General features: G+C 38.8%; 51 protein-coding genes, 3 tRNA genes and 1 riboswitch (2 of these 55 cut by a window edge). Of the genes, 33 read left to right on the forward strand and 21 right to left on the reverse strand.

Annotation, left to right across the window (positions count from 1 at the left end):
• Window positions 1-509: the 3' portion of a DUF2891 domain-containing protein gene (locus tag G7B20_RS00520; protein WP_164108089.1), read on the forward strand. The gene continues 610 nt to the left of window position 1, outside the view; only the last 509 of its 1,119 coding nucleotides appear in the window; the start codon falls outside the window, past its left edge; the stop codon is at window positions 507-509.
• A 34-nt stretch (window positions 510-543) separates the two neighbouring features.
• On the opposite strand, the gene G7B20_RS00525 is transcribed toward G7B20_RS00520, so the two are convergent.
• A complete protein-coding gene (locus tag G7B20_RS00525) occupies window positions 544-822 on the reverse strand; it encodes a 5-oxoprolinase (RefSeq protein WP_164108090.1) in 279 nt (92 codons plus the stop codon).
• A gap of 67 nt (window positions 823-889) precedes the next feature.
• A riboswitch (SAM-I-IV-variant riboswitch) is annotated at window positions 890-983 on the reverse strand.
• A gap of 407 nt (window positions 984-1,390) precedes the next feature.
• On the opposite strand from G7B20_RS00525, the gene htpG reads away from it, so the two are divergent.
• Both htpG and G7B20_RS00535 read left to right on the forward strand, forming a co-directional pair.
• Window positions 1,391-3,277, forward strand: a complete 1,887-nt coding sequence (gene htpG, locus G7B20_RS00530) for a molecular chaperone HtpG (protein WP_164108091.1) — start codon at window positions 1,391-1,393, stop codon at window positions 3,275-3,277.
• 114 nt (window positions 3,278-3,391) lie between these two features.
• A tRNA-His gene (locus G7B20_RS00535) sits at window positions 3,392-3,465 on the forward strand.
• Between the two features lie 54 nt (window positions 3,466-3,519).
• On the opposite strand, the gene G7B20_RS00540 is transcribed toward G7B20_RS00535, so the two are convergent.
• Window positions 3,520-4,083 carry a YqgE/AlgH family protein gene (locus tag G7B20_RS00540; RefSeq protein ID WP_164108092.1) on the reverse strand — a complete coding sequence of 188 codons (564 nt, stop codon included), beginning with the start codon at window positions 4,081-4,083 and terminating at the stop codon, window positions 3,520-3,522.
• Window positions 4,084-4,300: 217 nt separating this feature from the next.
• On the opposite strand from G7B20_RS00540, the gene pdxH reads away from it, so the two are divergent.
• From pdxH to G7B20_RS00560, 4 genes are all read left to right on the forward strand, one after another.
• The gene (gene pdxH / locus G7B20_RS00545) at window positions 4,301-4,954 is read left to right on the forward strand and encodes a pyridoxamine 5'-phosphate oxidase (RefSeq protein WP_164108093.1); all 654 of its coding nucleotides are present in this window, start codon (window positions 4,301-4,303) and stop codon (window positions 4,952-4,954) included.
• Window positions 4,951-5,442, forward strand: a complete 492-nt coding sequence (locus G7B20_RS00550) for an NADH-quinone oxidoreductase subunit C (RefSeq protein WP_164108094.1) — start codon at window positions 4,951-4,953, stop codon at window positions 5,440-5,442. The genes pdxH and G7B20_RS00550 overlap by 4 nt, the downstream gene beginning before the upstream one ends.
• 5 nt (window positions 5,443-5,447) lie before the next feature.
• Entirely contained in the window at window positions 5,448-6,641 is a 1,194-nt protein-coding gene (locus G7B20_RS00555) for an NADH-quinone oxidoreductase subunit D (RefSeq protein ID WP_164108095.1), read from the forward strand.
• Window positions 6,642-6,830: 189 nt separating this feature from the next.
• The gene (locus tag G7B20_RS00560; protein WP_164108096.1) at window positions 6,831-8,210 is read left to right on the forward strand and encodes a PDZ domain-containing protein; all 1,380 of its coding nucleotides are present in this window, start codon (window positions 6,831-6,833) and stop codon (window positions 8,208-8,210) included.
• Window positions 8,211-8,243: 33 nt separating this feature from the next.
• Here G7B20_RS00560 and dnaJ read toward each other — a convergent pair whose 3' ends face one another.
• The 5 genes from dnaJ to G7B20_RS00585 form a co-directional block, all read right to left on the reverse strand.
• Complete coding sequence (gene dnaJ / locus G7B20_RS00565) at window positions 8,244-9,386, reverse strand: molecular chaperone DnaJ (RefSeq protein ID WP_164108097.1); 1,143 nt, start codon at window positions 9,384-9,386, stop codon at window positions 8,244-8,246.
• A 15-nt stretch (window positions 9,387-9,401) separates the two neighbouring features.
• Window positions 9,402-9,929 carry a nucleotide exchange factor GrpE gene (locus G7B20_RS00570; RefSeq protein WP_370626275.1) on the reverse strand — a complete coding sequence of 176 codons (528 nt, stop codon included), beginning with the start codon at window positions 9,927-9,929 and terminating at the stop codon, window positions 9,402-9,404.
• A 138-nt stretch (window positions 9,930-10,067) separates the two neighbouring features.
• The gene (locus G7B20_RS00575; protein WP_079641841.1) at window positions 10,068-10,748 is read right to left on the reverse strand and encodes a cell division ATP-binding protein FtsE; all 681 of its coding nucleotides are present in this window, start codon (window positions 10,746-10,748) and stop codon (window positions 10,068-10,070) included.
• Between the two features lie 2 nt (window positions 10,749-10,750).
• On the reverse strand, window positions 10,751-10,954 hold the full coding sequence (locus tag G7B20_RS00580) for a fructose-6-phosphate aldolase (protein ID WP_079641839.1): 204 nt from the start codon (window positions 10,952-10,954) through the stop codon (window positions 10,751-10,753).
• Between the two features lie 36 nt (window positions 10,955-10,990).
• Window positions 10,991-12,004 carry an acyl-CoA reductase gene (locus G7B20_RS00585; RefSeq protein ID WP_164108098.1) on the reverse strand — a complete coding sequence of 338 codons (1,014 nt, stop codon included), beginning with the start codon at window positions 12,002-12,004 and terminating at the stop codon, window positions 10,991-10,993.
• A gap of 165 nt (window positions 12,005-12,169) precedes the next feature.
• Between G7B20_RS00585 and G7B20_RS00590 the strand changes: the two genes are divergently transcribed.
• From G7B20_RS00590 to G7B20_RS00650, 13 genes are all read left to right on the forward strand, one after another.
• Entirely contained in the window at window positions 12,170-12,520 is a 351-nt protein-coding gene (locus G7B20_RS00590) for a 4Fe-4S dicluster domain-containing protein (protein ID WP_164108099.1), read from the forward strand.
• Window positions 12,521-12,667: 147 nt separating this feature from the next.
• A complete protein-coding gene (locus tag G7B20_RS00595) occupies window positions 12,668-14,110 on the forward strand; it encodes a dicarboxylate/amino acid:cation symporter (RefSeq protein WP_164108100.1) in 1,443 nt (480 codons plus the stop codon).
• 119 nt (window positions 14,111-14,229) lie between these two features.
• Window positions 14,230-15,549: a D-alanyl-D-alanine carboxypeptidase gene (locus tag G7B20_RS00600; protein WP_164108101.1), complete on the forward strand. Its 1,320-nt coding sequence runs from the start codon at window positions 14,230-14,232 to the stop codon at window positions 15,547-15,549.
• Window positions 15,550-15,591: 42 nt separating this feature from the next.
• Window positions 15,592-16,914 carry an MFS transporter gene (locus tag G7B20_RS00605; protein WP_164108102.1) on the forward strand — a complete coding sequence of 441 codons (1,323 nt, stop codon included), beginning with the start codon at window positions 15,592-15,594 and terminating at the stop codon, window positions 16,912-16,914.
• A complete protein-coding gene (locus G7B20_RS00610) occupies window positions 16,907-17,641 on the forward strand; it encodes a (Fe-S)-binding protein (protein WP_164108103.1) in 735 nt (244 codons plus the stop codon). The genes G7B20_RS00605 and G7B20_RS00610 overlap by 8 nt, the downstream gene beginning before the upstream one ends.
• A 30-nt stretch (window positions 17,642-17,671) precedes the next feature.
• A complete protein-coding gene (locus G7B20_RS00615; RefSeq protein ID WP_164108104.1) occupies window positions 17,672-18,550 on the forward strand; it encodes a sugar phosphate isomerase/epimerase family protein in 879 nt (292 codons plus the stop codon).
• A 3-nt stretch (window positions 18,551-18,553) separates the two neighbouring features.
• Complete coding sequence (locus G7B20_RS00620) at window positions 18,554-19,435, forward strand: hypothetical protein (RefSeq protein ID WP_164108105.1); 882 nt, start codon at window positions 18,554-18,556, stop codon at window positions 19,433-19,435.
• A 93-nt stretch (window positions 19,436-19,528) separates the two neighbouring features.
• Window positions 19,529-21,091, forward strand: coding sequence for a peptide MFS transporter (locus tag G7B20_RS00625; RefSeq protein WP_164108106.1), 1,563 nt, complete (start codon window positions 19,529-19,531; stop codon window positions 21,089-21,091).
• Window positions 21,092-21,220: 129 nt separating this feature from the next.
• A complete protein-coding gene (locus G7B20_RS00630; protein ID WP_164108107.1) occupies window positions 21,221-23,014 on the forward strand; it encodes a peptide MFS transporter in 1,794 nt (597 codons plus the stop codon).
• Between the two features lie 54 nt (window positions 23,015-23,068).
• Window positions 23,069-24,601, forward strand: a complete 1,533-nt coding sequence (locus G7B20_RS00635) for a peptide MFS transporter (protein ID WP_164108108.1) — start codon at window positions 23,069-23,071, stop codon at window positions 24,599-24,601.
• Between the two features lie 64 nt (window positions 24,602-24,665).
• Complete coding sequence (locus G7B20_RS00640; protein WP_164108109.1) at window positions 24,666-25,391, forward strand: polyprenol monophosphomannose synthase; 726 nt, start codon at window positions 24,666-24,668, stop codon at window positions 25,389-25,391.
• Entirely contained in the window at window positions 25,391-26,413 is a 1,023-nt protein-coding gene (ruvB, locus tag G7B20_RS00645) for a Holliday junction branch migration DNA helicase RuvB (RefSeq protein WP_164108110.1), read from the forward strand. The genes G7B20_RS00640 and ruvB overlap by 1 nt, the downstream gene beginning before the upstream one ends.
• A 21-nt stretch (window positions 26,414-26,434) precedes the next feature.
• Window positions 26,435-27,220 carry a hypothetical protein gene (locus G7B20_RS00650; RefSeq protein ID WP_164108111.1) on the forward strand — a complete coding sequence of 262 codons (786 nt, stop codon included), beginning with the start codon at window positions 26,435-26,437 and terminating at the stop codon, window positions 27,218-27,220.
• Window positions 27,221-27,295: 75 nt separating this feature from the next.
• Here G7B20_RS00650 and G7B20_RS00655 read toward each other — a convergent pair whose 3' ends face one another.
• From G7B20_RS00655 to G7B20_RS00665, 3 genes are all read right to left on the reverse strand, one after another.
• Window positions 27,296-27,847 (reverse strand): hypothetical protein, encoded by a 552-nt coding sequence (locus G7B20_RS00655; RefSeq protein WP_164108112.1) that lies wholly within the window; start codon window positions 27,845-27,847, stop codon window positions 27,296-27,298.
• 4 nt (window positions 27,848-27,851) lie between these two features.
• Window positions 27,852-30,338: a S9 family peptidase gene (locus G7B20_RS00660; protein ID WP_164108113.1), complete on the reverse strand. Its 2,487-nt coding sequence runs from the start codon at window positions 30,336-30,338 to the stop codon at window positions 27,852-27,854.
• An 86-nt stretch (window positions 30,339-30,424) separates the two neighbouring features.
• A complete protein-coding gene (locus G7B20_RS00665) occupies window positions 30,425-31,843 on the reverse strand; it encodes an ATP-dependent RecD-like DNA helicase (RefSeq protein ID WP_164108114.1) in 1,419 nt (472 codons plus the stop codon).
• Between the two features lie 92 nt (window positions 31,844-31,935).
• Between G7B20_RS00665 and G7B20_RS00670 the strand changes: the two genes are divergently transcribed.
• The 3 genes from G7B20_RS00670 to coaD are packed head-to-tail and all read left to right on the forward strand — an operon-like array spanning window position 31,936 to window position 33,736.
• Complete coding sequence (locus tag G7B20_RS00670) at window positions 31,936-32,730, forward strand: DUF3822 family protein (protein WP_164108115.1); 795 nt, start codon at window positions 31,936-31,938, stop codon at window positions 32,728-32,730.
• Window positions 32,721-33,257 carry an RsmD family RNA methyltransferase gene (locus G7B20_RS00675; protein ID WP_164108116.1) on the forward strand — a complete coding sequence of 179 codons (537 nt, stop codon included), beginning with the start codon at window positions 32,721-32,723 and terminating at the stop codon, window positions 33,255-33,257. Before G7B20_RS00670 ends, G7B20_RS00675 begins: the two co-directional genes overlap by 10 nt.
• Before the next feature lie 5 nt (window positions 33,258-33,262).
• On the forward strand, window positions 33,263-33,736 hold the full coding sequence (gene coaD, locus G7B20_RS00680) for a pantetheine-phosphate adenylyltransferase (protein WP_164108117.1): 474 nt from the start codon (window positions 33,263-33,265) through the stop codon (window positions 33,734-33,736).
• Here the strand turns inward: coaD and G7B20_RS00685 are convergent.
• A complete protein-coding gene (locus G7B20_RS00685; protein WP_164108118.1) occupies window positions 33,726-35,030 on the reverse strand; it encodes a DEAD/DEAH box helicase in 1,305 nt (434 codons plus the stop codon). The two genes, coaD and G7B20_RS00685, sit on opposite strands and share 11 nt — an antisense overlap.
• A gap of 315 nt (window positions 35,031-35,345) precedes the next feature.
• Between G7B20_RS00685 and eno the strand changes: the two genes are divergently transcribed.
• Both eno and G7B20_RS00695 read left to right on the forward strand, forming a co-directional pair.
• A complete protein-coding gene (gene eno / locus G7B20_RS00690; protein WP_164108119.1) occupies window positions 35,346-36,644 on the forward strand; it encodes a phosphopyruvate hydratase in 1,299 nt (432 codons plus the stop codon).
• A gap of 110 nt (window positions 36,645-36,754) precedes the next feature.
• Window positions 36,755-37,054 carry an FtsB family cell division protein gene (locus tag G7B20_RS00695; RefSeq protein WP_164108120.1) on the forward strand — a complete coding sequence of 100 codons (300 nt, stop codon included), beginning with the start codon at window positions 36,755-36,757 and terminating at the stop codon, window positions 37,052-37,054.
• Here the strand turns inward: G7B20_RS00695 and G7B20_RS00700 are convergent.
• The 3 genes from G7B20_RS00700 to G7B20_RS00710 all read right to left on the reverse strand — a co-directional run bounded on the left by G7B20_RS00700 (window position 37,044) and on the right by G7B20_RS00710 (window position 37,736).
• A complete protein-coding gene (locus tag G7B20_RS00700) occupies window positions 37,044-37,244 on the reverse strand; it encodes a hypothetical protein (RefSeq protein ID WP_164108121.1) in 201 nt (66 codons plus the stop codon). The genes G7B20_RS00695 and G7B20_RS00700 overlap by 11 nt on opposite strands.
• A gap of 329 nt (window positions 37,245-37,573) precedes the next feature.
• Window positions 37,574-37,658 (reverse strand) — tRNA-Leu (locus G7B20_RS00705).
• Window positions 37,659-37,663: 5 nt separating this feature from the next.
• A tRNA-Gly gene (locus G7B20_RS00710) sits at window positions 37,664-37,736 on the reverse strand.
• A gap of 275 nt (window positions 37,737-38,011) precedes the next feature.
• On the opposite strand from G7B20_RS00710, the gene G7B20_RS00715 reads away from it, so the two are divergent.
• A complete protein-coding gene (locus G7B20_RS00715) occupies window positions 38,012-40,219 on the forward strand; it encodes a glucoamylase family protein (protein WP_164108122.1) in 2,208 nt (735 codons plus the stop codon).
• 58 nt (window positions 40,220-40,277) lie between these two features.
• On the forward strand, window positions 40,278-40,790 hold the full coding sequence (locus G7B20_RS00720; protein ID WP_164108123.1) for an OmpA family protein: 513 nt from the start codon (window positions 40,278-40,280) through the stop codon (window positions 40,788-40,790).
• Between the two features lie 47 nt (window positions 40,791-40,837).
• Here G7B20_RS00720 and G7B20_RS00725 read toward each other — a convergent pair whose 3' ends face one another.
• Complete coding sequence (locus tag G7B20_RS00725; protein WP_164108124.1) at window positions 40,838-41,089, reverse strand: PLDc N-terminal domain-containing protein; 252 nt, start codon at window positions 41,087-41,089, stop codon at window positions 40,838-40,840.
• Window positions 41,090-41,254: 165 nt separating this feature from the next.
• Between G7B20_RS00725 and dnaE the strand changes: the two genes are divergently transcribed.
• The 3 genes from dnaE (at window position 41,255) to G7B20_RS00740 (ending at window position 47,082) form a co-directional block, all read left to right on the forward strand.
• Window positions 41,255-45,673, forward strand: coding sequence for a DNA polymerase III subunit alpha (gene dnaE, locus G7B20_RS00730; protein ID WP_164108125.1), 4,419 nt, complete (start codon window positions 41,255-41,257; stop codon window positions 45,671-45,673).
• Between the two features lie 90 nt (window positions 45,674-45,763).
• Window positions 45,764-46,081: a thioredoxin gene (gene trxA, locus G7B20_RS00735; RefSeq protein WP_079641789.1), complete on the forward strand. Its 318-nt coding sequence runs from the start codon at window positions 45,764-45,766 to the stop codon at window positions 46,079-46,081.
• Between the two features lie 137 nt (window positions 46,082-46,218).
• A complete protein-coding gene (locus G7B20_RS00740; RefSeq protein ID WP_164108126.1) occupies window positions 46,219-47,082 on the forward strand; it encodes a pirin family protein in 864 nt (287 codons plus the stop codon).
• 31 nt (window positions 47,083-47,113) lie between these two features.
• Here the strand turns inward: G7B20_RS00740 and G7B20_RS00745 are convergent, their stop codons facing one another.
• Genes G7B20_RS00745 through G7B20_RS00755 form a run of 3 tightly spaced genes read right to left on the reverse strand, consistent with a single transcriptional unit; the run spans window position 47,114 to window position 50,925 of the window.
• Window positions 47,114-48,745 carry an ABC-F family ATP-binding cassette domain-containing protein gene (locus G7B20_RS00745; protein WP_079641785.1) on the reverse strand — a complete coding sequence of 544 codons (1,632 nt, stop codon included), beginning with the start codon at window positions 48,743-48,745 and terminating at the stop codon, window positions 47,114-47,116.
• A 34-nt stretch (window positions 48,746-48,779) separates the two neighbouring features.
• Window positions 48,780-49,505, reverse strand: coding sequence for an SIMPL domain-containing protein (locus G7B20_RS00750; RefSeq protein WP_164108127.1), 726 nt, complete (start codon window positions 49,503-49,505; stop codon window positions 48,780-48,782).
• A gap of 52 nt (window positions 49,506-49,557) precedes the next feature.
• Complete coding sequence (locus tag G7B20_RS00755) at window positions 49,558-50,925, reverse strand: exonuclease domain-containing protein (protein ID WP_164108128.1); 1,368 nt, start codon at window positions 50,923-50,925, stop codon at window positions 49,558-49,560.
• A 60-nt stretch (window positions 50,926-50,985) separates the two neighbouring features.
• On the opposite strand from G7B20_RS00755, the gene G7B20_RS00760 reads away from it, so the two are divergent.
• The gene (locus G7B20_RS00760; protein WP_164108129.1) at window positions 50,986-52,062 is read left to right on the forward strand and encodes an SGNH/GDSL hydrolase family protein; all 1,077 of its coding nucleotides are present in this window, start codon (window positions 50,986-50,988) and stop codon (window positions 52,060-52,062) included.
• Between the two features lie 49 nt (window positions 52,063-52,111).
• Here G7B20_RS00760 and G7B20_RS00765 read toward each other — a convergent pair whose 3' ends face one another.
• From G7B20_RS00765 to G7B20_RS00775, 3 genes are all read right to left on the reverse strand, one after another.
• The gene (locus tag G7B20_RS00765) at window positions 52,112-53,314 is read right to left on the reverse strand and encodes a pyridoxal phosphate-dependent aminotransferase (RefSeq protein ID WP_164108130.1); all 1,203 of its coding nucleotides are present in this window, start codon (window positions 53,312-53,314) and stop codon (window positions 52,112-52,114) included.
• A gap of 116 nt (window positions 53,315-53,430) precedes the next feature.
• Complete coding sequence (locus G7B20_RS00770) at window positions 53,431-53,805, reverse strand: DUF1573 domain-containing protein (protein ID WP_164108131.1); 375 nt, start codon at window positions 53,803-53,805, stop codon at window positions 53,431-53,433.
• 248 nt (window positions 53,806-54,053) lie between these two features.
• Window positions 54,054-55,019, reverse strand: coding sequence for an SIS domain-containing protein (locus tag G7B20_RS00775; RefSeq protein WP_164108132.1), 966 nt, complete (start codon window positions 55,017-55,019; stop codon window positions 54,054-54,056).
• A gap of 92 nt (window positions 55,020-55,111) precedes the next feature.
• On the opposite strand from G7B20_RS00775, the gene recQ reads away from it, so the two are divergent.
• Both recQ and kdsA read left to right on the forward strand, forming a co-directional pair.
• Window positions 55,112-57,301 carry a DNA helicase RecQ gene (recQ, locus tag G7B20_RS00780; RefSeq protein ID WP_164108133.1) on the forward strand — a complete coding sequence of 730 codons (2,190 nt, stop codon included), beginning with the start codon at window positions 55,112-55,114 and terminating at the stop codon, window positions 57,299-57,301.
• 15 nt (window positions 57,302-57,316) lie between these two features.
• Window positions 57,317-57,671 carry the beginning of a 3-deoxy-8-phosphooctulonate synthase gene (gene kdsA / locus G7B20_RS00785; RefSeq protein WP_164108134.1) on the forward strand. 461 nt of this gene lie beyond the right edge of the window, so only the first 355 of its 816 coding nucleotides appear in the window; the start codon lies at window positions 57,317-57,319; the stop codon falls past the right edge of the window.

Below are 57,671 nucleotides of genomic sequence, written 5' to 3' on the forward strand. Positions count from 1 at the left end.
ATGATAACTCGGCTTTTGGATTGTCACTGTCATTGGATTATGCCCGTTCGGTAGGGGATAAAGCTTTTGAATCGGTATTGAAAGAGCATGGCACACGGCTTTTTCTAAATGACGTGAATTGTAATCTAGCCTATGAGCCGAGTGGTTATGACTTCTTATCACCTTGTCTAGAGGAAGCATATTTAATGAGTAAGATCCTAGATGAGCAATCGTATAGCGGTTGGCTTAAAAAATTTATGCCTAGTCTATTTGAGCCGGGATTCAGCCTGTCTGCAGCTGTAGTTAAAGATCGTACAGACGGCAAGCTCGTCCACCTGGATGGATTGAACTACAGCCGTGCCGCTTGTCTGTACGGAATTGCCAAGGCTATTCCTCAAGTGTCGCATTTGAATAAAATAGCAAATGAGCACATCGCCTTTTCGTTGCCCAATCTGTCTGCACAAGATGATTATATGGGGTCGCACTGGTTGGGTACTTTTGCGCTGTACGCTATAGCACATGCCCATTAGTCCCCAAGGGTGAAAACACATTGATCCCGATCAATTACGATTTAGAATCGCAACTGATCGGGATCAATGTGTTTTCGACAAGCTTTACCGGTACCGATAGAATACTGGTAAAGCCATCGTTTTTGGTCACGATGTGGGACAAATCAACTCCTTTTTTGGAGAAAGCCGATATGATGGCCGTACGGAATGTCGCTCTTGAAGAACCCCAGCCTTGACTTTTTATAGTTTCATTATTGAGATGGATAAGCTCTTCGGTGGAGTAGTGTGCAAACTTCTCTAATAAGTGTTGATAGAATGATATTGATGTTGCCATACAATTTAAAAATTTATTTGTTAAACCATAAATTGTATCCAGAAATCGGTAGGAAAAATAAGCGTTTTTAAGACGTTTATTTTGGTTGTAAACCCGTATTATTTTACCACCGCGGTGACTACACTCGGTTGGTATTGCTTTTGCAATTCTGAATACGCTACAAATTTAGTAGACTTTTTGATAAAAACAAAGAGAACCTTTCATTTTCTGCTTTTGTTTTTATACCAATGTTTCGTCATAGGATATTAGTAGTTACTTTAGCCGTGTATTCTTCTAACTTTACTGTGGTTTTATAGAGCTATAATAGAGGGTTTGTAGAGGGTTAATAGAGGTAAATCTCTATAAACCCTCTATTTCATCTCAGTTAAATACCTAATTGGACAGAAGGAGATATACCGTTGTCTTAAACCTATATATAAGGAGGTGATAATGTATAATTGAAAGAGATAAGAGTGACAGAATTTTAGTGCTTTTCTTATGTTATTCTGACATTCTGTCTTAAAGTCAACTTTGGAACAGGCCTTGATAAGTTTATTGTGATAATAAAAAGTTAAATAGTAAAATACATATGCAAGAAAAAGGTAGTATCTCGATCCACACCGAGAATATTTTTCCGGTGATCAAAAAGTTTTTATATTCTGATAACGAGATTTTCTTAAGAGAATTGGTGTCTAATGCTGTGGATGCCTCTCAGAAAATTAAACGGTTATCTTCGCTAGGTCAGTTCAATGGTGAAGTAGGTGAGCTAGTTGTTGATGTGAAATTTGATGAAGCAGCTAAAACTATTACGATATCGGACAACGGTATTGGTATGACTGCGGAAGAGATCAAAAAATACATCAACCAGATTGCATTTTCAGGTGCTACTGAGTTCATGGAGAAATTTAAAGAGGCCAACGATGCGAATGAAATCATTGGGCGTTTTGGTTTAGGTTTCTATTCGGCATTTATGGTTGCAGATAAGGTGGAGATTGACTCTTTGTCTTACCAAGATGGCGCTGAACCAGCACACTGGACCTGTGATGGTAGTACTTCATACGAGATTTCGGAAGGTACGCGTACGACACGTGGAACAGACATTATTCTACATATCAATGCGGATTCCGAGGAATTCTTAAATAAGTTTAAGTTGCAGCAGATCCTGGATAAGTATGCCAAGTTCTTGCCTGTTCCTATTCGTTTCGGTACAAAAACTACATCGGAGCCAGATGGTGAAGACGAAGAGGGTAAACCTAAATACAAATCGATTGAAGTTGATAACTTTATTAACAATACAAATCCAGCTTGGACGAAGTCTCCTTCGGAACTGACAGATGAAGATTATCTTTCTTTTTACCGCGAGTTGTATCCGCAGTCAATGGATGAACCTTTATTCTGGATCCATCTGAATGTCGATTATCCATTCAACCTGACAGGTATCCTTTATTTCCCGAAAATAAAGAACGAGCTAGAAATTCAGCGTAATAAGATTAAGCTTTACTCGCGTCAGGTATTTATTACAGATGAGGTGAAGGATATCGTTCCTGAGTTTTTGATGTTATTGCACGGTGTTATTGACTCTCCGGATATTCCATTAAACGTATCACGTTCATTTCTACAGGCAGATGGTAATGTGAAGAAAATTAATAACTATATCACGAAGAAGGTTGCGGATAAACTGCAGGAAATATTCAAATCGGATCGTAAAGGATTTGAAGAAAAATGGACAGATATCGGTCTTTTCATTAAGTACGGTATGCTGAGTGATGAAAAATTTGCAGATAAAGCAAATGATTTCTGTTTATTAAAGAACACATCCAACGAAAGTTATACCCTGAAAGAATATTATGAAAAAGTAAAGGATATTCAGGTAGATAAGGATGGTAATATTGTATACCTATACAGCTCAGATGTCGCCCAACAAGATGGTTTTATCACCACGGCTGCTGCTAAGGGATATGATGTATTGGTGCTGGATGGACCTTTGGATACGCATATTACTTCGTATTTGGAGCAAAAAGGTGGCGAAAAAGTTCAGCTAAAACGCGTTGATTCGGATGTCATCGATAAGTTGATCCAGAAAGACGAGAAAATTGAATTGGTGTTGAACGAGGAAGAGAGTAAGAAGGCTACTGACCTGTTCCAGAAGGCGATCAACCGTCAGGATATGAATGTACAGATCGAAGCATTGAAAGCGGATGAGTTGCCTGTCTCTGTAACGTTAGATGAGTTTATGCGTCGCATGAAAGATATGGCGAAGACGGGTGGTGGAATGGGATTCTATGGTAGTATTCCGGACAACTATAAAGTTAGCGTAAATGGTAACCATCCGTTGGTAAAGCGTATCATAGAAAGTGGTGAAGAAGAAGGTGAAAAATTGGCTAAACAGGCTTTTGATTTGGCTTTATTATCGCGAGGATTGCTTACTGGCGCTGATTTGACTTCGTTTGTGAAGCGAAGTGTAGAGATGATTTAATCATTCTAAAAAAATAATTACTTAATCCTCATTGTGTTATTATGCAATGAGGATTTTTTGTTAAAAATATTTGCACTATATGAATTAAAAACCTACTTTTGTATCACAAACACGGTAGGTATAGCTCAGTTGGTTAGAGCACTAGATTGTGGTTCTAGGGGTCGTCGGTTCGAGCCCGATTACTTACCCGCTTCTAAAGGCTTCTCAGTAATGAGAGGCTTTTTTTTTTGTATGCTCTTTGCTTAATTTAGATAAGGACTTTTCGGGAAATTGGCAACATGAGCGTATTTGGGACCGAGACTGATTAATGCTTGTTTCCATAGGGTCTCTCCATCTGTTAGAAATGTGAGTTCTGGTTCAAACGAATTATGCACCGCCCAGGAATTTTGTTTTATTTCTTCTTCCAATTGGCCTACAGACCAACCGGAATACCCTAAGAAAAATTTTATTTCCTGTGGATAAATAAGATGGTTATCGATTAATTCTAAAACCTGTTCTAAGTCGCCTCCCCAAAAGAGATCTGTGCCGATTGGCGTACCTCCGCTGATTTTTTGTGGCGTACAATGCAGAAAAAATAAAGCATCATTTTGTACAGGGCCTCCGATATAAACAGGGAAATCTTTACATGTTATCTCTGCTATGATATCCGATAATAATACATTGGAAAGATGATTTAGTACCAGACCTAAAGTTCCTTCTTGGTTGTGTTCACATAGGACAACGACAGAACGTTCGAAATTAGGATCGAGTATGAATGGTTCTGAAATCAATAGACTTCCTTGTTGGGGGGCATTTTGATTGAACATGTTATATCGTAATTATTCTACTATAAACTTAGAAAAATTTGTCTTTATATACAATTGAAGTTAACCGACGGTTTCTATTGCATGTTAATTGGTGGCTGTTTGGATAAAATCTATAAAAAAGGTCGACATCTTAAAGTGTTGAGGTTAAAAAGGGAGGAAAGATGACAATCTTTTGTGTCGCATTTAGTAAGTTTGTCAAAGAAACAAAATACAACCTATGGCAATCGATCATAAAAAAATTGCAGCGATTCGTGAAGATTATGTCAAGGACTCTCTTTCCGAAAAACAGGTTAGTGCTGATCCGCTGCTTCAATTTACCCAGTGGTTTGAACAAGCTATGCATGCCAATGCAATAGAACCGAACGCAATGACACTATCTACAATTAGTGAAGGGGGATTTCCTTCATCTAGAATCGTGTTGTTGAAAGATATTAAGGCTGATGGCTTCAGCTTTTTTACAAATTATGAAAGTCAGAAAGGCTTGGATATGTCACATTGTGCAAATGTGTGTCTGTTGTTCTTTTGGCCCGAGCTGCAACGACAGGTGCGGATAGAAGGTGTGGTCGAGCGTCTATGTGAAGAGGATTCGGATGAATATTTTGCTTCGCGCCCAAAGGGAAGCCGGATAGGGGCCTGGGCATCTCCACAGAGTCAAATCATACCTGATCGGGATTTTTTAGAACAACGTGTGCACTTTTATGAACAGCAGTTTGCGCAATCTGAAAAGGTAGATCGACCTCTCTTCTGGGGAGGATATCTTGTCAAGCCAGTGCGGATAGAGTTTTGGCAGGGACGAAGTTCTAGATTGCATGATCGCATAGTTTATTTTTTAGAGGAAAATAATTGGGTTATAAACAGGTTGGCACCATGACCTTGCAAATCAAAGAAGCGGCAGATCAGCTGTTTGGTCAAGATGTTGTCCAAGTAATGGAAACAGGACTTCAGGATACACTAATTGTAAAATGTGAAAAACTGCAGGAGGTGTGTCTCTGGTTGAGAGATCACCCTAAGTTTTATTTTGACTTTTTGGCTAATATTACAGCGATCGATTATTTTCCGGAATCCAAATTTGGGGTAGTTTACAATCTAAGTTCTATTCCATTTCAATTGCAGTTGACATTACGTGTGGAGGTAGCGCATAGTCGCAATGTGGACGACCTACCGGAGATTCCTTCGGTGAGTTCTATATGGCGTACAGCGAACTGGCACGAACGTGAGGCTTTTGATCTTATGGGGATTTATTTTTCGGATCACCCCGATTTAAGACGTATTTTATTGCCGGATGATTGGGAGGGATTTCCATTACGTAAGGATTATGAGGATCCGGAAAGCTATCACGGTATTTCCATTAAGAATTAGATCACATGCATATCAAGTATAATCAAGGATACGAAAGGTATTTGGAAAGAGTACAACAGATCGGCTCGACGGAGATGATTATTAATATGGGACCTCAGCACCCCTCTACACATGGGGTGTTGCGTTTGGAGCTTGTTACCGATGGGGAGCTTGTCAAAGAGGTGATCCCACATTTGGGATATCTGCACCGCTGTTTTGACAAGCATGCGGAGTCGATGAATTATGGTAAAAGTATCCCTTTTACCGATCGATTGGACTATTTGGCTTCTATGAACAATAGCCATGCGTTTGTAATGGGTGTAGAACGTATGTTGGGGATTGATGATAAGATTCCGAAAAGGGTGGAATATATCCGTGTACTAGTTTGCGAATTGAATCGAATCGCGTCTCACTTGATCGCTATCGGTACCTACGGAATTGATATTGGAGCATTCACTCCTTTTATGTGGTGTTTTAGAGATAGAGAGCATATTATGAATATGCTTGAATGGGCTTCAGGATCACGGATGTTGTATAATTATATCTGGATAGGAGGCCTGTTTTACGATCTACCTGTGGGTTTTGAGCAACGGTGCAAAGAATTCATTGATTATTTCAGACCGAAATTAATGGAGTTGGATGAATTGTTGTCTACCAATCAGATTTTTATCTCTCGCACCGCTAATATAGGAGTGCTTCCGGCGGATGTGGCTATTAATTATGGTTGTTCGGGACCGATGTTGCGCGCTAGTGGAATAAAATGGGATCTTAGACGGGTGGATGGTTATTCGGTCTATCCTGAGCTGGATTTTGATATTCCTGTAGGTGAAGGAGTTATGGGGCGAGTTGGAGATTCGTGGGATAGGTATAAAGTGCGTGTAGATGAAATCTACGAGTCTGTGAAGATCATTGAGCAATGTCTTGCACGTTTAATGTCAGACTTTGCGCGTTTGGCTGAGTTCGACCCCCGAGCTATGGTTCCAAAAAAAGTGAATTTAAAGGCGCAGAATTATTATGTTCGAGCCGAAAACCCAAAAGGTGAACTTGGATTTTATTTTGAAACTAAAGAAAAAACAGATATTCCTTTGCGTTTAAAGGCTAGAGGGCCGAGTTTTAATAATCTTTCTGTTTTACCGGAACTCGGAAAGGGCGTTCTGATTACGGATCTGATTGCTATTCTCGGTTCTATTGATATTGTGCTTGGAGAGGTCGATAGATAACGAAAGAAAATGCATAAAAATGCAAAATATATTTGGAGTTTAAACATAAGTCCTTATATTTGTGTTCTCATAATTTAAGTTTATAATTGGTTAATAGGAAGTCTGCATCCGCCCGGATGCAGGCTTTTTTTGTGTATGACTTTTTTGAATGCCGCTTTTTACCTAAGTTTAAGTATAAAATAAGAACCAATGCGTATAAGCTTGAATTTTCCTTTTTCTTGGGCTAATTTTTGTTTCATTCGATTTTTTGTAGGATCGTTACTGATCTTATCGCAATCAATTACGGAGCTTGCTGCACAGCATTGGATTTTTAAAAGGGATGCAAGCAGTATTGTGATTCCTATTGATATCGTAAACCATATTATCATGCTACCTGTACACTTAAATGGGGAAGAGTTGACTTTTATTCTGGATACCGGGGTCAAGGAGACGATGCTATTTGGTGCAGTAGATTCTATTATATTGAAAAACGTATCTTCTTATAATTTCCAGGGATTAGGAGTCGATAGAGGAATAGAGGGGTTGTTGTCTTTGGATAACGTATTGGTTGTGGGCGATTCTGCCCTTGTTGATCCTGCACATGATCTGTATGTCATCGTAGATAGTACCCTTAATCTTTCAAAAAATATCGGGGTTCCTATTCACGGTATTCTTGGGAGTAATTTTTTTCAGAATCACGTAGTGCGTATTGATTATATCAAGAAGAGACTGCATGTCTTTAAATCGACGGAGGGAATGGAAAGATTGCTGCGCAAGTATGTTCCTGTTAAGCTTGATATTGTGAAGGATCGACCATTTATAGATGTGGGCATACAGGCTGGGGGTAAGAGGTTTGAGGCAACAAGAATGTTAGTTGATCTGGGAAATTCTGATCCTTTGATGATTTTTCCTTCTGTACTAGATGGTTATGTGGTGACACCGCCTTATGTTTACGAGTTTTTAGGGCAGGGGTTTAACGGTAATATTTATGGCAAGCGAAATCGAATCGAAGGAGTCACTATAGCTGAATGGCAGTTTAGAAGATTATTTGTATCTTATCCAGATACCAGTTCTTACAGTGGACGCAGGTTGATCGAGCGAAGGGTAGGTTCGGTCGGCAATCAGATTATGGCGCGATTTGATGTTGTTTTTGATTATGCGGATAGTGTGATGTATCTCCGCAAAAACAAGACGTATTCAGATCCTTTTAATATTGACATGAGTGGACTCGAGGTTAGACATGCGGGGTTTTCCTGGTTGAAAAGTAGGACGGTGAATAAGCCTTTAACGAGCGCATCGGATCAGGGGACCACGATCAATTTGGGCAATGATGTGATGTATCAAATTGAATTAGTGCCAGCCTACGTCATACATCATGTACGAGTAGGGTCTCCTGCTTTCTTGGCGGGGGTCAAGACGGGCGATATGGTGCATAAGATTAATGGCAAATATGCAGGTAAGATGACTTTGGAAGAGATTAAGGAGAAGCTTCAAGCTCGAGATCAATACGCTGTAAGTCTAGAAGTAAAGCGAGGAGAGGAGATTGTCAAATTTAGATTTAAACTTATAGATCCAATCCCTTTAAATTAAATAAGGGCTGTTTTTTACAGCCCTTATTTAATTTTATTCGAAGTATTCTTTTATCCGCTCAAAGAACGATTTTTCACTTTTACCTGGTTGAGGTTTGAAGTTTGCCGAACCTTTAAGTCTTTCTAAAAGTTCACGTTCTTCTGAAGACACAGCTTTCGGTGTCCAGATATTAATATATATTAATTGATCTCCTTTATGGTACGAATTGACTTCAGGAATACCTTTTCCTTTAAGTCTCAGTATTTTTCCACCTTGCGTTCCTGGATCAATCTTTATTTTAGCTTTACCATCTATGGTAGGTACTTCTACGCTTGTTCCCAATGCTGCATCCGCAAAGTTGATATATAAATCATAGATGACATTGATTCCATCGCGTTTGAGAGATTCATGTGGAACTTCTTCTACAAGGATGATCAGATCTCCTGCTATTCCTCCTCTTGGCGCAGCATTACCTTTACCTGTCATCGAGAGTTGCATACCTTCGCTGACTCCTGCGGGAATATTTATTGTGATGGTTTCTTCACCACGTTCTAATCCCTCGCCTTTACAGGTGGTACATTTGGCAGTGATTTCAACACCTTCACCATTACAGGTCGGACAGGTGCTGGTCGTTTGCATCTGGCCTAAGATGGTGTTAGTAACACGTCTTACTGATCCGGAACCGCCACATGTGTTACAGGTATGGAAAGAAGATTTGTCTTTAGCACCGGATCCATCACAGGTATTACATACAATCTGTTTATTAACTTTAACTTTTTTCTCGGTACCTTTTGCTACTTCTTCAAGTGTTAACTTTACTTTGATACGTAGGTTGCTCCCTTTTTGGACACGACGACCTCCTGAGCGGGATCCTCCGCCAAAGAAGCTCTCGAATGGATGACCTCCGCCGAAAATATCTCCAAATTGGCTGAATATGTCATCCATATTCATGCCACCACCACCAAAGCCTCCAGAATTACCGGCATGACCAAATTGGTCATAACGTGCTTTTTTCTCCTGATTGCTTAATATTTCATAGGCCTCGGCTGCCTCTTTAAAATTTTCTTCTGCCTCTTTATCTCCAGGATTTTTATCCGGGTGAAATTTAATTGCTAGTTTGCGGTAAGCTGATTTTATCTCTGCTGCATCTGCTTGACGAGATACACCGAGTATATCATAATAATCTCTCTTCGACATTCCTCTTCTTATTTCTTATTGTCCTATGACCACTTTAGCAAAACGGATTACTTTATCATTCAGAAAGTATCCCTTTTCTACCGTGTCTATCACTTTATTCTTAAGATCTTCTGATGGTGCAGGGATACTGGTAATAGCCTCTTGGAAGTCTGGATCGAAAGGTTGCCCTGTGGTTTCCATTTCTTTAAGACCTTCGTTTTCAAGGAGCTTTCTGAATTTATTATTTACTAAATCAATACCTTGTTTTATCCCTTCGACATCTTGTGCCGTAGCCATTGCTGCAAGCGCTCTATCAAAATCATCTAACACGGGTAAAAGCTTCGAAATAACCCCTTGACCAGCTGTTTGGATCAGTTCTACACGTTCTTTAGAGGTTCGCTTTTTATAGTTGTCAAACTCGGCAAATAAGCGGGCATACTTGTCGTTAGCCTCTGCGAGTTGGTTGGTTAGCGATTCTTCAATAGATACTTCTTCAGCTTCATTTTGGGCTGTATTGTCTTGTGCTAAGTTTTCGTCTTGAATATGTTCTTGTTCGTTCATCATCACCCTAGTTTTTATTTGCTTCAATAGCTTGCGTATAATATTCAAAAATTTTGCCATTATAAAATATCCGACACCTTGTCAGTATTTTGAGATAAATACGTCCAAAGTGTCGGATTATGTTTGTTTTTGTCAGTCTTCTTAAATGCTTACGTTGTCATGCATGGCACCATCTTCTGTCTTGATAATGCGCGCTGGCATGTTACGGATAATCTGGTAATCGTGGGTAGCCATCAATACGGCTGTGCCCGAGGATGCAATATCACGTAATAAAAGTACAATCTCTTCAGACGTAGCAGGATCTAAATTGCCGGTAGGCTCATCGGCAAGGATGATCTCAGGATCATTCAATAAGGCGCGTGCAATAACTACACGTTGTTGCTCTCCACCGGATAGTTCGTGCGGCATTTTCTTTAACTTGGAACGGAGACCTACTTTTTCCAATACATCAAGCATGCGGTTTTGGATAAGGCCTTTGTCTGTCCAGCCTGTCGCTTTTAAGGCAAATTCTAGATTTTTTTCTATCGTACGGTCATTAAGTAGATGGAAATCCTGAAATACGATGCCTAATTTTCGCCTCAAGTAAGGAACTTCTTGTTCCCGTAGTTTTTTCAGATCAAAACCTGCTACCAACCCTTCTCCATTGGAGATATAAAGATCACCATAGATAATCTTTAGTAAACTACTTTTTCCTGTACCTGACTGACCTATTAAATAAAGAAACTCTCCTTGTGCAATTTCTAAGTTGACATTGGACAACACCAGATGCTTTTGCTGGTAGATGTCTACATTTCTTAATTTGATTACTGTATTTTGTGTCATTATCAAAATTCTATTTCCTTAATTTGACCAAAAGGTAGTTCATTGACAATTTTCATGATCTCTTCGGCTTTGTCACCTAGTCCGATTTTGTCAAGAGATTTGTCTGGTCTGTCCACTCTGAAATATGCCAATAAAGTAAACGAATCGTCTCGCAATTGGACATAGTCGGGGATTTTAGCGACACCTTTTACTTTAATTACATACATAAAAACAAAGTTAATTTTTTTTTTCAATTTAAAGAATTATTGGTGTTGAGCCAAAAAATCTAAGGTGTCAATACCGTCTGCATAATCATCTAGTGCCGGATATTGACCTTGGCCCAATTGAAAAAGGGGTGACGGAATGTCTAATTTGTGTTGGGACACAACGCATTGAATATTTTCTTGCTGTTGCTTAAGTAGCTCCTCTAATTCTTTGATATCGTTATACTCTTCATAAAATACGACTGCAAGCGGTGACGAAAGGTTACTGTCCTCTTTCAACAATAAGAAGCCATTGTCATAATGTTTGTCTTTATTGATTAAATAGATTGACTTGTTGTAGTCGTAATTGTTGTTGTATTTAAAGTGATCTTTTATACCACTGAAGTGCTCAATTCCTTCAAAAAATGTAGCTATGGAATAACCTTTTGGTACGTATATTTTGGATACAGATCTGCAACCCAAACCAAAATAATCGAAGATATCGTTGCCCAAAGCTGCTATTTGTTCTTGGCTCTCTTCTCCGGTAAGTATGGCTACTGAATTTCTGTTTTTACGTATAATATTCGGTTTGTGTCCGAAGTAATATTCAAAGTATCTTGCGGAGTTATTTGAACCTGTGGCTATAACGAGATCGAAGTCGGAGAGTTTGTCTACGATAGCTATTTTTTGTGCGAATGAGGGGGATATCTGAATCAACTTGTTGACGACATAAGGGGTTAAACCAGCATCGTCGGAAGAAGCTTTTAATTGTACGTTAAATCCCATGAGTAGACCGCATAAAATGTCGTGAAATCCTACTAGAGGCAAATTGCCAGCAAGGACAAGTCCTATTGCCTTGGATGAATCTTCGGCCTGGTAAGCACTGATCCATGTTGTTAATTTTTCTTGCGTCAGGTTGTTTCCTATTGTATGCATTTGACGAATAACATTATCCGTCGTATACCATGCGTTTTTAGCGTATAACTGCGCTATAAAGTATCTAGTTTCTTCATCGGGATGGATCAACCATTCTCCTAGTTTAGCAAAGGCTGCTATCCTTTCTTGTTTTGTCAAAATATATTATTTAGAATCGTTCTGTTCAATATTTACTTTATCTTTGTAATGTCAAATAATTGGATAAACTACTATATTTATATACTTTTTTAGTGTTAGTTATTAATCCAATATTTACCTTTGACATACAAAATTAGTTTATTTATTATAATTGTGAGGTTATAAATGGCGATAAAAATTACAGATGAATGCATTAACTGTGGCGCATGTGAACCAGAGTGCCCAAATAATGCTATATATGATGCAGGTGTGCCGTGGAAATTTTCGGATGGTACAGCACTTGAAGGCTTGATTGACTTTGGTGATGGTGTTACGATAGATGCTGGTGCTTCTCAAGACGCGATTTCTGATGAAGTGTATTATATCGTATCTGATAAATGTACGGAATGTGTAGGGTTTCACGATGAGCCTCAATGTGCGGCGGTGTGTCCGGTAGATTGTTGTGTTGAAGATGAGGATGTTGTAGAGGCAGAAGAGGAATTATTAGCTAAAAAAGCATGGTTACATGCTGAATAGTAGACTTTAAAGAATAAGTATAATGAAGGGTACAGCTATTTTGGCTGTACCTTTTTTGTTGGTTTTCTGCTGAAATATGTTTGGTAAACCTAGCTATTTTTATATTTTTGTTGCATTCATAAATTATGTAATCTTAAAAAAATATAGATGTCAAAAAAGAATGTAGGTTTTGTAACGCTAGTTACAGTCACTATAGCAATAATTATCACCTTTTTTTACGAATTTGATTTATTTGTTATTTCGCCTTCTGTGATGGTTGGTGTTCGCTGGGTTACAGCATCAGTGTTGACCTTAAATGCGATAGTTCGTAAGAACTTGACAACTTGGATATTGACCTGTTTAATATTAGGTGTATTTGTAGGGTTGGATTTTCCAAATCTAGCGATAGCGATGCACCCCCTGAGTCAGGGCTTTATTAAACTAGTGAAGACAATCGTGGGGCCTATATTGTTTGCTACGCTGGTGTTTGGTATAGCAGGTCACTCCGATCTCAAATCGGTGGGACGTATGGCATGGAAATCGATGTTATACTTTTTCTGTGCTACGACCTGTGCTATTTTTATTGGTCTGGCCGTAATAAATATCACCAAGGCAGGGGTCGGTGTGGATATTGAACATATGCCGCATGAGGAGCTACCGACGACATCTGCTGTGGCGGCTGCGGATCAAAAGGTATTGGATCATATCTCAGACAATGTGCATGGGGTGTATAAGTTTAATGCATTTATTCGTGATACTTTTCCGGAGAATATCGTGAAATCTGTTTATGAAAATAAGGTGCTACAGATTGTAATTTTCGGTGTACTATTCGGGATAGGTCTAGCTATGGTGAGTGAAAAGAAGCGGAAGCCCTTGGTGGACTTTACGGAAAGTCTGGCGGAGGCAATGTTTAAATTTACCAATCTGGTAATGCTTTTTGCGCCGATAGGTGTGGGGGCAGCTATGGCATACACAGTGGGCCATCTTGGTGTGGATATTTTGAAAAATCTCTTCATGCTGCTGATCAGTCTGTATATAGCGTTGATCGTGTTTATATTACTTGTTTTATTCCCTATCGCGTTGTATTTGAAAGTGCCTGTCAAGCAGTTTATCAATGCGATTAAGGAGCCTGTTTCTATTGCATTTGCAACGACGAGTTCGGATGCGGCCCTGCCTAAGGCTATGGAAAATATGGAAAAATTCGGTGTTCCACGTAAAATTGTGTCTTTTGTGATCCCTACAGGATATAGCTTCAATTTGGACGGAACCTCGTTATACCTTTCGCTAGCTTCTATCTTTGTCGCACAGGCAGCTGGAATTGATTTGAGTTTTGGACAACAGCTTCTCATCGCATTCACATTGATGATTACTTCTAAAGGTGTGGCGGCAGTACCTCGTGCGTCGCTGATTGTATTGATCGCTACGGCAGATCAGTTTGGTCTTCCAACATTTGTCATTGCAGCTATTCTCGGTATTGACGAGTTAATGGACATGGCAAGAACCTCTGTTAATGTAATCGGAAATTGTCTTGCAACTGTCGTTGTGGCAAAATGGGAAGGCGAATTTGATGAAGAAGCTTCAAAAAAAACAAATTTTCTAGAAGTGGAATAAGAATAATTGAATATAATATACCCTGCTGAGGGTATCAATTTTGAAATAATCACCCTTATGTAGCGCTTTTCTAAGAGATATTATTGCGATACATAAGGGTTTTTTTATATCTTTCTCCAATGAAAACTCGTGTGTGTCGTTTTATCATCCAACTCATTGTCTTATCCGTATTTTCGTTAAGTCTTGTTCATGCACAGGATTTTTCCATTTTAGAAGAACAGTTTGCGAATTCATCTGTATTACCGAAGCATCATTTTGGATTTAGCCTTTATGATCTAGATAGTAATAAGTTTGTTTTTGGTAAGCAAGAAGATCAACACTTCATACCAGCTTCGAATACGAAAGTGTTCACGCTTTTTACTTCGTTGAAGACCATAGGCGATTCCATTCCCGGTATACAATATGTTGAACGAGGAGATTCGCTTATTTTCTGGGGGACAGGTGATCCTACGTTTTTGCATCCAAAACTGGATACTAGAAAAGTTTATGATTTCTTACGGTTTTCGGATAAAAGGTTATTTTATGTTCCGCAATACGCATCAGAACCAGCTTATAGAGAGGGCTGGTCTGTGGAGGATTATGCTTATGATTATCAACCTGAGGTGTCTACATTTCCGATATATGGCAATTTGGCCCGGTTTAAATCCAGTGGTAAAGGGGTTGTGGCAAGTCCGAAATATTTTGAAAGATTGATTGGAGTAAGTGATAAGCCAAGCAAGTATTTTGCGGTGAAGCGATCACTTCATTCGAACGAATTTGATATAACTAATCTGAATGTTCCGTCGGGTTATCGCTCCAGTAAACCCTTTATCTGGTCGGATAGCCTACTAGTAACGCTTTTGCAGGATACCTTGCATAGGGAGGTTCAGACTTTGGTCGATTATAAAAAACCTGAGGCCGTTAAGACGTTGTATTCTGCTCCTCGTAATGTGGTCTTGCGGGAGATGATGCTGCCTAGTGATAATTTTCTAGCGGAACATCTTACTATGGTAGCTTCGGATATTCGTTTTAAAGGCTTTTACACGGATTCGTTACGTGCTGAGGTACAGAAAGAATATTACAGTGCATTCTTAGATAGCATCGAGCTAAGGGATGGGAGTGGATTGTCTACTTATAACCGGGTGTCACCCCGGGGTATGATTGAGGTGCTGTTACGGATTAAGGATTTGATTCCCGATGAAAACCAACGGTATCTCTTTTTTCCGGCAGGAGGCGTAGATGGCACATTAAGAAATGCCTATTCACTGGATCAAGGTGTACCTTTTGTGTGGGCTAAAACCGGGACTATACATGCTGTGCACTGCCAATCGGGGTACATCGTGACCAGAACGGGACGCCACTATGCATTTTCTTTTCTGAATAATAATTTTATGACAGCGACTTCTACCATTCGTAAAGAGATGGTGCGTATTATGACCTTTATCCGACAGAATTATTAATAATGTCTTAACAATTGGTATATTCGCTAATCAATTTTTAATATGCAAGATTATAAAAAGAATGATAAGAAGTTAATTCGTTCCTGGGCAATGTTTGATTGGGCCAATTCGGCTTATAATCTTGTTATTACATCTACTATATTTCCGATTTACTATATCGCTATCACAAGCTCTAAATCGGGAGAAGATGATTGGGTTAATTTTTTTGGATTTGAGGTGATTAATACTGTTTTATCCAACTATGCATTGGCATTTGCCTATCTTACCATGGTATTGGCTCTTCCTTTTCTGTCCGCTCATGCAGACGCAAATGGACGAAAAATGCAGGTGATGAAGACTTTTACATATTTGGGGGCAATGGCATGTATGGGCTTGTTCTTTTTTAAACTGGATACGTTGGAGTTGGGCATCATCTGTTTTACGTTGGCCGCTATGGGATATATAGGAGGTGTGGCTATTAACAACTCTTATCTTCCGGTCATCGCAACTCCCGATCAACAGGATGCGGTCAGTGCAAAGGGATTTGCCTATGGATATGTGGGCTGTGTCACTATTCAGGTGATTTGTTTTGTATTCGTCCTTAAACCGGAGTGGTTTGGCATAGTGGATAAATCGTTTCCTGCCCGTTTGTCTTTTTTATTGGTCGGACTGTGGTGGCTTGGTTTTTCAATGATTCCTTTTCGACGACTACCTAACAATCACCCTTCGGAACATGCCTCAGGAAAGGGGCTAGTTACACGGGTACGGACAGAATTTGCAAGTGTATGGCAACAGATAACAGGGAATAAGGGAATCCGACGTTTTTTGCCTGCTTATTTTTTTAATTCTGTTGGTGTGCAGACGATAATGGTGGTGGCTACCATGTTTGGTCAAAAGGAGCTGGATCTAGCACAGGAATCGTTGATTATTACAATTATTCTTATTCAATTGATTGCTATCGTAGGGGCTTATTTAATGTCTAATCTAGCGAAGCTTTTTGGTAATATTAAGGTATTGATGCTGGTTACTTTACTATGGGCGGGGATTTGTATGGCATCGTATTATTTAAGTAATGCGGCGCAATTTTATGGTATGGCTTGTATGGTGGGGCTTTTGATGGGAGGGATTCAATCTTTATCAAGATCGACCTATTCAAAGCTACTGCCCCAGGATATGGAGGATACGACGTCATTTTTTAGTTTCTATGATATTACTGAAAAATTGGCTATTGTAGTGGGGTTGTTTATTTTTGGTTTTATAGAACAGGTGACGCACAATATCCGGTACTCGGCTTTGTCGTTATCAGTCTTCTTTGTGCTGGGATTTCTGTTATTAATCCGGGCATTAAAATACAATACATTTTTAAGACAAGTGTCTAATGGGTAAGAAAGTAGAATTGTTTATTCCTTGTTTTATAGATCAATTGTATCCTGATACTGCTTTCAGTACGGTACAGTTGTTAGAACGGGCTGGTTGTGAAGTGATTTATAATCCTGAACAGACCTGCTGCGGACAACCGGCCTATAATGCTGGTTTCTGGGATCAGGCTAAGGAGGTAGGGAGTTCTTTTCTTAAGAAATTTTCGGAAGAGAACTACATTGTAGCACCCTCGGCTTCTTGTGTAGGTATGCTAAAAGGAGGGTATAATGACTTGTTTACGAATTCTATTGAACATAATCGCTGTAGAAATATTCAACGTCATGTATACGAAATTTCGGATTTCTTAGTTAATGTACTAAAAAGGGATTATTTTGGAGCAGAGTTGGTCGGGACCGCTGTGTATCACGACTCTTGTTCGGCGCTACGGGAATGTGGAATTAAAGAGGAGCCTCGGAAACTGTTGGCTCAGGTAGGAGGATTGGAAATGGTAGAGATGCGAGACCAAGAAACTTGTTGTGGGTTTGGAGGGACTTTTGCTGTCAAATTTGAAGGTATCTCGTCGGCTATGGCTGAACAAAAGGTGCAAAATGCACAAGCTGTAAATGCTGACTATATTATATCGACAGATGCATCATGTCTGTTACAGTTACAGGCCTATATTGATAAACACCATATTCCGATAAAAACAATGCATCTGGTTGATGTACTTACCTCGGGATGGGCAAACATATAATTAACATTTCCAATCTAAACAAATAAAAAAATGAATTCAAGAAGAGATTTCCTTAGAACTTTGGGGTTAGCCACAGCAGGATTAGCTATAGCACCCAATTTAGACGTTTTTGCAGCTAAGAAGAAATGGTTTGACATTTCTCTAGCCGAATGGTCTTTGCACCGTACTATCAATAAAGGCGAGTTGAAAAACATTGACTTTCCTGAGTTTGCAGCCAAAAAGTTTAATATCTATGGGGTTGAATACGTGAACCAGTTCTTTAAGGATAAAGCTAATGATATGACTTACTTAAAGGATCTTAACGATCGCGCCAAAAGTAACGGTGTCAAGAATGTATTGATTATGATTGACGGAGAGGGCGAATTGGCTGGCGCTGATGAGAATAAACGTAAGCAAGCCGTGGAAAATCACTACAAATGGATCGATGCTGCTCACTTTTTGGGATGTACCTCTGTGCGTGTCAATGCAGCTGGAAAAGGATCTAAAGAAGAAATGAAAGGCCGTATGGTCGAAAGTTTATCTACCTTGGCTGATTATGGTAAGAAAGCTAAAATTAACGTGGTTGTCGAAAATCATGGGGGTGTTTCTTCCTTGGGAGATTGGTTGTCCGATGTATTGAAGACTGTTGGAAAGAAAAACTGTGGTGCATTGCCTGACTTTGGAAACTTTTACGAGTACGATCGTTATCAAGGCGTCATTGACTTGATGCCTTACGCGAAAGGGGTGAGTGCTAAGTCTCATGACTTTGATGATAATGGCAACGAAAAAGGAATTGATTATGCTAAAATGATGGGTATTGTGAAGAAGGCGGGTTACAAAGGATATGTAGGGATTGAATATGAAGGAAGCCGATTGAATGAGATCGATGGTATTATCGCTACAAAGGCCTTGTTAAAGCGTTTCCAATAAGATATGTTACGAAATTGCTTTCTATCGATAGGTTTACTGTTTGTTTGTTCCATTTCATATGGACAGAATAACTTGAAAATGAATGCCTGGCAGGATAGTCTATCACATCTTGCTACGAAAATAGTCGGAACAGTTGCAGAAACTGAACGTATAGAAAGCAATTTTACGTTTGTGAAGACCTTGGTGTCTGCACTTAAAGAGCCTAACTCTTTTTATTTTAATTTTGAGAAATTGAAGATGGTTTCTATTCTCAATTCTCCGGATAATTCTTTTAGAATCATGACCTGGAATCTTGCACTGCAGGATGGTTCTTATCTTTACTATGGTACTATTCAGTACAAATCGGGAACAATCAAGCTCACCCCATTGCTTGACAAAACATTTCAGATCGGTAATCCAGATCAAGATGTAATATCGAATAAGGAGTGGTACGGTGCACAGTATTATCAAATTGTCCCGCTTTCTAAGAGTCAGTATGTGTTGTTGGGGTGGAAGGGACACCATGCAGACTATACCAAGAAGGTAATTGACGTATTAAATTTTTCTCCAAATGGAGAGGTGACTTTTGGTGCACCCGTATTCTCGGATGATACCAAAATCTCCAGAAGAATATTTTCCTATACGAAACAGGCTTCCATGTATTTGAAATTTGATGCCACTCAAGGTCGTGTCGAATTTGATCATATCGTGCCTGCAGACCCTAGTTTAAAGGGTAACTTTAAGTATTACGGGCCAGATCTGACATATGATGCCTATGCTATAGCTAATGGAAAATTGTATTTAAAAACGGATATTAAGATTCAGAACCCGGAAAGGGGAGATGAAGATAAATATATTGACCCCAACAAACCCAGTAGAAAATTTAAGAGCGGTTTGCAGGAGTAATGTAACTATTTTATTGGGGTATGAGAGTTTATTAAGAAATTATGTTTTCTTTGTTACTTATTATAACTAAAATATTGATATTGATCTAAGATTATGATTGAACAGAAAGATGAGGTATTGGTAAAGCATCTGGCCGATAGGGGAGTAGGTGATAAAATGGTTATGGGGCACCCCGCTGGCTTATTTGTCTTATTCTTTACAGAAATGTGGGAACGCTTTAGCTACTACGGTATGCGTGCTTTGCTGACGACGTTTTTGATAACGGAAATTGCTAAAGGCGGGTGGGGATGGACTAATGAGAGTGCTATGAGTCTCTACGGCTGGTACACCATGTTGGTGTATGCTACGCCAATAATCGGTGGATATATTGCAGATAAACTGACCGGACAAAGAAAAGCTATCCTGATTGGTGCATTGTTAATGACATTGGGCCATGCATCTATGGCTCTGGAAGGGTTTGAAAAGAATTTTTTCTTTCTGGGTTTAGGCCTTATGATTTTGGGCAATGGAATGTTCAAACCAAACATTTCATCGATGGTTGGGCAGCTTTATCCTAATACCAGTACTAAGAAAGACGCTGGTTATACCATTTTCTATATGGGAATCAACGCAGGAGCATTTTTAGGATCTCTATTGTGTGGTTACTTAGGTGAGAAGATAGGTTGGCATTATGGTTTCGGATTAGCAGGGATATTTATGTTCTTCGGCATGTTGCAGTTTTTTATGGCACAAAAAATATTCGGTGTCATAGGCGAACAACCGAAGAAGGACAATAAAGTAGTCGAGGAAGAAGAAGTTCCAAAAAATGTAGTCCGTGATCGTTTGTTTGTCGTAGCTATATTGATGATTGCGAGTATCTTTTTCTTTTTAGCATTTGAGCAAGCTGGTGGATCCATGACTATTTTCGCTAAAAACTATACGCAACGTATATTAGAAGGAACTCAAGCAATTACTTTTAAATGGTTGGATGCACTATTAACAATCATACCAATTGCGGCAGTCACTTTTGTTTTGTTTAAACTGTCTGCAAAGATTTTTGGTAAGTATCCATTAACGATTATTTTTACTTTGCTGTCGTTTGCTTCCATTGGTGCATTAGGGATATGGAAAGTATATAGAGAGTTTACAGCGGTAGAAACAGAGGTTACGGTGGCGTGGTTTCAGATTTTGAATGCTTTCTTTATTGTCACTTTTGCTTCTTTGTTCAGTAAGCTATGGGAAAAAGTATGGAACCCATCTGGTCCAGTCAAATTTGCAATGGGATTAATCTTGGTTGGCGTCGGTTTTATAGCTTTAGCGTACGGTAGTAGTTCTATACCTAAAGGGGCTGAGACAGCTGCGGTGAGTATGATTTGGTTGGTTTTGGCATATTTTTTCCATACAATGGGTGAACTGTGTTTATCTCCTGTAGGCTTGTCGTATGTGAGTAAGCTGTCCCCTAAGAAGCTGTTAGGATTGATTTTTGGATTTTGGTTCCTTGCTTCGGCTATTGCCAACAAAATCGGGGCATCGATGGGAGGTATGATCGATAAAATATCGCAAGAGTATTCGATGTCTGTCTTTTTTCTACTTATAGCAGCTTTGCCGATCGTTGTAGCATTAATTTTATTATTGTTAAATCCTATGTTGAAAAGGAAAATGCATGGAATAAATTAATGAATTGAGATAAGTTGCAAAAGGTTCAGTGAATATGTTTTCTGAACCTTTTGCGTTTTAGTTACCTATTATTTGGGCTGAAATTGTATTTTTGGTAGTTTTTAATTTAAATAAGTAAGTTTATAACGTATGAGTCAAGTTTCGGAAGCTTCTTTTTCGGAAGAATTAGAAAAGCAGGGGATAGACGGTAGCCTAGTGTTGGGGCATCCATCGGGATTGTTTGTTTTGTTTTTTACAGAGATGTGGGAACGTTTTTCCTTTTATGGAATGCGCGTTTTATTGATAAACTTTTTAACGACAGCTATTATATCGGGTAGTCCTTTTTCGGGATGGGGATGGGATCCTGTGCAAGCAGGTGCGTTGTATGGTACTTATGCCATGTTATTGTATATCACGCCGATCTTTGGAGGTATCTTGGCCGATAAGTTTTTGGGTTATCGATTTGCCGTAGTGATTGGTGCTGCTATTATGACATTAGGGCACTTGTTTATGGCCTTTGATACTCCTTTGTTTCTCTATTTAGGATTGGCGGCTTTGGTAATCGGTACCGGTTTTTTCAAGCCGAATATGACTTCTATTTTGTCGGAGATGTACAAAAAGTTTCCTCAGAAAAAGGATGGCGCTTATACCATTTTCTATATGGGGGTTAATGCAGGTGCATTCTTCGGAATGATGCTTTGTGGGTACCTAGCAGAAAAAGTAGGCTGGCACTGGGGCTTTGGTCTTGCCGGTGTCTTTATGTTTTTGGGGACGTTGCAATTCTGGTTTGCTAAACCAATCTTTGGAAAAGTTGGGGATCCTCCTAGTGCAGAGCAGAAAGAGGCTACTAAAGAGGCTTATAACACAAATGCAAACCCTGACGATAAGCCGAATCCATTCACTACATTGGATACTATCTTAATAGTTGCTATGACGTTATTAGGATTGGCCTACGCCTTCAATGATCCGCTTTCTAAGATCGCGGGGATTGATATTCTTTCGGGGCTTCAAATGGGAGCTTTAGCGGGTCAAAACGTTGCTATTATTTCAGCATTGGTTTTATTTTTCTTTGTCGTTATATCACGTTTGACACGTTATACTAAAGTAGTAAGGCAACGAATGATTGCCGTTATCATATTTGCTTTTTTCGTTATTTTCTTTTGGATGTCTTTCGAACAAGGAGCTTCGTCTTTGGTAATATTTGCCCGCGATAATGTGGACCGTTCATTGGAAGGAAGCTCATTAACGATCTTTAATATCGTAAACATGTTGTTGACGATCGTTCCTTTGGCTTTAATCACCTATGTGGTAGCTAAGTTGACAAAACAGACTTACGGCAAAGCGCCACTTTCTAATGTGGTACAAGCAGTTTGTTTTGCTGGTATTTGGGGAATTGCGATCTGGATGTTGTACAGAGAATTCACGGCCGATGCATCGGAGATTACGGTCTCTTGGTTTTCTATTTTGAACTCTTTCTTTATTATTACCTTTGCGAATTCAATTTCTAAAATATGGGATTCAAAATTCAATCCTCCGGCAGCAGTTAAGTATGGACTTGGACTTATTGTGATGGCAATCGGTTTTGGTTTATTGGCTTTCGGTGCACACGGTATTCAAGAAGGGGTAAAAGTATCTATGGTTTGGTTGGTTTTAGCTTATCTATTCCACACCCTTGGCGAATTGTGCTTATCACCGGTAGGACTATCTTATGTATCCAAATTGGTACCAGCCCGTATGATTGCTTTCATGTTTGGAATGTGGTACCTAGCGATAGCCATAGGAAATAAACTAGCTGCGATATTGGGAGGAGAAATTGAAAATATTACCAAGGAATACTCGTTGAGTACATTTTTCTTGATATTTACAATTGTTCCGATTGTAGCAGGATTGCTTGTAATGATGTTACATCCGATTCTGAAAAGATTAATGCACGGCGTAAAATAATACGAAGATGCCTTCCAGTTTGGAGGGCATTTTTTACAATCAGCTATAAAAATCATGTCAACAGAGACACAAAAAACATTAGAAGAAGTTCAGAATTTTGAAGGTAAATATCCAAAACAGATATGGAGTTTGTTCTTCTCGGAGATGTGGGAGCGATTCTGTTTTTATGGAATGCGGGGTATGTTGGTATTCTTTATGATCACCCAATTGAATTTTGGTGAAAAGGAAGCTAATTTGCAATATGGAGCTACTCAGGCGTTTGTTTACGCTTTCACATTTATAGGAGGCTTGTTTGCCGACAAAATATTAGGTTTTAGAAAGTCCTTGTTTTGGGGCGGTTTGTTAATGATCGTAGGGAGCGTTTTACTTTCGATTGATACGCATCAGTTTTTCTTTTTTGGATTAGCCTTTATTATTATAGGTACGGGATTCTTTAAACCAAATATATCTACTATGGTAGGGGAGCTCTATAAGGACAATGATAATCGTCGTGATGCTGGTTTTTCTTTGTTTTATGCCGGGATCAATCTAGGTGCATTTTTGGGCGGTTATATCTGTGTTGCGATAGGTAAAGGCTATATGTTGAGTTCTGTGATAGACGAGGCACATCGTTGGAATGTGGCTTTTGGTTTGGCGGCTGTAGGAATGTTGATCAGTTTAATTAATTTTCAGTTCGCAAAAAGACATTTGGGGCCGATAGGTTTGCAACCTGGACATCCTGATGCAATTGTTAAGACCAAGGCTCTACCTAAATGGGCTGAATATGCGGTGTATATCGGTACATTACTATTGGTGCCTTTGATCCAAGTGATGGTGTCTAAGACGGAGTATACCGATTACTTCATGTACGTGATCGGTCCATTGACGTTGATTTATCTATTCTACGAAATGACTAAGGTGGAGAAGGTAGAACGTCACAAATTGATAGCTGCACTTATTTTTATTTTGTTTTCTATTGTCTTTTGGGGCATCTACGAACAAAGCGGCGGTTCACTAAGTATTTTTGCAGCCAAGAATCTAAATGACGTGGCGCTAGGAGGTATGATTAAACTGGATCCAAATGGCGTTAACAATTCTGGAGGAGCATTTTTTATTATTCTTCTGGCCCCGCTCTTCGGCCTGATGTGGATCTGGCTATCTAAAAGGAAATTGGAACCTAATACTATCATCAAATTCGGTTTAGGGTTTGTCTTTTTAGGACTTGGATTTTACGTATTGTATATCACTCGTTTTTTTGCTATTGAAGGGATTACTTCATTAGATGTGTTTACACTCGCTTTGTTGGTGATTACTGTTGGCGAGTTGTGTTTGTCGCCTATTGGATTGTCTATCATGACCAAGCTATCGCCGTCAAGATTGCAAGGCATTATGATGGGAATGTGGTTTTTGGCTAGTGCCTATGGACAATATGTTGCTGGACTTATAGGGGCTAATATGGCCGAAGCTAAGGAAGGAGATTCTTTGATGGATAAGCTGATTACCTATACGGAAGGCTATAAACAATTGGGACTATATTCCTTGATCGCAGGAGCTGTTTTAATTTTATTATCACCTTATATCAAACGTTTGATGCACGGGGTCAATTAGATAATCCACAATCGTATTTTGAGGTTAAATTTGTTATTTTTGTGTTTTATACTTGTATTATATAGTGGCTGACAGTGTCGTAATAATTCCTACTTACAATGAAATTGAAAATATAGAGAAAATCATCCGTAAGGTGTTCTCACTTGAAGTCAATTTTCATGTTTTAGTGGTGGATGATGGATCTCCAGATGGTACAGCAGATGTTGTCAAGAGAATGATGACGGAGTTTTCTGGAAAGTTGTTTATCGAGGAGAGACGCGGTAAACTTGGATTAGGAACTGCATATATCCACGGATTTAGATGGTCCTTGGAACGGAGTTATACTTATATTTTTGAAATGGATGCCGATTTTAGCCATAATCCGGAAGATTTGATCCGTCTGCGCGAAGCAGCGTTGAACGGAGCGGATATGGTGATCGGATCGCGGTACGTGCGTGGCGTAAATGTAGTCAATTGGCCCATGAGTAGGGTTCTGATGTCTTATTTCGCCTCGGTATATGTACGTTTGATCACACGTATTAATATTCAGGATGCTACTGCAGGATTTGTTTGCTTCAATCGTAAAGTGCTTGAACGACTAGACCTTAATCAAATTAAGTTTGTAGGTTATGCTTTTCAGATAGAAATGAAATTTAAGGCTATACAATTTGGCTTTAATGTGGTGGAAGTTCCTATTATCTTTACAGATCGAACATTGGGGGTATCAAAGATGAGTACCAAAATCTTTAGAGAAGCTTTTTTTGGTGTCATACAGCTCAAATTAGAGAGTATTTTTAAACCGTATAAGTGATGAATGAAAATCTAGATCCGAATCCTGAAAAAATGAATCCTACCGACAAGGAGATGGAGCGGGTCTTGCGTCCGCAGGCATTTGATGACTTTACTGGACAGGCTAAAATTCTTGAAAATCTATCTATTTTTGTGCAAGCTGCTAAGTTAAGAGGTGAAGCTTTGGATCATGTGTTGTTGCATGGGCCCCCAGGACTGGGAAAGACCACGCTATCACATATCATTGCAAATGAAATGGGGGTAGGGATCAAGATCACTTCAGGTCCTGTCTTAGACAAACCAGGGGATCTTGCTGGTCTATTGACAAATCTGGACGAAGGAGATATTTTATTTATCGATGAAATACATCGTTTGTCCCCGGTTGTGGAGGAGTATTTATATTCTGCAATGGAGGATTTTAAGATAGATATTATGTTGGAGACGGGACCCAATGCACGTTCTGTACAAATATCGTTAAATCCATTTACATTGGTAGGCGCAACTACTCGATCAGGTCTGTTGACGGCCCCTTTACGGGCTCGATTTGGTATCAATTCTCGCTTACAGTATTATGATGCTAAACTCTTGACGACTATCGTTCAACGTTCGGCAAGTATATTGAATGCTGCAATAAGTGAGGAGGGGGCTTATGAGATAGCGCGACGTAGTCGGGGTACACCTCGTATTGCCAATGCTTTGTTGCGAAGAACCAGGGATTTTGCACAGATAAAGGGTAATGGAGATATCGATAAAGCAATTGCTCAGTATGCGTTAAATGCACTTAACGTGGATGAACATGGTTTGGATGAGATGGATAATCGAATTCTTTCTACTATTATTGATAAATTTAAAGGTGGCCCAGTAGGTCTTAAGACTATAGCAACAGCTGTTGGAGAGGATGAAGGGACTATTGAAGAGGTGTACGAGCCTTTTTTGATACAGGAAGGATATATTATGCGTACATCCCGTGGTCGGGAATGTACGGAGAGTGCTTACAAACATTTAGGAAAAATTCACTTTAATAAGGGAAATACCTTATTTTAGTTCGACAAATACGGTATACATATGATAAGAGGTATATTTTCACTTGTTTTAATCTTAGTTTTTTTTGGTGCAAATGCCCAACAAGGCTGTCCAACTCCATTTGGTGTACAGAACGAATTGAAAAGATACCATGTTGCTGGTGGAGTAGGAATGACTCGATTGTATGGCGATATCGCTCAACCGAGTACGTTAGGTAGAGCCTTTTTTATTAAGGGTGACTATCAGATAAAACGTGGATTGTATGCCGGTATCGAAGGACAATATGGCTCTTTGGAAGCGACTCCTTCTATCTTGGATCGTCGGGAGATAACCAATAATTATCTTGCGGGAGGAATTAATATAACATTTCATCCCTTCGAATTTTTTATTGCTCGTAATGCCTCTAGTCAATCTTTGACGCATGTGATCATGGATGCATTCTATGTTGGTGTTGGGGTGCTAGGTATTATAAATAACTATAAGCTTGTGCGTAGGGACAAAAATTACGGAGAAGTTGGTTATGTAGGGCCTGTGCCTCCTGAAAACTATGGTCCAGTAGAAAGTTATAATGATAAAGGTATACCTGTCTTCAAGAAAAAAATTAATTCTTACACAAGACCTTCTGTCAATGTAGGGCTTGCAGTTCCTATCAATAGACGCTACTCTAAATCTGGTAGTTATTGGTCTGCTTTGGTTAATGTGCAACTTAACTTTGCTAATAATGATTTATTAGACGGATACATGCCTTACGATGCTGATTTCAATCGTATAGGTACGAAGAATGATATGTTTTCTATGTATTCGTTAGGAGCGAGGTATTCGTTCTAGATAGTGACTAATAATCAGGAGTTAGAGACTAGTGATTAGTTCGGTTCTAATCTCAACTTTCTAGTCTCTGTTTTTTTAGCTTCTGACTTTTAATTTCTTTAAAATCCGCATACCTCTGCTGGATAATGCTGGGGTACTATTCCGCTCTAGGTCAAATTGAATTTGGATACACAACTCATTTGCTAGCCATTCGTGTTTGGGTACGAGTGCCATGAGTATATCATATGCATTGCAGCGTACCGCAATGGGGCAGTCTATGTTACTTAAAATATGAAATGTCTTTTCTAATAAACTTTCTTCTTCTTGATCGAGGAAATTACTGTTTTTTTTAAGCTCTTTAGTGAGCTCAATCACTAGTTTGGATAGACTTCTTAATACACTCCAATTGGTAACTGTTGCATAGCTACAAAGAGTTATGTTCTTGTTTTGAAGGAGAAGGGGCCTATTGTTGATCAAAATATGTTCTAAAGCCCAAGCTGCACGAAATGAGGTCCTGCTGTGTGTTGTAGAGGTGCAGAGTACAAATAGTTCCTCGAGCGATATTGTTTTTAAGATTTGCTCATTAAGATCAGAAGCACCGTAGGAATACAGTGCTTCTGAAATAGTATTGAATCGGATTGAATCCATGGAATTAGCGTCTTAAAGGACGTTCTTTGTTGATTTCTGTCATGTCTACTTCATTCATGTTGGATGAGCCTAATAAATGTTCGCTGAAATAGTCCGCCATTTTCCAGAAGAAGTATTCGGTCATATCACCAAACGCATGTCTTTGGCCTGGCAATAGCACAAAATCAAATCGTTTATTTGCTTTGATAAGGGCATCTACCATTCGGATAGAGTTCGCTGGGTGGACATTGTTATCTATGTCACCAGTCACGATGAGTAATTTTCCCTTTAGATTTTTAGCCAATTCGGAGTTCTTTTCAATTTGGTAGTTGAATGAAGTGTCTCCTTTTGCTGAGACTTCTTCTTTAACGCCGTGATGGCGTTCGGACCACCATCTGTTATAAATGTTGTTTTCGTGGTTTCCCGCTCCGGATACGGCTACTTTAAAGAAATCAGGATACACTAACATCGCTGCTGTAGACATGAATCCACCACCTGAGTGCCCCGTGATTCCTACTTTATTGATATCAATGAATGGATATTTATTAGCAAGTTGTTCTGCAGCTACTTTTTTGTCTTCTAATCCGTAGTCTCTCAAGTTTCCGTAACCGTAGGTGTGGTACCACTTCGAACGGGATGGGTGTCCCCCGCGATTTCCCACAGATACAACAATGAATCCCATTTGTGCGAGACGGTCTATACGATCCATTCCTCTTCCGAAGCTTTTGTTAACGGCTTCAGTCTGTGGTCCTGGATATACGTACTGCACAATAGGATAAGTTTTCGTAGAGTCAAAGTCAAAAGGTTTGTACATGACCCCGTATATATCGGTGATGCCGTCTCCTGCTTTTACTTTGAAGGGCTCCGGGAATTTGTATCCGGCTGCAAACAGTTGTGATAGGTCTGCCTCTTCTAATTTCATGATTAGTTGTCCGGTAGCGCTATACAAATTGCTGACAGGTTTAGTATTGACACGCGAGAAGTTGTCTACGAGGTAATTTCCGCTTTCACTGACTTCGACTTGATGATCAAAATCCCCAGGAGTGATTAACTTTATCGAACCACCGTTCTTACTTACACTATAGTAGAAGGTATAATATGGGTCTATATTTTTTTCTTTGCCATTGGCTTTGAAAAATAGGGTGCCTGTCGATTCTTGGTATGCAGTTAGCTCATCGCAATGGAAATCGCCTTTCGTGATCTGGTGCAAAAGATTGCCCTGAATATCGTATAGGTAGAAGTGCCCCCACCCGTCGCGTTGAGACCAATGGATAAATTGCTTGCCATTGTTGACTAATTTTGGTGATTTAATGTCAAGGTATACGTTGGAACGTTCTTCAACTAAAGTACGTGTAGTTCCATCAACATTCACGGCAACGATGTCAATCTTTTTAAGATCTCGACTAGAGCGTGCTATGTAGAACTCTTGGTCGTTTCCTAACCAATAGTTGATGTAATGTTTACCTTTAAAATTGGCTTTGCTTGGATCTTTGCTCCACAGACTCAATGTCTGGTTTTTGAAAGCAGCTATATTGATCTGTTTACCTTTATGTGTACTGGTATCAAAAACAAACAGTTCAGACTCTGTTGAGTCATTTTCTCCTGGCATCAGGTATTTGTAAGTTTCTAAAGTCGGGCGTTTTCCTCCAACATTATTGATAACCCACAAATCGGAGATGTCACGACTATCTTTTTTGGAAGCAACGAAGTACTTTCCGTTTGGAGACCAGTTGAGACGTACCCCCTTCCGTTTTTTAAGTTCTTCTTCGTTTGTCTTTTTATCGGCAGTCGTCGTGCTGTACTGATCACCTCCCCAAGCGTAATATTGAACACCATCTGTGGTAATCTGATGCTCTACAATAGTCGAATCCTTTTCGTCTTTTGACGCCTTCAAATAGTTTGCATAATCCATCCAGTAGAGGTTATAGTTTTTCGCAAAATAAACGCGACTAGTATCTGGATTGAAGGAGGCCCAATTAGGCTTTGACTTTTCTTTGGTCGTATCGCTAATCTCTTTGAGTTGTTTAGAGATGATGTTGTACTCAAAATGAAAAGTTTTTTTCTTGATAGTATCTTTTTTGTTGGTTTGCTTTTTTATTTCTTCTTTGCTTTTTACGGTATCTTTGGTGCTTTGTACTTCAAAACGAATCAAATTTTCGTCGTCCATGAAGCGAAGATTTTGCAAGGATAGGTGTTGCGCATCAAAGGGGTTTTTAACAATAGAAGTTACTTTAGCCGCCATTTCTGAGTTATCAAAAAGATTGGTCTTTTTTCTTGCCGCAGGCTCTACCAAATACCAGTTTTTGCCCGATGACGTAGTGTATTCATACCAAAATTTGTCGCCATAGTTAATCCAGTTTGGCTTTATGTCTGTTGAAAAGATTAAACTTCTTAATTTGCTTGGAGCAAACTTAGCTGCTAGCTGATAGTTGGGCTTTACTACATTTTTTACTTCTTGAGCTTGACTCAAGCTAAAGCATAATGCGAGTAAGCTTAATAAATAGTACTTCATACCAAATGAAAATGTTAATAATTTAGGGGGCTAAAATATCCTTTTATTTAGCCAGAAACGATGGATAGCTGTAATATTTTTGATAGTTAATAGAACTTTTCGTTGAAATTAACTAAAAAGAGCTCTTTGGTAGCACGGGTGATCCCTGTGTATAACCATCTGAGAAACTCCGTATTGAGCATTTCATCAGTCATGTACCCCTGATCAACAAATACCAATGGCCATTGTCCCCCTTGAGCTTTATGGCATGTGATTGCGTAAGCAAATTTTAATTGTAAAGCATTGTAATAAGGATCTTTTTTGATCGCTTCCATTCGATTTTTTTTCTGTGGAATGTCTTCGTAATCTTTGGCGATGGACTCGTAGAGGTGCTGTTGCTGCTCGTAGGGTAGTGAGGGAGCATCAACATGTAGACTATCTAGATTTACACGGCAACGTATTGCGTCTCCTTCATTGTTGTCCATAAATTCAAGGTATAAGTCTGCAAATCGAAATCCATGCATTTCATGTAGATTGCTTACTTTTTTGATAACCGCTATATCTCCATTGGCAATAAAGCCGGTATGGCTTTCATCGTGTTGTTGTAACCAGTAATAGTTATTCTTGACAACCATGATTCGGTCACCGCCGGTTATTTCTTCTTCGCGAAAAAGTATCTGGTTTCGTATGTGTTTGTTGTATAAGTTTGCCGATTTGTTTGAACGGCATATCACCATGCAGTTTTCGGGATCGTACTTGTCATAGGCGTAATGCAATGCTTCGATAAGACGGTCACCATTCATCCTATAGATATCTTTAAAAGGTGTAGTGATAAATTTTGGAAAGGTATATTGTGGCGACTCTTCGTCGAAACGAATTTCATTTCTGATTTTGGTCGCATTGAATAAGATACCAGAGCTTTTGTCTTGACGTACGACATCGGTTAATTCATAGGTATAGGTATGCAGATTGAACTCTGATTGGACAAATTCGGGGTCTAAAGCAGGGCTTTTGGCTAGCCCTACGGGTGGAAGCTGTGCACTATCGCCAACTAGCATTAAGCAGCAATTTTTTCCCGATTGAACATAGGATACTAGATCACAGAATAAACCATTCGAAAACAACGTAAATCCTTCTGTTGTTATCATTGAGGCTTCATCGATAATAAATAATGTGTCTTCATGTAGGTTTTCAGCCAACTCAAAGTCCATCTGAAGCGAAGTTATGCTTCGTTTTCTATATATCTTTTTGTGGATTGTTAATGCGTTTCTTCCTGAATAAGCCCCCATAACTTTTGCAGCTCGTCCGGTAGGAGCCAATAGGACTGTCTTTTTTCGGATAGCCGGAAGGCTCTTGACTAAAGCGCTGATTATTGTGGTTTTTCCGGTACCTGCATAACCCTTTAATATGAAGCAGGAATCATTGGAGAAGGTATGTATAAATTCAGCCAATAAGGAAAAGACTTCCTTTTGTTGGACGGTGGGGCGCCATGAGAATTGTTGTAAAAGAATATTGTTTATGAACACGCTCAAAGTTATCTAAAAAGGTTTGTCATTTCAATTGTAAAAGCTAATTTTGTTTGATTAGGAGTATTACCTTTACTTTATTTTTTTGACGAATGATATATATAGCAGACGATTTTCATCTCCACTATCTGGCCACATACACGCTTTGTATTCAGAGCGATTTTCAAAATGATCACCTCGTCGTGTTGGATGAAGAAAAGCAAGTTCTGGTTTACATGACTTATGATAATGTCAGCCCTTCAGCTGAGGCGGTGCGGATATTGAGTATGCCATTTCAGAACGTAATTGTCGGCCTTCCACATCAGAACTTAGTGTGGGTTCCTTCGGAAGTCTACCATGAGTCAGAGAAAGAGTTGTATACGAATTATTTTGTCGACTCGGAGGTGAACCGCATTATGTCTAAAGAGATTGCTGGCTTAGAGGTAGTGGCGCTGTATCAATATGATCAGTTGTTGTATAGTCGTTGGAAAAATTTATTTGCGGATGCTAGTTTCATCCCAAATTTTGAAGTAGTAATACGTCAGGTTCAGTCTAATATACCTATTCAGGGAGATGTACTAGGCGTTCATCTTTACGATGATCAGGCAGACATTTTTTTATTTATGAATGGGGAGCTGAAACTCTACAATACATTTGAGGTAGCTACTTCAGATGATTTGAGTTATTTTGTGCTTAATGTATTCAAAAACTTTGCTATAAAAAGTAAAGTGCCAAAAATTGTGTTGAGTGGTACGAACAAGGATTCGGAGTGGTTTGTTCGATTGAGCAGATATACAGATCATATCGAAATGATTAGACCGAAAGAGAAGTGGTCGGTACTTAATCTGGATGTCGAGCGTCAGCTGGAAGAGTTAAATGCTTTAACGGATAGTGTCCTATGCGTATAATAAGTGGTACTTTAGGAGGGATTCGGCTGAACCCACCAACAAATTTGCCCGTAAGACCAACTACGGATATCGCCAAAGAGGCTTTATTTAATATATTGCAACAGTATGTGGAATGGGATACTGTAGAATGTTTGGATCTCTTCTGTGGGACGGGAAATATTTCTTTTGAATTGGCCTCAAGAGGGGCTTTAGGAGTACAGTCTGTAGATATCCACAGTAAGTGCTTGTTGTATGTTCAAGATGTTGCCAAAAAGCATGACTTAAAAATGATCCGTACACGGAAAGCTGATGTGTTTAAATTTATTCAAAGTTGTAAAGACTCCTTTGATTTTATTTTTGCAGATCCGCCTTACGATATTGGTCAATTGCCCCAGTTGCCCGAATTGATACTGTCGAATAATCTTTTGAAATCAGGTGGTGTTTTGGTTGTTGAGCATCCTTCTATGCGTAAGTTGGCAGATCACCCTTTACACGTAGAAACCAGGAAATATGGTAATTCCTCTTTTAGTTTTTATAAAAAACCATAGCAGTCATGAAAATAGCTCTTTTTCCAGGATCGTTCGATCCATTCACGTTCGCTCACAAAGATTTGGTAGATCGCTCATTAACTTTATTTGATAAGGTACATATTGCGGTCGGTGTTAATGCTGCAAAAAGTGGATTGATGGATTTTGAACGACGAAAGAAAGCTATACAAGCGCTTTATAAAAATGAAGAAAGAGTCGTTGTTGATCTGTTTTCAGGTCTTACAGTTGATTATTGCAGACGTATAGGTGCTAAATTTATCCTTAGGGGATTGCGAAATTCTAAGGATTTGGAATATGAAGATGCAATAGCTCAGAATAATCTCATATTGGCGCCAGAGATAGAAACCTATTTTTTGCTAAGCCGTAGTGGTACTGGTCACATATCTTCGACTATAGTACGTGATATATTAAAAAATGGAGGTCTAGTCGATAGCTTGGTTCCTCCTGAAGTAAGAGCTTTTTTGGATACTAAGTCCTGAAAAATTTTATTTTGTTACCTTTTATTTTTCCATTTCCGCCGTTCTTGATGATTAGTGAGGCAATATTTCTTTTTACCGCGATATAGGACTCTCTGTCTTTTACTTCAATTAGACCTATATCATCTTTTTTTAAACCTTCGATTTGAAGGATATAGCCCACGATATCAATCTTGTTCACTTTATCTTTTTTTCCGAAGGGAATGTATAGAGTAGAATACGGTGTGTTCTCGGGCAGAGGATACTCGTCTTCTAGTATAATTTCTTGTGTATCTTCCGGAAGGTAAGCAAAATTGTCATCCGGTTTTAACATAATGACTACCTCTCCCGTATTGTTCATTCGGGCTGTTCGCCCATTTCTGTGAACGAAAGCATCTTCCTTGTTTGGTAATTGATAGTGTATGATTGTGTCGATCTCAGGAATATCCAAACCTCTGGCTGCTAAGTCGGTCGTAAGGAGTATCCTATTGCTATTATTTCTGAATTTTAGGATGGCTAATTCGCGATCTCGTTGTTCTAATCCGCCATGAAACATATCGTGAATCAATTCTCTATCTTCTAGTAGCTCACTAATATGATCGACAGCTTCCCGGTGGTTACAAAAGATAAGGATCTTTTGGTTGCCAAGACTACATAGCAGTCGGAATAGTGTTTTTAGTTTATGTTGAGCTGGAGATACTGTTTTTTTGAAATGTATTGCGGGTTTGTTTTCTGCATCCGCCAAAAAGTCAAGTTTGACCGGGTTATGCAATGAAAGAATATTTGGAAATTGATCCAGATCAGTGGCTGAGGTTAAAATTTTTCGTTCAATAGCATGTGTTGCTGTTGTAATGGTTGCGAGCTGATCCTGAAAGCCTAACTCTAAAGACTTATCAAATTCATCTAAAACCAGCGTATGGATACCATCTGTCGAAAAATGAAAGCGTTCTAGATGATATATTATCCGACCTGGGGTTCCGATTAATATTGCGGGAGCTTCTTTTAGTGCATTTCTTTCTATCTTGGTGTCGTGCCCCCCGTAACAACATAATATTTTATGTCCTTTGATGACTGTTTTAACAACAGATTCAATCTGTAGGGCTAGCTCTCTGGTGGGGACAATTAATAATACCTGTACCTGATTCTTTTTGTTTAGAATTAACTGTTCTATCAACAGACTAAAAGCCAATGTCTTTCCAGATCCAGTCGGGGAGAGAAGTATAAAATCTCTTTCTGAGCTAAATTGAGACAATGTCTCTTTTTGCATTTTGTTCAGATCTTCAATCTGTAGTCTTTTTAAAAGTGTTATCAATTCCATGCTGCAAAGATACTTTTTTCTAAGTGTTTTTCTGAGAAAGCGTTTTATAGTTGTGATGTAAAAACTTTTTTGGCATAAGTTTTGATAAGTACTTAGTATTCATAATTTAGGTTAATAATTGGTTAGTTAAAAAGCCTTCAATCTCCCCGATTGAAGGCTTTTTTTTCTGAAAGTTTTATTTGCTTTAGCAGATTTGTACACCATGGATATTTCATATATAATTTCTATTTTTGAATTATAGAATATGTGTTGTATATTAGTGTTATTAATACACTAAGTGTTAGCTGTGTTTAAGTCATAACCTTATAAAAGAAAATGAGTTTAATTATCGATGTACATGCGCGCCAGATTTTAGATTCGCGCGGGAATCCAACAATTGAAGTTGATGTTACTACACAAAATGGTTTTGTGGGTAGAGCTGCTGTTCCTTCTGGAGCTTCTACAGGTGTTCATGAAGCTGTAGAATTGCGTGATGGTGATAAAAAGAAATACTTGGGTAAAGGTGTTTTGAAAGCTGTAGAAAATGTTAATACGACAATAGCGCAAGCTTTGGAAGGTGTTGATGTTTTTGAACAGAATGCAATTGACAAGATCATGATTGATCTTGATGGTACTGAAAATAAAGGTAAGTTGGGTGCTAATGCTATTCTAGGTGTTTCTTTGGCTGTTGCTAAAGCAGCTGCACAGGAATCTCGTCAACCATTGTACCGTTATATAGGTGGGGTTAATGCAAATACACTACCTATCCCAATGATGAACATTATCAACGGTGGTTCGCATTCTGATGCGCCTATCGCTTTCCAAGAGTTTATGATTATGCCAGTTGGCGCACCTTCATTCTCTGAAGCGTTACGTTGGGGAACAGAAGTGTTTCATAATTTGAAGAAAATCTTACACGACCGAGGTTTATCTACTGCAGTAGGTGACGAAGGAGGTTTTGCGCCGACCTTTGATGGGACTGAAGATGCTATTGAGACTGTATTGAAAGCTATTGAATCAGCTGGTTATATCCCTGGCTCTGATATCTGTTTAGCATTGGATTGTGCAGCATCTGAGTTTTATGTAAACGGTAAATACGATTATACGAAATTTGAAGGCGAAAAAGGCGCGATTCGCAGCTCCGAAGAGCAAGCTGCTTATTTAGCAGAATTGTCTGAGAAATATCCGATCATTTCGATTGAAGATGGTATGCAGGAAGATGATTGGGCTGGATGGAAGTTGCTGACCGAAAAAATTGGTGGACGTGTTCAGTTGGTAGGTGACGATTTATTTGTTACAAATACAAAACGTTTGCAACAGGGTATCGATACGGGTACTGCAAATTCAATATTGGTTAAAGTAAATCAAATCGGATCGTTGACAGAAACGATTAATGCGGTGACACTTGCACAAAACAGTGGTTATACTTCGGTAATGTCTCACCGTTCGGGAGAAACGGAGGATTTTACAATCGCAGATTTAGCGGTAGCGTTGAACTGTGGTCAGATTAAAACAGGTTCTGCTTCACGTTCTGATCGTATGGCAAAATACAATCAATTGTTGCGTATCGAAGAAGAACTCGGTGCAAATGCGAGATTTATCGGCAAGAATTTTAAATACGCGATCAAGAAATAATAATGTATTTTGATTGTAAAAACAAAAGGAGGCTTAAGCCTCCTTTTGTTTTTACAATCAAATTTTATAAGTTTAAAGGTAAAGTCGAATCATTGTGTTATTTTTGTGTCATGGAAAGAATAGTTTCGTTAGTTAAAAACCGGTTCCTTATATCTGGTGTTGCTTTTTTAATATGGATGTTTTTCTTTGATAGATACGATGTAGCGACGCAGATAGGTTATCAACAGGAACGAAATAAGTTGGAGCAAGAGAAAGCTTTCTATTCGTCAGAGACTGAAAATATCGAAAAAGCGATTAAAGATGCTCAGTATAATCCTAGTGAAATCCAGCGTATCGCCCGTGAAAAATATAAAATGAAGAAGGCGAATGAGGATGTGTATGTAATCACTGAAATCGATCCTAAGGATTGATCAGTTGATTCTTTTCCCTTTTTTTGATTAATCCCCAATTTTGCAGATTCTCTTTTTCTTTGGGTAGCATAAAGTAATCCTCCTTGCTTGTGTCTTTCTCGGCCTGTAGTTCATATGCATTCGCACCTTTTGATAAAGTGGATAGTAACAGGAACAATGAGGTGACTATCCATGCAATCAGATTTTTCATGATTTTATTTGTTTCGAGTGTTATTTGTTTCTGTTAAAAGTAATTCGAATTTGCAGGATCAGATCTATGTTTTAGATGAGCACTATAAACTTTTCGGTGAAAGGAGGGCTTCGCTCGGTAAAGAGCTTTTGATTTTACGTACTGATATTTAGTTTTTGAATAGCGGGAACTGGCGTGTATGGCATAGGGGATAGTCTTGTTATACTAAAGTTAGGGCGGACTTGAGCGGAGTTTAACGGACTTTTATATGAAGGACAGTTGGATGCGGGCGCATTCTTAAAAAATATGAGGCATAAAAAAAGACCAATCGAAAGATTGGTCTTTTATCGTACCTAGGGCGGGAATCGAACCCGCACTCCCTTAACGGGAACAGGATTTTAAGTCCTGCGTGTCTACCAGTTCCACCACCTAGGCAACTGAGCGAAAGACGAGATTCGAACTCGCGACCCCAACCTTGGCAAGGTTGTGCTCTACCAACTGAGCTACTTTCGCTTGACGTGCTGCAAAGATAGATAGAAAATTGAAAATGTGAAATTTTTTATTTCATATTGGTCGAGGTTTCTTATAAAATGCTCAATCTGTGTGAATTAATTTTTAATGAAATGAAGATTTTACTTGTTGTAGGCTGTTTATGCAAGGTTTTTGCTTAATTTTGAGGACTAAAACAATAAAAAGGATATGAAATATCCATGTAGCAGAACCGCACAGACACGGGTGAGATTACTTTGGATATTCCGTATGATGATTAAAAAGCAAATTAAATATATATGAAAGAATTCGGTTTACTGATTGTTTTTCTCTTTTGTCTTTCTTCATCTGTATGGTCTGATACATACCCAGAGGTAGTATTTGATAATAGTCTGGTTAAAGGAAGTTACGCTAAAAGCAGTGTGCAATATGCAGGTGCAAGCTGGGTGGAAAATGTGAATGGACATTTATTAGTCTCTGATACGTTGTTTTTTACACCAGGTAATGCTTTATCTCTTCGATATCTTTCGGAAATTGAAGGGCACTGGGAGGTTAATATACGTTATAGTAGGCAGAAATATCATTATCGCTTTTCAAATACTGATTTCTTGAGTATTCGTATATACGTTAAGTCTAAATTCACAGATGTGAAGGATTTACCTCGACTATATGTCAGCCAAAAAAATACAGTTTCTGATACATTAGACGTAAGTAAATATATAGATGATTTTGAAATAGGTAAATGGGTACAGATAAAAATACCAACAAAGGATTTTAAGATACTCAATACAGACGAACCAATTAATGGTATACATTTTATACAGCATGCAACATCCAAGGATATTCATCATGTCTTTATAGATCAGATTGAGTTTTTGCCTCAAAAATATTCTGAAGTGAAATTGAGTTCGAAAGCGGTGTTGACGGATGCTGTTGCTTATGACAGGATTGTTCATCTGAAATGGCAACTCCCTTTAACTCCAAGTATACGCTACATCAAAATTTATCGGTCTGAAGATGGTCAGGTATTTAAGCCGATAGGGATGAGACCGGTGCAAATGCAGTCTAGTCTTGATGTCGTTCCGGTGGTCGGACAAAAGTATTTCTACAAGATTACCTGGATGGATTATAATTACGGAGAATCATTATTTTCCACAATAAAAGAGGCTTCCACAAAAAAGTTAGATAATAGTGATATCCTAGATCTTATTCAGATGGCCCATGTCAATTATTTTTTTGAAAATTTCGATATTAATAGTGGTATGTATATGCCGTATAGGTCTAAGGATAAGGCGGTGGTTTCAACAAAGGAGACAGCAAGCGCTATTTTGGCTTTACTTATTGGTGTCGAACGGAAGTTTATCCCTAAACAGGTCGTTTTAAACCGTGTTTCTAAGATTGCTTACTTTTTGTTGAGATCTCAAAATAAATACGGTGTGTTTCCAGCGTATTTTGATGGACGAAAAGGTGTTCCAGAATATAGGAGGGGATTTTCTTCCTATGACGTTAATGGAACGGCCTCGCTTATAGAGGCTTTGTTGATCGCGCGACAGTATTTTTCAGATGAAAATGAATCTGAGAAAGATCTTCGAAGTAGGATAACTGCCTTGTACGATAGAATTGATTGGCAGAAGCTGGTAGTTGATGACCGAAGTAATATCCTTCGGTCGAAATTAAGCTTGATGGAAGATGAAAAATCCGGAGCTTCGAATAGTATGACATTGTTGTCCGGTACAAATGATGCAATCAATACTTATTTACTGGCAATTGGTGCTTCGAGGTATCCTCTGCCGGCATCTGTTTATACAAATGCTGTTTATAATACTTTTAATGCCTATCGGTATGAAGCGTTAGAGGAATTGGATACAGACATATATGCTGATAGTTTAGTTCATGAAGATTTGTCAGCTGGATTAACAGAGATTGTTCAGGTTGATTCAGTCACGAGATTTTCCGTTTTACAGCCTTCTACAAAATTTGGTGTTTATCTTCCTATGGGGGAGCTAGCGGGGAGTTTAATGGATTTATACAAACCTTTCCTTACGATTCAACCCAAGATCCTAAGCGACTCCGTGATAAATTGGGATGAAGTTTTGGCGTCGTATGTTCATTATGTAAAGCGACGGGATAATGAATTGGGAGTTGGAACTACTGATAGTGATATTTGGGGCTTTTATCAACATAGAGACAGTGTAGGTAACTACAGGATAAATCCTGCAATAGCACCTTCGTCTATTATTGCTGATCCAGAGCTAGGGATAGCGTCCGTATTAGCATTGTATGGACAGTATGGACATATACTGTTTACAGAGTACGGTTTTCGGTCATGGTTGGATTTGCGGAATAATGATGTCTCTGATGAATATTTAGCGCTGAATCAAGGGGCAATTGCAGTAATGTTGGAAAATGCAAAATCAGGATTTATTTGGCAGTTATATAAAGAAATTCCTGAATTGAAGAAGGCCCGAAGAGAATTGTTTTTAAAAGGCGAAGAGCAGAATGACTAAATTTTGCTATATTAGTTTATACTTTGAAGAATTGTATTTTTAGATAGATTGTTATTATATGAAGAAGATCTTTTTGTTTTCAGTAAGTGCCACGGTGTTGTTTTTTGCATCATGTAAGCAACAGCAAATAGTTGTTAATCCTGGTGCAGTAGTTTCGAAGGACGGTACAGACGATGGCTTGAAAAATGTAAAAAGCGAGTTTGAGGACGCGTCAAGAACCTCCGAAGGTATTAAGTTTACATTGTCATCTGATTTGTTGTTTCCCACTAATTCGTCGTATTTGACCGATAAAGCAAAAGTAGAGCTTACCAAATTGTCGAAGTTGATGAAGGAAGATAAGACTAAAAAAATAAGGGTAGATGGTTATACGGACGCGACAGGTACAGAGGAATATAATGTTTGGCTGTCCGATAAGAGAGCGGCTTCTGTAAAGAAATATTTAGAGGAAGCTGGTGTGTCTGGCGGGCGAATCAGTACAAAGGGATTTGGTCCATCTAAACCTGTGGGGGATAACAAGACTCCTGAAGGTAGACAAAAAAATAGAAGAGTCGAAGTTACGATTCTGCAGTAACAGCTAGCTGTTATAAGGTGAAGATAATAGAAAGGTTGTATATTGATTTATACAACCTTTCTATTTAAGGGATAGCTATCTCTCAATCCTACAAAATATATAATTGATCCGAAAATGGGAAGAAGAAGCACAAGTAAGATTAATAGGATACGATCTGTCGATTTTTGAGCGAAATCTCTTTTGAATATATCAATCAACGCTAGTACGGCAAAAATCAAAGGGGCTAGACCAGCAATAGCAAATACCGCAAGAAGTATCATTTCTTGTGTACCTATATTTAAAAAAAGTAAAATATGCATGATTCTTAGGGTTTTCTAATTGGTTTTGAAATTTAATGTTTTTTGAATAAAATACAATCAAATATTTATTGGTTTTTTGTATTAATAAAGAAATGAGTGTGGAAATAATGTCGATAATATCTAGTCTTATTTGCCTATTTTTGTTTTGATTAAGGGGGATAGACTATGTATATTATATTTGATACCGAAACAACGGGTTTGCCGAAAAGATGGGATGCTCCGATTACCGATACGGACAATTGGCCTAGATGCATTCAAATTGCTTGGCAATTGCATGATGAATTAGGGAATTTGATTGAGCATCAGGACTATCTCATAAAACCGGATGGATTCGATATTCCTTTCGATTCCGAGAAAATACACGGAATTTCTACAGCTTTGGCCACTGAAAATGGTGTACCCTTACAGGATGTTCTTGTTAAGTTTAATGAAGCACTCTCAAAAGCTAAGTTTGTTGTAGGCCAAAATATCGGGTTCGATATTAATATTATGGGGTCGGAGTTTTACAGGTATAATGTAGAGTCTCCTATGAGTGGTATGCCTGTCTTAGATACATGTACTGAGGTGACGGCGAATCTACTTAAGCTTCCTGGTGGACGGGGTGGACGTTTTAAGTTACCTAACCTAACTGAGCTCCATTCTTATCTATTTGGGGTACCATTTGCCGAAGCACATAATGCAACGGCCGACGTAGAGGCTACCACTCGATGTTTCTTTGAGTTAGTACGCCAAGAGGTTTTTACGGCGGAAGACTTACAAGTTGATACCGGATATTTTGTTGACTTTAAACAGCATAATCCTTCGGCAATTTCTACGGTCGGACTTAAACATATTAATCTTAAAGCTGCGTCTGATGCTATCCGTGCACGAGATAAATCTGGACAAGATATTGTTATTGATGAAGAAAGTCTGGAGGCGCTAAAGAATGCCGCGTTCGCACACCTGCATAACCATTCTCAGTTTTCAGTTTTACAGTCTACGATTTCTATTGGAGATCTAGTATCGGCTGCGGCAAAATATAATATGCCTGCTGTTGCACTGACGGATCATGGTAATATGATGGGCGCTTTTCATTTTGTGAGTAAGGTCCTCGCTCATAATAAAGATATCGAAATAAAACAGAAAGAAGAAATTGAAGCTGGCTTAGCTCCTACAGGGCAGCTTATTAAGCCTATTGTGGGCTGTGAATTTTTTGTGTGTGAGGATAGGAAAGATAAAACTAGAAAAGACAACGGGTATCAGATTGTATTTCTAGCCAAGAATAAAAATGGTTATCATAACCTGGCCAAGATGGCATCAGCGGCTTATACAGAAGGTTTTTATTATGTTCCGCGGATTGATAAGAGCATTGTAGAGAAATATAAGGAAGATCTAATAGTTCTTTCAGGAAACCTTCAGGGGGAGGTGCCGAGTAAAGTGCTAAACGTGGGAGAGAACCAAGCTGAAGAGGCCTTGATATGGTGGAAGCAACAATTTGGCGATGATTTTTATATTGAGGTGATGCGCCATGGCCAAGAAGATGAGGAGCGTGTTAATGAGACTTTAATCCGTTTGTCGCGTAAGCATGAGGTGAAATTAGTGGCGAGTAATAATACCTATTATGTGAATAAGGTTGATGCCCATGCGCATGATATTTTACTGTGTGTAAAAGACGGAGAAAAACTTTCCACTCCAAAAGGCAGGGGAAGAGGGTTCCGTTTTGGTATGCCGAATCAAGAATACTACTTTAAATCTTCTGAAGAAATGAAGAAGGCTTTTACTAATTTGCCTGAAGCTATTTTGACAATTCAGGAAATTTTGGATAAAGTCGAAATATTTTCGCTCAATCGGGATGTCCTCTTGCCTAAATTTGAAATACCTGCAGAATTTCAGCATGCAGAAGATGAAGTGGATGGAGGTAAGCGAGGTGAAAATGCGCTGTTGAGACATTTAACTTATGTTGGGGCCAGCAAAAGGTATAAGGAAATTGATGAGGTGGTAACTGAACGTTTGGATTTTGAATTGGCTACTATCGAACGTACAGGATATCCAGGTTACTTTTTGATCGTACAGGATTTTATTGCAGAGGCTCGTAAAATGGGGGTTTCTGTAGGACCAGGGCGCGGATCTGCTGCGGGGTCTGCCGTAGCCTATTGTCTAGGTATTACGAACCTAGATCCTATTCAGTATGATTTACTATTTGAACGGTTTTTAAATCCTGACCGTGTATCCATGCCGGATATTGATATCGATTTTGATGATGAGGGACGCGGTCGTGTCATGCAATATGTAATTGACAAGTATGGAGCATCACAGGTTGCGCAGATTATTACCTACGGGACGATGGCCGCAAAATCTTCGATCAAAGATACTGCTCGTGTTTTGGATCTACCTCTTTCGGATGCCAATGAGATTGCTAAATTAATTCCAAACTTGAAACTAAGCAAGATTTTCAATTTGGAAGAAAAGGCACTCAAAGAAGTGTTGCGTACGGAGGAATTAGATGCGGTCAATCGTCTGAAATCTTTGGCCGATGGCGCAGGACTGGAGGCTGAGACAATCAAACAGGCGAGGGTGCTTGAGGGCTCTATGCGTAATACAGGAATCCATGCTTGTGGTGTTATTATTACGCCGGATGATATTACCAATTTCGTTCCTGTTTCCTTAGCGAAAGACTCTGACTTGTATGTCACCCAGTTTGATAACTCGGTAGTAGAGAGTGCTGGACTGCTCAAAATGGACTTTTTGGGGTTAAAGACATTAACGCTGATAAAGGATACGGTCGCGAATGTGAAATTGAGACATGGTGTAGAATTGGATCCAGATGAATTTCCTATTGATGATGAGTTGACATATGAGCTGTTCCAGCGTGGAGAGACTATTGGGGTGTTCCAGTATGAATCTCCTGGTATGCAGAAATACATGAAGGAGCTGAAGCCTACTGTTTTTGCGGATTTGATTGCCATGAACGCGTTATATAGACCTGGTCCAATGGAATATATCCCTTCTTTTATTAAGCGGAAGCACGGAATTGAGCCCATTGTCTATGATTTGGATGCTTGTGAAGAGTATTTGAAAGAGACGTACGGGATTACGGTTTATCAGGAGCAGGTGATGCTTTTGTCGCAAAAGTTGGCTGGGTTCTCCAAAGGTGATGCCGACGTACTGCGTAAGGCAATGGGTAAGAAGCAGAAGGCAGTACTTGATAAAATGAAACCTAAGTTTGTCGAACAAGCGGTAGAAAAAGGCCATAGTGCCAAAGTGCTTGAGAAGATTTGGACGGACTGGGAGGCTTTTGCAAGTTATGCATTCAACAAATCCCACTCCACATGTTATGCGTGGGTGGCTTATCAGACAGCTTATTTAAAAGCGAATTATCCTGCAGAATATATGGCTGCTGTACTCTCTAATAATATGAATGATATCAAGCAGGTTACCTTCTTTATGGAAGAATGTAAACGAATGGGATTGCTCGTTTTAGGCCCGGATGTCAATGAATCGCATTATAAGTTTACTGTAAATGAGAAAGGAGCTATTCGCTTTGGTATAGGAGCTGTGAAAGGTGTTGGTGCAGGAGCTGTAGATACGATTGTGCAGACACGTAGTGAAGGACCCTATAAATCGATATTTGATTTCGCAAAGCGAATCGATTTACGTTCGGCCAATAAGAAAGCTTTTGAAAGTTTGGTGCATGCTGGCGGTTTTGATAGTTTTACGGATACACATCGTGCACAGTATTTTTATAAAGATGGTGACAATAGTACTGGGATAGAAAAGGCTATTAAGTTTGGCCAACGTTTTAAGGAAAATGAACAATCGGCCCAGGCTAGTCTATTTGGCGGAGGGGCGGCTGCCGATTTGCCAGAACCTGTCCTAGCGCCGTGTACACCATGGGGACTGATTGAAAAGTTGAAATACGAAAAGGATGTAATTGGAATCTATCTTACGAGTCATCCGCTTGATAACTACAAGTTTGAGATCCAGTATTTTTGTAGTAATACGGTGAGGGATCTACAATTGATAAATAAAGTCAAAGCCTCTGAGGTAGAAGAAGATGTATTATTGGATTTCAATAGAATCAAAAATAAGGAGGCTGTTGTTGGTGGTATAATAGCCAATGCTGCTCATCGGGTTTCTAAAAATGGTAAGCCTTTTGGTTCTTTTGTGATAGAAGATTATTCCGATTCTTATGAGATAGCTGTTTTTGGAGAGGACTATGTTAAGTTTAAAGGCTATTTGCAGGATGGTTATTTTGTCCAGATTCGAGGATTGGTACAGGAGCGTTTTAAGCAGGTGGGGAATTGGGGTTTTGAGATCAAGAGTATTCAATTACTGTCTGATCTACGTGATAAACTAGCAAAGAGTTTTACGATACAGATCGCTTTGCAGCAGCTTAACGAAGAGATGATCCGCGCGATTGATGGGCTGGTCAATGCGACAGTTGAAGAGGGAGAGTTACCCAATTGTAGTTTAAAATTTACAGTCATGGATTTGCAGGAAGGATTTCTTGTCGAGATGCCGGCTAAAACAACTAAAATAAAGTTGACTAATGAGTTGATAGATGAGTTGGATAAAATGGAGGGTGTCAAGTATAAATTAAATTGATAAGGTATAGATATTTATTACAATCCGATTAGATTACAATTGTGGGCAATTGATTATATTTGTATTAAATTATAAAAAGAGGATATTATTATGGCATTAGAAATTACAGATAGCAACTTTGAAGAGCTTGTTTTGAAAGCGGATAAACCTGTATTAATTGATTTTTGGGCAGAGTGGTGTGGTCCTTGTCGTATGGTAGGTCCGATCGTAGATGAGATCGCAAAAGAATACGACGGTAAGGCTGTTGTTGGTAAAGTAAACGTAGACAATAACCCAGAGATATCGGTTCGTTTTGGTATCAGAAATATTCCTGCATTATTGTATTTTAAAAATGGTGAAATTGTAGATAAGCAGGTTGGTGCAGTTCCAAAATCAGTACTGGCTGAAAAATTGGATAAGCAATTATAAAATTATTTAAAAATATATTTAGGAAAAGCACTCAGAAATGAGTGCTTTTTTGTGTTCTATACTTTCTTAACCTACATTAAGTTTTGGGAATGACAACCGTATTATCTTTGTAGTGTAAACTTAAGGAGGTAATATAAATGAAAACTGTAGAAAATATTTTTAACCCAAAGCCAGCCCATTTCGTAGGAGATGGATTTAGAGTTCATAATTTTATTCCGAGTTATGCTCCGATGTCAAGGATGAGTCCATTTATTATGTTGGATTATAATTCAACATATAATTTTCCACCAAGTGCCATCCCTAAAGGTGTAGGTGTGCATCCACATAGAGGTTTTGAAACGGTGACTATAGCCTACAAAGGACGTGTAGAGCATGGTGATAGTTCTGGAGGAGGAGGTGTAATAGGTGAAGGGGACGTACAGTGGATGACAGCGGCCTCTGGTGTATTGCATAAGGAATTTCACGAAACAGAATGGAGTAAAACAGGGGGGGATTTTCAGATGGTACAGCTTTGGGTAAATTTACCAGCTAAAGACAAAATGAGTGCGCCTAAATACCAGGCGTTGGTGCATGCAGATATACCTAAGGTAGAATTGGAAAAAAATGCAGGGATAATTGAAGTGATATCAGGAGAATATAATGGTATTAAAGGAGGGGCGTCTACCTTTACGCCTTTGCACATGATGAACGCTAAGCTTAACAAAGGAGCTGTTGTCGAATTTGATTTTCCAGCCCATTTCAATACAGCATTATTGGTTATCTCAGGGAATGTTACTGTGAATGATACATTTAAAGCTGCTACGGATAAAATGGTTCTATTTTATAACGATGGGGATAAATTCACTGTTAATGCGGATGATGATGCTATAGTTCTGGTGTTAAGTGGGGAGCCTATTGATGAACCAATTGCATCCTACGGTCCGTTTGTAATGAATACAATGGAAGAAATACAGCAGGCCTTTGAAGACTTCAATACAGGCAAATTTGGAAATTTGGAATAAATAAAAAAAAGAGCGGTATACCCGCTCTTTTTTATTTTACCTTATACATTTCTTCACGCTGTGCTTGTACAGCTTCTGAATTGATGTATTCGTCATAGGTCATCAGCTTGTCTATGATTCCATTGGGTGTTAATTCAATAATACGATTTGCGACTGTTTCCGTTAATTCATGATCTCGAGATGTAAACAACATTGAGCCTTTGAAATCTTTCATGCCGTTGTTTAATGCTGTAATGGATTCGAGATCCAAGTGGTTTGTCGGTTCATCGAAGATTAAAAAGTTTGCACCTTGTAACATCATTTTGGAAAACATACAACGCATCTTTTCTCCTCCAGATAGAACAGATACTTTTTTCATAACCTCTTCGCCAGAAAATAGCATTTTACCTAAGAAACCGCGTATAAACTGCTCATCTGCATCTGGATTGGATGTGTAGCCTCTTAACCAATCTACAAGATTGTCAGATACACCGTCAAAATAGGATGAGTTGTCCATCGGCATATCTGCAGGAGTGATGGTAATTCCCCATTTGATATCCCCTTGGTAATCTGTATCACGACCGGAGATAATATCATAGAATGCCGAAGTAACCAAGGAATTGGCTCCTAATACAGCTATTTTATCACCTTTATTGATCATGAAAGTAATGTCTTTGAAGAAAACTTCGCCATTTACTGTCTTGCTCAATCCTTCTACATGCAACGTTTGATCTCCAGGTTCTCTGTTCATCGTGTTGAACATGATAGCAGGATATTTACGATTCGAAGGTTGGATTTCATCAATATTGATTTTATCTAAGGCCTTTTTACGTGATGTAGCTTGTTTTGATTTTGAGGCATTTGCTGAGAAGCGACGAATAAATTCTTGAAGTTCTTTTACCTTATCTTCTGTTTTCTTATTCTGATCTGCTCGTTGTTTTAAGGCTAGTTGTGAAGATTCGTACCAAAAAGAGTAAGCACCAGTATAGATCGTCATCTTTCCAAAATCTATATCAACAGTATGTGTACATACAGCATCCAAGAAGTGACGGTCATGGGAAACGACTAGTACGATCGCTTCGTAAGAAGCTAAAAAGTCTTCTAACCAAGCAATAGTCTTAATGTCCAGGTCGTTGGTAGGCTCATCGAGAATTAAAATGTCAGGTTTTCCAAATAAGGCTTGTGCCAATAAGACACGAACTTTTTGATTACCATCTATTTCTGAGACTAACTTATAATGGAATTCTTCTTTAATACCTAAACTGCTTAAAAGGGTAGCGGCATTGGACTCCGCGTTCCATCCGTCCATTTCAGCAAATAAGCTCTCTAGTTCTCCTGCACGCTCACCATCTGCATCAGAGAAGTCTTCTTTCATGTAGATAGCGTCTTTCTCTTTCATGATTTTGTACAGCTCTTGATTTCCCATCATTACAGTTTCTAAAACTGTAAATTCGTCGAAAGCATAGTGATCTTGACTTAAGACCGACATTCTATCTCCAGGAGTGAAAGAAACAGATCCTGTAGTTTGATCCACCTCTCCAGAGATGATCTTTAAAAACGTGGATTTACCCGCACCGTTAGCACCAATAATGCCGTAACAGTTTCCAGGAGTGAATTTTAAATTGACATCCTCGAATAGCACACGTTTGCCAAAACGAAGGGATAGATTGGATACATTAATCATGGCGCAAAGATAAGGTTTATTTTATTTACCAACCCTATTTTATGGCAAATTCGGTAGTGATGGTTCTCTTGAATTCGATCACTTCGGGCGCGATTTTAAACCCTTGTCCTCCAAAACCTTTGTTGTACGTATCTATGCGTTCGCCACTACTGTAACCTGTGGCATCGCTACCTGATCCGTCATTGGATAGGAATAGAAGTTTTCCTAGTCTGACATCGGCTCTATCGGCAATTTTATTCGCAGATTTTAATGCATCGTCATAGGCGATCAGGTCGGCTTCTCTAAGGATGCTGTCAGCCTTAGAGTGATTAAATTGAATCTGAGCGATGCTACTTATTTTTGTGTCTAATAATTTCGCGGTTAGCTCCGTGAACTTATTCAAATCATGAAGGACGAAATCTATAGTTTGTTGAGCTTGAAATCCTACAAATTTGTAATTGCTACCCACATATTGGTAGTCTTTGTTGGCCGATATACTACTGGTCTTGATATCCTGTTCTTTATTTCCAAAACTTTCAAGTATACGCATTACTGTATCTACAGTCGCTTGTGTCTCTCGAACGGCATCCACCATTTTTGGTTTTGAAAAACTAGCGTTGATGGTTAATGTAACTTGATCGGGCATTACGCGGATTTTTCCTTCGCCACTGACTCGGATATGGTTCTGATTTTCCGTATTACTGTTACTACAGGAAATAAATGTAGCAGTTGCAAAAATACATGTAATCAAAAGGGGAAGTGATTTGAATTGTTTTGCCATAATTTTATATTTAAATAAGGATGAAACTAGGCAATAATTTCCATAAATAATTTTACAGATTATACCCGATGTTTTTTTTGTGCACTTTGCTGGGGAATCGCTCCGCATATTGTAAAACCAACGTGTTCATGTAGAAGTTACTTATACATTTATCTGCTTCAGAAATAAGATCTTCAATTTGGGTGTTTTGATTCTCTACATGGATAAAACCAAATGCAGCTAACTGATCATCCTTAAAATAAATGTAAGATTTTTCATCTAAACACCTCCCTTGATCCATAATTAGAAAAGTACTGCGTTGTCTAATTACTGAATCTAATGCTTGGTTTACTTGGTCATTATAATCTTTTACAGCAGCAATGTTGTTGTAATCTACAGCTATTTTATGTTCTGGACGTACGGAGTAAAAATAACATAATTTTGGTGAGAGTTCATATTCATCCATTAATTTTAGAAGGAGCTGATTCGCTTCTATTGCACGTTCAAAATACTGTATCGCTTTGGCTTGCTTGTTGAATGTTGAAACCAATAAACGTTTGTAGCCTCGTTGGTCCTCGTATTCAAAGAGACCGAACTTAGGTTCAAACTTTTTTAACGCTTGATTGTGTATCGGCCAATGTTGCTTTATCATTTTACACTCCATGAGAAGTGCCATTAATTCGGTACCACTCTCTTGATAGTCAATGCGGTGAATTTCGTTAATGAATAATTGCCTTTTTTGAGAGCTATTATTTCCACTAAAGTGACTTAATACTCTCTTTTTTATGTTCACCGCCTTCCCTATATAGACTATTTTGTCGCTTTTATTCTTGAAAAAATAAATGCCAGCAGACTCTGGCAATTGCAAAAAGTCTTCTTGATTGATGTGAGTAGGTAATCTATGCTCTTTGGTGTTTTTTAGTGTTGTCCCAATAATTGACTCGGTATCGTTTTTTAGAAGTCTTTCGAATAGTGTGACCGTAGCCTCTACGTCGCCCATAGCGCGATGACGGTGATGAATCGGTATCTCTAGATTTTGACATAATTTGCCAAGACTATAGGAAGCTAGATTAGGGAAGATTTTGCGGGATAGGCGAACTGTACAAAGTTTTGGCGCCTTCCAGTCATAACCCGCTTTCTTGAGTTCTTGATTTATAAAAGAGTAGTCGAAATTAACGTTGTGTGCAACGAATACACGCTTCTGTAATATGCTGTAGACTTTTTTTGCAATATCACTGAATGATGGAGCATGAGCAACCATATCGTTATTGATTCCAGTGAGTGATTGAATATGATAAGGAATGATGGTTCCAGGGTTGACGAGTGTTTCGAATTTCTCTAAGACATGTTCTCCATTGTGTACTATAATAGCGATTTCTGTAATTCCATTATCCCCTGCATAAGAGCCTGTAGTCTCTATATCCACTATTGCATATTCCATATTCCAAAAATACTAATTATATTAGTTGGTAGTGAGCAGATTTTTATTAATTTTATTGTAATGAAAAAACGCTTAATATTCTTAATTGTCGGAGGCCTATTTTTGGGTAGCCTTTTTGCTCAAGGTCAAGGCAAAAGCTTTTACAAACTGCCAGTGTATGGTAAGTATTTTGAAACAACGGAGCAGTTTCATCGTGTTGATACTGTAAAATATGGAGATATGCCTACTGGCGTGAAAAAGCTGTATACGAATAGTGCAGGGCTATTTGTTACTTTTAGATCTAACTCTCCACAATTATATGCAAAGTGGTGTACCACAGATAAAAAAGTAGGACTTAACCTCACTGCTATAGCAAATAAGGGATTAGACGTCTATATCAGAAATGGAAAAGGAATGTGGCAATATGCTGGTTCTAAGGGGACGATTAACTCTTGTGAAGAATCCTTGATTTTAGAGGACCTTGATAATACGGATAAGGAGTTTTTAATTTATCTTCCGCTATACGATGAAACTAAATCTTTAGAGATTGGAGTGCAAAATGGATCTAGTTTTGCCCCTTTGTCTAATCCTTTTAAAGGTAATATCGTTGTGTACGGGTCTAGTATTGTTCATGGGGCTTCAGCTAGTCGTCCAGGTATGGCGTATCCTGCGATTCTGTCGAGACGTACAGGGTTTAATTTTTTGAATTTTGGGGTGAGCGGTAGTGCGAAAATGGAGAAGGGAGTTGTGCACATGTTGGGAGATACCAATCCTGATTTATTTATTTTGGATTGTGTGCCTAATTCTTCACCCGAACAAGTTACGGAACGGACATCCTATTTGGTGTCTTACTTGCGCGATAAACATCCGAATACACCGATCATTATGATTCCGTCAGTAGTAAGGGAACTTAGTCATTTTAATCAGAGCTGGGGTAAGCGTAACACGCAGCAAAATGACAATTGGAAAGCGGAATACGATAAGCTCCTTGCGAAAGGTATGAAATCGCTTTATTATCTGGATACTGACCGTTTATTGGGGGATGATCATGAGGCGACTACCGATGGTACACATCCCAGCGATTTAGGTTTCATGCGGATGGTAGCGGAAATTGAACCTTTCGTACTCGATGTTATCAAGAAGCACCAGATCAATTAATAAAGAAAAGGTCTAAGTAATTACTTAGACCTTTTCTTTCAGAAGAGTATTAGAACTCTTTTCTACCGGGATATTCTAGAAGTGCTCTTTCTAAGCAGATTAAAGCACGTTTCAAATCTTCTTGATTTAGGACATAGGCTAGACGAACTTCATTTAATCCTAGCCCAACAGTACTGTAGAAACCTGTTGCTGGCGCCATCATGACCGTTTCGTTTTCGTAAGAGAATTTTTCCAACATCCATTGGCAAAATTTATCTGCGTTGTCAATTGGTAATTTTGCTACAACATAAAATGCCCCCCCGGGGTTAGGGCAGAATACGCCATCAATTTTATTTAACCCTTTTACTAATGTATTTCTACGGGCTGTATATTCTTTTGAAACCGCTTCAAAATAGGAATCAGGCGTGTCTACGGCGGCTTCGCCTGCAATTTGCCCTTCTAATGATGGGCTTAGGCGTGCTTGGGCAAATTTTAAAGCAGTTTGATAAAGACCTTTGTTTTTAGTTATCAAGCAACCGATTCGGGCTCCGCAGGCAGAGTAACGCTTTGATACGGTGTCTAAAACAACAACATTGTTTTCAAGTCCCTCTAAGTGCATAGGAGAAATAAATTCACGACCGTCGTAGCAGAATTCTCGATAAGCTTCGTCGGAGAAAAGGTATAAATCGTGCTTGATACAGATGGCCTTTAACGCTTCTAATTCTTCACGTGAATAAAGATACCCTGTTGGATTGTTTGGATTGCATATCGCAATAGCTTTTGTTTTTTCGGTAATAACCTTTTCGAAATCAGCGATAGAGGGCAATGCAAAGCCATTTTCTATATGAGATACTATCGGTTTTATTATTATATCTGAAGAACAGGCAAATCCGTTGTAGTTTGCGTAAAAGGGTTCTGGAATGATGATTTCTTCACCTGGGTTAAGACAGGATTGCATGGCTATTGTGATAGCTTCGGAACCACCATTTGTAACCAAAATATCGGTAGGTTGTATATCGTATTCTAGTTTATTGTAATATTCTGCTAGTTTATTACGATAGGAGGCGGTTCCCTCAGAAGGAGTATAGGCCCACACTTTAAAGTCTATGTTTTTTAAAGCGTTTAACATTATCTCCGGTGTTTGGATATCAGGCTGTCCAATGTTTAAATGATATATTTTCTTTCCTTCCTTTTTCGCATGATCTGCAAAAGGAGTAAGTTTTCGTATTGGAGAAGCTGGCATATCCATGCCTTTTTGTGATATCTTTGGCATATAACTATAGTTTAATGTGTTAAAATAGTGTACAAAGATACGAAAAGAGAGGGTATAAAAAAGCCGTAACAGTTTTGATCGGTTACGGCTTTTTATATGCTTTTTGGGTTGTTGTTTTATTCAACGTTACCTTTTACGGTCAATGTCTTTACAGGAGTCTTAGTGTTTGACTTAACAGTAAACGATTTTGTGAAAGGGCCTTTAGTTGCTGCATTGTATGTTACTTTAATTTTACCGGAATCACCTGGTTTAATTGGAGCTTTTGAAAAATCAGCAACAGAACACCCGCAGGATGGAGCGACTTCAGAAACAATAATAGGAGCATCTCCACCATTAGTGAATACGAATTCATAGCTCGCAGGCTTGTTAAAAGGTATAGTGCCAAAATCGTGGGTTTCTTTCTCAAATTTGAATTCTCCAACTGCGACAGCCATCGCAGATAATGAGATGAAAGCAATTAATACTGTTGCTATATTTAATAAATTTTTCATATGTGTTTTGTATTATATTTTTATCTGTCATATGGAATACACATGATTGTTCGGGCTTCGCGCTTTACATGAGTAATTCATATTTTGTAATTAACTAGTTTTTGTATCTATAAATTGTATACTTAACTCTCTTCAATAGATATGCCAAAAGTAATTGTTTTATTTGAACATACTTTGACGGCAGTCTTTAACAACAATATTTTTACATTAATTGTTTGTCTATTGGACTAGAATATGTGACTTGTAATTTAAATTATACCTTCTTTTAGCAGATCTTGGATATGTATTATGCCGGAGTAATCACCATTTTGCGTAATTAATAATTGAGAAATGTTATTTTCTCTCATTTTATGTAAAGCATTTGCAGCAAGTTCGCTTACCTCAATTTCCTTTGGTTTTTTAGACATGATGTCAGCAGCCCTTAATCCGGAAATATCGTCATATTTTTCTAGCATTCTCCGGATATCACCATCTGTAATAATACCTACAATCTGTTCGTTGTCAATGACTGCTGTGGCGCCTAGACGATGCTTTGTAATAGTTATTATCAGTTGTTTTATGGAATCCTCTTTGTGTACAAAGGGTTTCGCATTGAGGTTGGAGACATCACCTACCTTGAGATAAAGTTGCTTACCAAGCGCTCCGCCTGGATGGAATTTGGCAAAGTCCTGGTCTGTAAATTGTCTTGCGGTCTGTAAGCATACTGCTAATGCATCGCCCATTGCTAGTTGTGCGGTCGTACTTGTCGTAGGAGCTAGGTTATTGGGGCAAGCTTCTTTTTCTACCGTAGTATCTAGCACATAGTCAGATTGTTCTGCTAGATAAGATTTTGTGTTCCCTACAAGACCGATAAGCTTATTTTGTGTTTGTTTGAGAAAAGGAATTAAAACTTTTATCTCGGGGGTATTTCCGCTTTTAGAGATTGCGATGATTAAGTCATCTTTCTGTATTATTCCCAAGTCCCCATGTATAGCGTCAGCAGCATGCATAAAGATGGAGGGTGTACCCGTAGAGTTTAGGGTTGCAACAATTTTCTGAGCAATGATGGCACTTTTTCCGATGCCGGTTAGGATTACTCTTCCGCGAAGGTTTAGAATAAGGTGTATAACCTGCACAAAATCATCATTAATTTTGGTTGCTAAATTTAGTAGGGCTTGAGCTTCAAGCTCCAGTACTGCGATGGCCTCTTTTTTTATTTCTGAATTGCTTTTCACGGAAAATCTCCTTATTTTTATAATACAATTCACAAAAATAAGTTATTTAAATTTTAGATAGGTGACCACCTTCTAATTTTGTAGCTGCGCAGATGGAAATAGAAAAATCTTTGTACGACAATCTCCAAGAGTTCTTTGGTTTTGATACATTTAAAGGGGATCAAGAAGCCATTATTACTAACATTTTAAATAAAAAAGATACCTTTGTTATCATGCCCACGGGAGGGGGCAAGTCAATTTGCTATCAATTGCCCGCATTGATGAGCAATGGTACAGCTATAGTAATATCGCCTTTGATAGCCTTAATGAAAAATCAGGTGGATCAATTACGTGCTTTTGGGGGAACAGATAGTATTGCACACTTTTTGAATTCTTCGCTTACAAAAGGTGAAATTACCAAAGTAAAAAGTGATGTTACTGAAGGCAAGACAAAGTTACTTTATGTCGCTCCTGAATCCTTGTCGAAAGAAGATAATGTACAGTTTTTGAAAAATATAAAGGTTTCCTTCGTTGCTGTAGATGAAGCCCATTGTATTTCGGAGTGGGGACATGATTTTCGCCCGGAGTATCGCAAGATACGTTCGATTATTAATGGAATAGGCGAGGATATCCCAATTATTGCGCTGACAGCTACCGCTACTCCAAAAGTACAGTCTGATATCCGAAAGAATCTACAGATGAATGATGCTACATTGTTTAAGTCGTCATTCAATCGTTCTAATTTATTTTATGAGGTTAGAAGTAAAAAGAATGTTGTGAAGGAGATCGTTAAGTTTATTCGTGGAAACGCTGGTAAGACTGGGATAATATACTGTTTGAGTCGGAAGAAGGTTGAGGAAATTGCGGAGGTGTTAAATATTAATGGAATTAAGGCTCTTCCATACCATGCTGGGTTGGATGCTAAAACCCGTGCTGATACGCAAGATAAATTCCTTATGGAAGATGTTGAAGTAATAGTCGCTACAATAGCTTTTGGAATGGGGATTGATAAGCCGGATGTACGTTATGTTATACATCACGATATTCCAAAGTCTATGGAGGGATATTACCAAGAAACGGGACGTGCTGGTCGTGACGGAGGTGAAGGAGTCTGTGTATCGTTTTATTCCAAGAAGGATGTTGAGAAGCTGACGAAATTCATGAAAGATAAACCTGTCTCTGAACGTGAGATAGGTACGCAAATTCTTAAAGAAGTTATTGATTACTCGGAGTCGTCTGTTTGTCGCCGAAAACAAATATTACACTATTTTGGAGAAAAATTTGATGAAACGGGTTGTAATAGTATGTGTGACAACTGTCGTGCACAAAAGATGTATTTCGATGCGGAAGAGGATCTTATAAAAATGTTGAGTTTTATCAAAGAAGAAGGGGATAAATTTGATGACCATCATATTATCAATGTGTTTTTGGGACAGAATAACCAACCGATTTCTTCTTATAAACACGACGATCATAAGTTATTCGGTTCTGGCAAGGAACAGGGGGTAAACTATTGGAATTCCCTAATTCGACAAGCGGAACTCGCAGATTTTATAAAGAAAGATATCGACCATTATGGGCTACTCGCCCTGACAGAAGACGGTAAACGTTATCTCAATAATCCATATGCTATTAAGTTTATCCTTAATAAACCTATGGAGGCTGCTGATGAGGATGGGGCCGAGGAACCAAAGCAATCCTCAGGAGCTCTTGATACCGAACTGTTGGGGATGTTGAAAGATCTACGTAAGAAAATTGCCAAACAGAAGTCTTTGCCTCCATTTGTCATTTTTCAGGACCCTTCGTTGGAAGAGATGTGTACCCTATATCCGATAACAATGGAGGAGATGAAACAAGTGCATGGAGTAGGTGCTGGTAAAGCGGTGAAGTTTGGAGCTTCCTTTGTGGAATTAATTAAGGGTTATGTGGAAGAAAAAGGAATCGATAGACCCCAAGATTTAATTGTCAAAAGTACGGCAAACAAATCTGCGTTGAAAGTAAGTATTATTCAGAATATTGACCGAAAAATAGGTTTAGAAGATATTGCTTCATCTAAAGGAATCACCTATGAAGATTTGCTGAAGGAAGTCGAGTCTATTGTGTATTCCGGAACGAAACTCAATATTAGTTATTTTGTTGATGAAATGATTGATCAAGATAGGCAGGACGAAGTGTATGATTATTTTAAATCAGCGGAGGTTGACTCTATCAAAGAAGCTTTGGCTGAGTTAGGAGAGGTAGACTACACGTATGAGGATATTCAACTTATGCGGATCAAATTTATATCAGAATTAGGAAATTAGGAAATTAGGAAAAAGATGATTGATAAATATTTGCCAGAGATCAAAAATGGCGGTTCCAAGCAGTTCTTTTTGATGGCTGGACCTTGTGCAATTGAAGGGGAAGAAATTGCGTTTCGAATAGCGGAGCGGATTATTCGTATCACAGATTCGTTGGGTATTCCCTTTATTTTCAAAGGGTCTTATAGAAAGGCAAATCGTTCAAGGATTGATTCTTTCACAGGGATAGGCGACGAAAAAGCACTTAAGATTTTAGAAAAGGTGGGACGTGAATTTGGGATACCTACGGTAACAGATATCCATGAAAGTCATGAAGCTGCAATGGCAGCAGCCTATGTTGATGTTTTACAGATTCCAGCATTTTTATGTAGAC

This window comes from Sphingobacterium sp. xlx-96, assembly GCF_011007365.1.
Classification (GTDB): domain Bacteria; phylum Bacteroidota; class Bacteroidia; order Sphingobacteriales; family Sphingobacteriaceae; genus Sphingobacterium; species Sphingobacterium luzhongxinii.

Excerpts from the sequence above, each read along its gene's own strand:
- dnaE (WP_164108125.1), top strand. The coding sequence starts at position 41,255 with ATGTATATTATATTTGATACCGAAACAACGGGTTTGCCGAAAAGATGG.
- htpG (WP_164108091.1), top strand. The coding sequence starts at position 1,391 with ATGCAAGAAAAAGGTAGTATCTCGATCCACACCGAGAATATTTTTCCG.
- G7B20_RS00685 (WP_164108118.1), bottom strand. The coding sequence starts at position 35,030 with ATGGAATTGATAACACTTTTAAAAAGACTACAGATTGAAGATCTGAAC.
- G7B20_RS00655 (WP_164108112.1), bottom strand. The coding sequence starts at position 27,847 with ATGGATTCAATCCGATTCAATACTATTTCAGAAGCACTGTATTCCTAC.
- G7B20_RS00575 (WP_079641841.1), bottom strand. The coding sequence starts at position 10,748 with ATGACACAAAATACAGTAATCAAATTAAGAAATGTAGACATCTACCAG.
- G7B20_RS00660 (WP_164108113.1), bottom strand. The coding sequence starts at position 30,338 with ATGAAGTACTATTTATTAAGCTTACTCGCATTATGCTTTAGCTTGAGT.
- G7B20_RS00550 (WP_164108094.1), top strand. The coding sequence starts at position 4,951 with ATGACCTTGCAAATCAAAGAAGCGGCAGATCAGCTGTTTGGTCAAGAT.
- G7B20_RS00525 (WP_164108090.1), bottom strand. The coding sequence starts at position 822 with ATGGCAACATCAATATCATTCTATCAACACTTATTAGAGAAGTTTGCA.
- G7B20_RS00740 (WP_164108126.1), top strand. The coding sequence starts at position 46,219 with ATGAAAACTGTAGAAAATATTTTTAACCCAAAGCCAGCCCATTTCGTA.
- G7B20_RS00720 (WP_164108123.1), top strand. The coding sequence starts at position 40,278 with ATGAAGAAGATCTTTTTGTTTTCAGTAAGTGCCACGGTGTTGTTTTTT.
- G7B20_RS00615 (WP_164108104.1), top strand. The coding sequence starts at position 17,672 with ATGAATTCAAGAAGAGATTTCCTTAGAACTTTGGGGTTAGCCACAGCA.
- ruvB (WP_164108110.1), top strand. The coding sequence starts at position 25,391 with ATGAATGAAAATCTAGATCCGAATCCTGAAAAAATGAATCCTACCGAC.
- G7B20_RS00760 (WP_164108129.1), top strand. The coding sequence starts at position 50,986 with ATGAAAAAACGCTTAATATTCTTAATTGTCGGAGGCCTATTTTTGGGT.
- G7B20_RS00755 (WP_164108128.1), bottom strand. The coding sequence starts at position 50,925 with ATGGAATATGCAATAGTGGATATAGAGACTACAGGCTCTTATGCAGGG.
- G7B20_RS00595 (WP_164108100.1), top strand. The coding sequence starts at position 12,668 with ATGTCAAAAAAGAATGTAGGTTTTGTAACGCTAGTTACAGTCACTATA.
- G7B20_RS00620 (WP_164108105.1), top strand. The coding sequence starts at position 18,554 with ATGTTACGAAATTGCTTTCTATCGATAGGTTTACTGTTTGTTTGTTCC.
- trxA (WP_079641789.1), top strand. The coding sequence starts at position 45,764 with ATGGCATTAGAAATTACAGATAGCAACTTTGAAGAGCTTGTTTTGAAA.
- G7B20_RS00610 (WP_164108103.1), top strand. The coding sequence starts at position 16,907 with ATGGGTAAGAAAGTAGAATTGTTTATTCCTTGTTTTATAGATCAATTG.
- G7B20_RS00605 (WP_164108102.1), top strand. The coding sequence starts at position 15,592 with ATGCAAGATTATAAAAAGAATGATAAGAAGTTAATTCGTTCCTGGGCA.
- dnaJ (WP_164108097.1), bottom strand. The coding sequence starts at position 9,386 with ATGTCGAAGAGAGATTATTATGATATACTCGGTGTATCTCGTCAAGCA.
- G7B20_RS00570 (WP_370626275.1), bottom strand. The coding sequence starts at position 9,929 with ATGATGAACGAACAAGAACATATTCAAGACGAAAACTTAGCACAAGAC.
- recQ (WP_164108133.1), top strand. The coding sequence starts at position 55,112 with ATGGAAATAGAAAAATCTTTGTACGACAATCTCCAAGAGTTCTTTGGT.
- G7B20_RS00745 (WP_079641785.1), bottom strand. The coding sequence starts at position 48,745 with ATGATTAATGTATCCAATCTATCCCTTCGTTTTGGCAAACGTGTGCTA.
- G7B20_RS00540 (WP_164108092.1), bottom strand. The coding sequence starts at position 4,083 with ATGTTCAATCAAAATGCCCCCCAACAAGGAAGTCTATTGATTTCAGAA.
- G7B20_RS00715 (WP_164108122.1), top strand. The coding sequence starts at position 38,012 with ATGAAAGAATTCGGTTTACTGATTGTTTTTCTCTTTTGTCTTTCTTCA.
- G7B20_RS00765 (WP_164108130.1), bottom strand. The coding sequence starts at position 53,314 with ATGCCAAAGATATCACAAAAAGGCATGGATATGCCAGCTTCTCCAATA.
- G7B20_RS00670 (WP_164108115.1), top strand. The coding sequence starts at position 31,936 with ATGATATATATAGCAGACGATTTTCATCTCCACTATCTGGCCACATAC.
- G7B20_RS00635 (WP_164108108.1), top strand. The coding sequence starts at position 23,069 with ATGTCAACAGAGACACAAAAAACATTAGAAGAAGTTCAGAATTTTGAA.
- G7B20_RS00695 (WP_164108120.1), top strand. The coding sequence starts at position 36,755 with ATGGAAAGAATAGTTTCGTTAGTTAAAAACCGGTTCCTTATATCTGGT.
- G7B20_RS00750 (WP_164108127.1), bottom strand. The coding sequence starts at position 49,505 with ATGGCAAAACAATTCAAATCACTTCCCCTTTTGATTACATGTATTTTT.
- coaD (WP_164108117.1), top strand. The coding sequence starts at position 33,263 with ATGAAAATAGCTCTTTTTCCAGGATCGTTCGATCCATTCACGTTCGCT.
- G7B20_RS00675 (WP_164108116.1), top strand. The coding sequence starts at position 32,721 with ATGCGTATAATAAGTGGTACTTTAGGAGGGATTCGGCTGAACCCACCA.
- G7B20_RS00555 (WP_164108095.1), top strand. The coding sequence starts at position 5,448 with ATGCATATCAAGTATAATCAAGGATACGAAAGGTATTTGGAAAGAGTA.
- G7B20_RS00630 (WP_164108107.1), top strand. The coding sequence starts at position 21,221 with ATGAGTCAAGTTTCGGAAGCTTCTTTTTCGGAAGAATTAGAAAAGCAG.
- G7B20_RS00600 (WP_164108101.1), top strand. The coding sequence starts at position 14,230 with ATGAAAACTCGTGTGTGTCGTTTTATCATCCAACTCATTGTCTTATCC.
- eno (WP_164108119.1), top strand. The coding sequence starts at position 35,346 with ATGAGTTTAATTATCGATGTACATGCGCGCCAGATTTTAGATTCGCGC.
- G7B20_RS00725 (WP_164108124.1), bottom strand. The coding sequence starts at position 41,089 with ATGCATATTTTACTTTTTTTAAATATAGGTACACAAGAAATGATACTT.
- pdxH (WP_164108093.1), top strand. The coding sequence starts at position 4,301 with ATGGCAATCGATCATAAAAAAATTGCAGCGATTCGTGAAGATTATGTC.
- G7B20_RS00580 (WP_079641839.1), bottom strand. The coding sequence starts at position 10,954 with ATGTATGTAATTAAAGTAAAAGGTGTCGCTAAAATCCCCGACTATGTC.
- G7B20_RS00590 (WP_164108099.1), top strand. The coding sequence starts at position 12,170 with ATGGCGATAAAAATTACAGATGAATGCATTAACTGTGGCGCATGTGAA.
- G7B20_RS00770 (WP_164108131.1), bottom strand. The coding sequence starts at position 53,805 with ATGAAAAATTTATTAAATATAGCAACAGTATTAATTGCTTTCATCTCA.
- G7B20_RS00700 (WP_164108121.1), bottom strand. The coding sequence starts at position 37,244 with ATGAAAAATCTGATTGCATGGATAGTCACCTCATTGTTCCTGTTACTA.
- G7B20_RS00625 (WP_164108106.1), top strand. The coding sequence starts at position 19,529 with ATGATTGAACAGAAAGATGAGGTATTGGTAAAGCATCTGGCCGATAGG.
- G7B20_RS00650 (WP_164108111.1), top strand. The coding sequence starts at position 26,435 with ATGATAAGAGGTATATTTTCACTTGTTTTAATCTTAGTTTTTTTTGGT.
- G7B20_RS00560 (WP_164108096.1), top strand. The coding sequence starts at position 6,831 with ATGCGTATAAGCTTGAATTTTCCTTTTTCTTGGGCTAATTTTTGTTTC.